Source organism: Candidatus Methanoperedens nitratireducens (assembly GCF_000685155.1).
Classification (GTDB): domain Archaea; phylum Halobacteriota; class Methanosarcinia; order Methanosarcinales; family Methanoperedenaceae; genus Methanoperedens; species Methanoperedens nitratireducens.
In genome coordinates, this window is sequence record NZ_JMIY01000004.1 from 161,488 (window position 1) to 219,158 (window position 57,671).

At 44.7% G+C, this 57,671-nt stretch carries 55 protein-coding genes and 1 tRNA gene (1 of these 56 running past the window's edge); 32 read left to right on the forward strand and 24 right to left on the reverse strand.

All coding sequences use genetic code 11. The features are described 5' to 3' along the window. Positions 1 to 331: 331 nt before the first annotated feature. Positions 332 to 961: a helix-turn-helix domain-containing protein gene (locus ANME2D_RS09230; RefSeq protein WP_048090885.1), complete on the reverse strand. Its 630-nt coding sequence runs from the start codon at positions 959 to 961 to the stop codon at positions 332 to 334. 122 nt (positions 962 to 1,083) lie between these two features. Here ANME2D_RS09230 and ANME2D_RS09235 point away from each other — a divergent pair, with 122 nt between their 5' ends. The 6 genes from ANME2D_RS09235 (at position 1,084) to ANME2D_RS09260 (ending at position 10,541) form a co-directional block, all read left to right on the forward strand. Continuing rightward, positions 1,084 to 2,469, forward strand: a complete 1,386-nt coding sequence (locus ANME2D_RS09235; protein ID WP_048090892.1) for a hypothetical protein — start codon at positions 1,084 to 1,086, stop codon at positions 2,467 to 2,469. A 305-nt stretch (positions 2,470 to 2,774) separates the two neighbouring features. Further along, positions 2,775 to 5,426 (forward strand): ATP-binding protein, encoded by a 2,652-nt coding sequence (locus tag ANME2D_RS16900; RefSeq protein ID WP_052368755.1) that lies wholly within the window; start codon positions 2,775 to 2,777, stop codon positions 5,424 to 5,426. A gap of 189 nt (positions 5,427 to 5,615) precedes the next feature. Further along, positions 5,616 to 7,073, forward strand: coding sequence for a PAS domain-containing sensor histidine kinase (locus ANME2D_RS09245; RefSeq protein ID WP_052368756.1), 1,458 nt, complete (start codon positions 5,616 to 5,618; stop codon positions 7,071 to 7,073). Continuing rightward, entirely contained in the window at positions 7,073 to 7,504 is a 432-nt protein-coding gene (locus tag ANME2D_RS09250) for a response regulator (RefSeq protein ID WP_048090894.1), read from the forward strand. The genes ANME2D_RS09245 and ANME2D_RS09250 overlap by 1 nt, the downstream gene beginning before the upstream one ends. An 85-nt stretch (positions 7,505 to 7,589) precedes the next feature. After that, entirely contained in the window at positions 7,590 to 9,599 is a 2,010-nt protein-coding gene (locus ANME2D_RS09255) for a hybrid sensor histidine kinase/response regulator (RefSeq protein ID WP_048090897.1), read from the forward strand. Beyond that, entirely contained in the window at positions 9,600 to 10,541 is a 942-nt protein-coding gene (locus ANME2D_RS09260; protein WP_048090899.1) for an arsenic resistance protein, read from the forward strand. Between the two features lie 62 nt (positions 10,542 to 10,603). On the opposite strand, the gene ANME2D_RS09265 is transcribed toward ANME2D_RS09260, so the two are convergent. From ANME2D_RS09265 to ANME2D_RS09275, 3 genes are all read right to left on the reverse strand, one after another. Beyond that, positions 10,604 to 10,675 (reverse strand) — tRNA-Gly (locus ANME2D_RS09265). Positions 10,676 to 11,110: 435 nt separating this feature from the next. After that, positions 11,111 to 11,299 (reverse strand): hypothetical protein, encoded by a 189-nt coding sequence (locus ANME2D_RS09270; protein WP_048090901.1) that lies wholly within the window; start codon positions 11,297 to 11,299, stop codon positions 11,111 to 11,113. A 347-nt stretch (positions 11,300 to 11,646) separates the two neighbouring features. Then, positions 11,647 to 11,889 carry a hypothetical protein gene (locus ANME2D_RS09275; protein WP_048090903.1) on the reverse strand — a complete coding sequence of 81 codons (243 nt, stop codon included), beginning with the start codon at positions 11,887 to 11,889 and terminating at the stop codon, positions 11,647 to 11,649. A 149-nt stretch (positions 11,890 to 12,038) separates the two neighbouring features. Here ANME2D_RS09275 and ANME2D_RS17995 point away from each other — a divergent pair, with 149 nt between their 5' ends. Both ANME2D_RS17995 and ANME2D_RS09280 read left to right on the forward strand, forming a co-directional pair. Continuing rightward, positions 12,039 to 12,191 (forward strand): hypothetical protein, encoded by a 153-nt coding sequence (locus ANME2D_RS17995; RefSeq protein WP_157834044.1) that lies wholly within the window; start codon positions 12,039 to 12,041, stop codon positions 12,189 to 12,191. Positions 12,192 to 12,263: 72 nt separating this feature from the next. After that, positions 12,264 to 13,592, forward strand: a complete 1,329-nt coding sequence (locus tag ANME2D_RS09280) for an erythromycin esterase family protein (RefSeq protein WP_048090905.1) — start codon at positions 12,264 to 12,266, stop codon at positions 13,590 to 13,592. Between the two features lie 567 nt (positions 13,593 to 14,159). Here ANME2D_RS09280 and ANME2D_RS09285 read toward each other — a convergent pair. The 7 genes from ANME2D_RS09285 to trpD form a co-directional block, all read right to left on the reverse strand. After that, positions 14,160 to 14,573: a molybdopterin dinucleotide binding domain-containing protein gene (locus ANME2D_RS09285; protein WP_241763343.1), complete on the reverse strand. Its 414-nt coding sequence runs from the start codon at positions 14,571 to 14,573 to the stop codon at positions 14,160 to 14,162. Next, positions 14,573 to 15,787, reverse strand: coding sequence for a formylmethanofuran dehydrogenase subunit B (locus tag ANME2D_RS09290; RefSeq protein WP_048090907.1), 1,215 nt, complete (start codon positions 15,785 to 15,787; stop codon positions 14,573 to 14,575). The genes ANME2D_RS09285 and ANME2D_RS09290 overlap by 1 nt, the downstream gene beginning before the upstream one ends. A 9-nt stretch (positions 15,788 to 15,796) precedes the next feature. Further along, positions 15,797 to 16,255: a (Fe-S)-binding protein gene (locus ANME2D_RS09295; RefSeq protein ID WP_048090909.1), complete on the reverse strand. Its 459-nt coding sequence runs from the start codon at positions 16,253 to 16,255 to the stop codon at positions 15,797 to 15,799. Between the two features lie 64 nt (positions 16,256 to 16,319). Continuing rightward, on the reverse strand, positions 16,320 to 16,892 hold the full coding sequence (locus tag ANME2D_RS09300) for an anthranilate synthase component II (protein WP_048090911.1): 573 nt from the start codon (positions 16,890 to 16,892) through the stop codon (positions 16,320 to 16,322). Continuing rightward, positions 16,889 to 18,412: an anthranilate synthase component I gene (gene trpE, locus ANME2D_RS09305; protein WP_048090913.1), complete on the reverse strand. Its 1,524-nt coding sequence runs from the start codon at positions 18,410 to 18,412 to the stop codon at positions 16,889 to 16,891. Before trpE ends, ANME2D_RS09300 begins: the two co-directional genes overlap by 4 nt. Next, on the reverse strand, positions 18,402 to 19,052 hold the full coding sequence (locus ANME2D_RS09310; protein WP_048090915.1) for a phosphoribosylanthranilate isomerase: 651 nt from the start codon (positions 19,050 to 19,052) through the stop codon (positions 18,402 to 18,404). Before ANME2D_RS09310 ends, trpE begins: the two co-directional genes overlap by 11 nt. Before the next feature lie 33 nt (positions 19,053 to 19,085). Then, entirely contained in the window at positions 19,086 to 20,114 is a 1,029-nt protein-coding gene (trpD, locus tag ANME2D_RS09315) for an anthranilate phosphoribosyltransferase (protein WP_048090917.1), read from the reverse strand. A gap of 99 nt (positions 20,115 to 20,213) precedes the next feature. Between trpD and ANME2D_RS09320 the strand changes: the two genes are divergently transcribed. From ANME2D_RS09320 to ndk, 5 genes are all read left to right on the forward strand, one after another. Continuing rightward, positions 20,214 to 21,119 (forward strand): hypothetical protein, encoded by a 906-nt coding sequence (locus ANME2D_RS09320; RefSeq protein WP_048090919.1) that lies wholly within the window; start codon positions 20,214 to 20,216, stop codon positions 21,117 to 21,119. Between the two features lie 94 nt (positions 21,120 to 21,213). Continuing rightward, positions 21,214 to 21,582: a 50S ribosomal protein L7Ae gene (gene rpl7ae / locus ANME2D_RS09325; RefSeq protein WP_048090921.1), complete on the forward strand. Its 369-nt coding sequence runs from the start codon at positions 21,214 to 21,216 to the stop codon at positions 21,580 to 21,582. A gap of 4 nt (positions 21,583 to 21,586) precedes the next feature. Continuing rightward, positions 21,587 to 21,802 carry a 30S ribosomal protein S28e gene (locus ANME2D_RS09330; RefSeq protein WP_048090923.1) on the forward strand — a complete coding sequence of 72 codons (216 nt, stop codon included), beginning with the start codon at positions 21,587 to 21,589 and terminating at the stop codon, positions 21,800 to 21,802. Positions 21,803 to 21,823: 21 nt separating this feature from the next. Next, positions 21,824 to 22,018, forward strand: a complete 195-nt coding sequence (locus tag ANME2D_RS09335) for a 50S ribosomal protein L24e (protein WP_048090925.1) — start codon at positions 21,824 to 21,826, stop codon at positions 22,016 to 22,018. A gap of 9 nt (positions 22,019 to 22,027) precedes the next feature. Beyond that, a complete protein-coding gene (ndk, locus tag ANME2D_RS09340; RefSeq protein ID WP_081810216.1) occupies positions 22,028 to 22,489 on the forward strand; it encodes a nucleoside-diphosphate kinase in 462 nt (153 codons plus the stop codon). A 25-nt stretch (positions 22,490 to 22,514) separates the two neighbouring features. Here ndk and hutH read toward each other — a convergent pair whose 3' ends face one another. Continuing rightward, a complete protein-coding gene (gene hutH, locus ANME2D_RS09345) occupies positions 22,515 to 24,047 on the reverse strand; it encodes a histidine ammonia-lyase (protein WP_048090939.1) in 1,533 nt (510 codons plus the stop codon). A 111-nt stretch (positions 24,048 to 24,158) separates the two neighbouring features. On the opposite strand from hutH, the gene ANME2D_RS09350 reads away from it, so the two are divergent. The 4 genes from ANME2D_RS09350 to ANME2D_RS09365 are packed head-to-tail and all read left to right on the forward strand — an operon-like array spanning position 24,159 to position 29,353. Continuing rightward, complete coding sequence (locus ANME2D_RS09350; RefSeq protein WP_206741774.1) at positions 24,159 to 25,136, forward strand: formimidoylglutamase; 978 nt, start codon at positions 24,159 to 24,161, stop codon at positions 25,134 to 25,136. 1 nt (position 25,137) lies between these two features. Next, the gene (hutU, locus tag ANME2D_RS09355; protein WP_198527398.1) at positions 25,138 to 26,823 is read left to right on the forward strand and encodes a urocanate hydratase; all 1,686 of its coding nucleotides are present in this window, start codon (positions 25,138 to 25,140) and stop codon (positions 26,821 to 26,823) included. Between the two features lie 29 nt (positions 26,824 to 26,852). After that, a complete protein-coding gene (gene hutI / locus ANME2D_RS09360) occupies positions 26,853 to 28,118 on the forward strand; it encodes an imidazolonepropionase (RefSeq protein ID WP_048090943.1) in 1,266 nt (421 codons plus the stop codon). A gap of 35 nt (positions 28,119 to 28,153) precedes the next feature. After that, positions 28,154 to 29,353 (forward strand): acyl-CoA dehydrogenase family protein, encoded by a 1,200-nt coding sequence (locus tag ANME2D_RS09365; protein WP_048090945.1) that lies wholly within the window; start codon positions 28,154 to 28,156, stop codon positions 29,351 to 29,353. Here ANME2D_RS09365 and ANME2D_RS17390 read toward each other — a convergent pair. The 4 genes from ANME2D_RS17390 to ANME2D_RS09375 all read right to left on the reverse strand — a co-directional run bounded on the left by ANME2D_RS17390 (position 29,307) and on the right by ANME2D_RS09375 (position 31,770). Next, positions 29,307 to 29,645 carry an FAD-dependent oxidoreductase gene (locus ANME2D_RS17390; protein ID WP_081810225.1) on the reverse strand — a complete coding sequence of 113 codons (339 nt, stop codon included), beginning with the start codon at positions 29,643 to 29,645 and terminating at the stop codon, positions 29,307 to 29,309. The two genes, ANME2D_RS09365 and ANME2D_RS17390, sit on opposite strands and share 47 nt — an antisense overlap. A gap of 8 nt (positions 29,646 to 29,653) precedes the next feature. After that, positions 29,654 to 30,430 carry an enoyl-CoA hydratase/isomerase family protein gene (locus ANME2D_RS09370; RefSeq protein ID WP_048090947.1) on the reverse strand — a complete coding sequence of 259 codons (777 nt, stop codon included), beginning with the start codon at positions 30,428 to 30,430 and terminating at the stop codon, positions 29,654 to 29,656. Further along, positions 30,414 to 30,476 carry a hypothetical protein gene (locus tag ANME2D_RS19030; RefSeq protein ID WP_394295702.1) on the reverse strand — a complete coding sequence of 21 codons (63 nt, stop codon included), beginning with the start codon at positions 30,474 to 30,476 and terminating at the stop codon, positions 30,414 to 30,416. Before ANME2D_RS19030 ends, ANME2D_RS09370 begins: the two co-directional genes overlap by 17 nt. Before the next feature lie 127 nt (positions 30,477 to 30,603). After that, positions 30,604 to 31,770, reverse strand: a complete 1,167-nt coding sequence (locus ANME2D_RS09375; RefSeq protein ID WP_048090949.1) for an acetyl-CoA C-acetyltransferase — start codon at positions 31,768 to 31,770, stop codon at positions 30,604 to 30,606. A 357-nt stretch (positions 31,771 to 32,127) separates the two neighbouring features. Between ANME2D_RS09375 and infB the strand changes: the two genes are divergently transcribed. The 4 genes from infB to ANME2D_RS09390 all read left to right on the forward strand — a co-directional run bounded on the left by infB (position 32,128) and on the right by ANME2D_RS09390 (position 37,671). Next, the gene (gene infB / locus ANME2D_RS09380; RefSeq protein WP_048090951.1) at positions 32,128 to 33,897 is read left to right on the forward strand and encodes a translation initiation factor IF-2; all 1,770 of its coding nucleotides are present in this window, start codon (positions 32,128 to 32,130) and stop codon (positions 33,895 to 33,897) included. Positions 33,898 to 34,036: 139 nt separating this feature from the next. Beyond that, positions 34,037 to 34,198 (forward strand): hypothetical protein, encoded by a 162-nt coding sequence (locus ANME2D_RS18425; protein ID WP_198527400.1) that lies wholly within the window; start codon positions 34,037 to 34,039, stop codon positions 34,196 to 34,198. Then, positions 34,195 to 34,656 (forward strand): hypothetical protein, encoded by a 462-nt coding sequence (locus ANME2D_RS09385; protein WP_048090953.1) that lies wholly within the window; start codon positions 34,195 to 34,197, stop codon positions 34,654 to 34,656. Before ANME2D_RS18425 ends, ANME2D_RS09385 begins: the two co-directional genes overlap by 4 nt. 108 nt (positions 34,657 to 34,764) lie before the next feature. Further along, positions 34,765 to 37,671 carry a heavy metal translocating P-type ATPase gene (locus tag ANME2D_RS09390; protein ID WP_394295703.1) on the forward strand — a complete coding sequence of 969 codons (2,907 nt, stop codon included), beginning with the start codon at positions 34,765 to 34,767 and terminating at the stop codon, positions 37,669 to 37,671. Positions 37,672 to 38,075: 404 nt separating this feature from the next. Here the strand turns inward: ANME2D_RS09390 and ANME2D_RS09395 are convergent, their stop codons facing one another. Further along, positions 38,076 to 38,420 carry a thioredoxin family protein gene (locus ANME2D_RS09395; RefSeq protein WP_048091149.1) on the reverse strand — a complete coding sequence of 115 codons (345 nt, stop codon included), beginning with the start codon at positions 38,418 to 38,420 and terminating at the stop codon, positions 38,076 to 38,078. 308 nt (positions 38,421 to 38,728) lie between these two features. Here ANME2D_RS09395 and ANME2D_RS09400 point away from each other — a divergent pair, with 308 nt between their 5' ends. The 11 genes from ANME2D_RS09400 to ANME2D_RS09445 all read left to right on the forward strand — a co-directional run bounded on the left by ANME2D_RS09400 (position 38,729) and on the right by ANME2D_RS09445 (position 47,763). Next, positions 38,729 to 40,042 (forward strand): hypothetical protein, encoded by a 1,314-nt coding sequence (locus tag ANME2D_RS09400; protein WP_157834045.1) that lies wholly within the window; start codon positions 38,729 to 38,731, stop codon positions 40,040 to 40,042. 240 nt (positions 40,043 to 40,282) lie between these two features. Next, on the forward strand, positions 40,283 to 40,795 hold the full coding sequence (locus ANME2D_RS09405) for a hypothetical protein (RefSeq protein WP_048090959.1): 513 nt from the start codon (positions 40,283 to 40,285) through the stop codon (positions 40,793 to 40,795). Between the two features lie 307 nt (positions 40,796 to 41,102). Next, on the forward strand, positions 41,103 to 42,602 hold the full coding sequence (locus ANME2D_RS09410; RefSeq protein ID WP_048090961.1) for a B12-binding domain-containing radical SAM protein: 1,500 nt from the start codon (positions 41,103 to 41,105) through the stop codon (positions 42,600 to 42,602). A 59-nt stretch (positions 42,603 to 42,661) separates the two neighbouring features. Next, a complete protein-coding gene (locus ANME2D_RS18000; RefSeq protein WP_157834046.1) occupies positions 42,662 to 42,817 on the forward strand; it encodes a hypothetical protein in 156 nt (51 codons plus the stop codon). A 4-nt stretch (positions 42,818 to 42,821) separates the two neighbouring features. Then, entirely contained in the window at positions 42,822 to 43,046 is a 225-nt protein-coding gene (locus tag ANME2D_RS09415; protein WP_048090963.1) for a hypothetical protein, read from the forward strand. Next, positions 43,043 to 43,477 carry a type II toxin-antitoxin system VapC family toxin gene (locus tag ANME2D_RS09420; RefSeq protein ID WP_052368758.1) on the forward strand — a complete coding sequence of 145 codons (435 nt, stop codon included), beginning with the start codon at positions 43,043 to 43,045 and terminating at the stop codon, positions 43,475 to 43,477. Before ANME2D_RS09415 ends, ANME2D_RS09420 begins: the two co-directional genes overlap by 4 nt. A gap of 378 nt (positions 43,478 to 43,855) precedes the next feature. Continuing rightward, positions 43,856 to 44,089, forward strand: a complete 234-nt coding sequence (locus ANME2D_RS09425; protein ID WP_048090965.1) for an AbrB/MazE/SpoVT family DNA-binding domain-containing protein — start codon at positions 43,856 to 43,858, stop codon at positions 44,087 to 44,089. Next, a complete protein-coding gene (locus tag ANME2D_RS09430; protein WP_048090967.1) occupies positions 44,086 to 44,490 on the forward strand; it encodes a type II toxin-antitoxin system VapC family toxin in 405 nt (134 codons plus the stop codon). Before ANME2D_RS09425 ends, ANME2D_RS09430 begins: the two co-directional genes overlap by 4 nt. A 216-nt stretch (positions 44,491 to 44,706) precedes the next feature. Further along, on the forward strand, positions 44,707 to 46,920 hold the full coding sequence (locus ANME2D_RS09435; protein ID WP_048090970.1) for a CDC48 family AAA ATPase: 2,214 nt from the start codon (positions 44,707 to 44,709) through the stop codon (positions 46,918 to 46,920). A gap of 9 nt (positions 46,921 to 46,929) precedes the next feature. Further along, positions 46,930 to 47,382 (forward strand): Hsp20/alpha crystallin family protein, encoded by a 453-nt coding sequence (locus ANME2D_RS16905; RefSeq protein ID WP_052368760.1) that lies wholly within the window; start codon positions 46,930 to 46,932, stop codon positions 47,380 to 47,382. A gap of 6 nt (positions 47,383 to 47,388) precedes the next feature. Further along, entirely contained in the window at positions 47,389 to 47,763 is a 375-nt protein-coding gene (locus ANME2D_RS09445; RefSeq protein ID WP_048090972.1) for a hypothetical protein, read from the forward strand. Positions 47,764 to 47,842: 79 nt separating this feature from the next. Here the strand turns inward: ANME2D_RS09445 and ANME2D_RS18430 are convergent, their stop codons facing one another. From ANME2D_RS18430 to ANME2D_RS09480, 7 genes are all read right to left on the reverse strand, one after another. Next, positions 47,843 to 49,138 (reverse strand): alpha/beta fold hydrolase, encoded by a 1,296-nt coding sequence (locus ANME2D_RS18430; protein WP_081810217.1) that lies wholly within the window; start codon positions 49,136 to 49,138, stop codon positions 47,843 to 47,845. A gap of 135 nt (positions 49,139 to 49,273) precedes the next feature. Continuing rightward, positions 49,274 to 50,842 (reverse strand): ATP-binding protein, encoded by a 1,569-nt coding sequence (locus tag ANME2D_RS09455; RefSeq protein WP_048090978.1) that lies wholly within the window; start codon positions 50,840 to 50,842, stop codon positions 49,274 to 49,276. Further along, entirely contained in the window at positions 50,839 to 51,357 is a 519-nt protein-coding gene (locus tag ANME2D_RS09460; RefSeq protein WP_157834047.1) for a hypothetical protein, read from the reverse strand. The genes ANME2D_RS09455 and ANME2D_RS09460 overlap by 4 nt, the downstream gene beginning before the upstream one ends. Next, the gene (locus ANME2D_RS09465; protein ID WP_048090982.1) at positions 51,354 to 52,508 is read right to left on the reverse strand and encodes a DNA double-strand break repair nuclease NurA; all 1,155 of its coding nucleotides are present in this window, start codon (positions 52,506 to 52,508) and stop codon (positions 51,354 to 51,356) included. The genes ANME2D_RS09460 and ANME2D_RS09465 overlap by 4 nt, the downstream gene beginning before the upstream one ends. Then, positions 52,496 to 56,029 (reverse strand): AAA family ATPase, encoded by a 3,534-nt coding sequence (locus tag ANME2D_RS09470; protein WP_048090984.1) that lies wholly within the window; start codon positions 56,027 to 56,029, stop codon positions 52,496 to 52,498. The genes ANME2D_RS09465 and ANME2D_RS09470 overlap by 13 nt, the downstream gene beginning before the upstream one ends. Next, entirely contained in the window at positions 56,030 to 57,349 is a 1,320-nt protein-coding gene (locus tag ANME2D_RS09475) for a metallophosphoesterase family protein (RefSeq protein WP_048090985.1), read from the reverse strand. It abuts the gene before it with no gap. Positions 57,350 to 57,405: 56 nt separating this feature from the next. After that, positions 57,406 to 57,671 carry the 3' portion of a hypothetical protein gene (locus tag ANME2D_RS09480; protein WP_048090990.1) on the reverse strand. Its footprint extends 229 nt past the window's final position, so 266 of the gene's 495 nt are visible here — the last part of the coding sequence; its start codon lies off the right edge, out of view; its stop codon occupies positions 57,406 to 57,408.

Sequence of the window (57,671 nt, forward strand, 5' to 3'; positions counted from 1 at the left end):
TCAAAAAAGTTTCTCACTTTTAAAAATGTTTATCGGAAAAAACTTATCAAACGCTCCACTAGATCCTTTCAAAATTCGAGTCCATCGGTAATTCCCATACGTAGCACGTATAATTATAGGTGTTTATTTATATTAAAATCTTTTATAAGGCAAAAATTTCATTGTCCTCGATTTCTAACATATTGAATAGTGATCTATAAGGAGGTGACAATATATGGCATGGCTAGGAACGGACTATCAATCTCAGATCTATCACGATCCTAAGCAGAGAGGTCCATACGTCGATTGGCGCGATAAAGAAGAAAAGTAATTTTTCTTCCATTTTTATTTTTTATTCACTAAAATAATCAGTAAATATTTTTCTTTGGCCACTTTTCAAGATGTCAGATGCTGTAGAAGCTGTAATATTGAAAACCTTTGAAATGTCTTTAAGTAGTATCTTTTTTGGATTTTCAAAGTATCCGTGGCAGAATGCATATCGAAGGATGTCCTTCTGTCTATCTGTTATATTAAAAGTATCCGGGGACGATATTTTTATTAATCGAGCTTCACATCCGTAATTTTTCAGATAATCTAAAAGATCATAAATATCTTTATTTTGTTCACCTGCAACGACCCACTGGATACAATTTAGTTTTGATTGAGCCGATATCATGAAGCATTCCGATTTATTTAATGCGATGCACGCTGAGCATTTCTCAAGGGTAATTTCCCCGATTAATATTTTGTCAGAAATTTGATGGAAATTACTCTTAAGCACATTTTCATGGTTATTTATAAAATTGTATATATCATTTACATTATTTCCCTTTGATATAATTTTTACAATACCCGTTCCACCCCTGTATTTATAAGGCCTGCAATTTAAAACCTGGATCTTTTCAATCTTAATAGAATCATTTATAACTAAATCTGTCATCCAATTTTCCGGTATTTTGAGTAACAAAGTTGCCCATCTCATAACCACACCATATCCAGTTATTAATCGCTAATCATTTTAACTTTTTCTATGAATCATAACCTTTATTTATCGTTAGTATCAATACTAACGTTGAGTAAAATAACCAAATGGAGTGTGTGAGTATGACTAGAAGAAGGAGTACTTCAGAATCTAAACAAACTAAAGAAGAGATCAGGAAAGAACAAACTGATGGGGGATTAGCAACCCCATCTTCGTGGTGGGTAGAGAGGTTAAATATAGAAAAGCCAATACCTGAAGACCAGGAGAGACATTATAGAGAAGAACAGGAGAGGTATGAACAAATAAGACAGAGAGAAGAATATTATAGACCAATACAATTGATGGTGAGACCAAGACCTGAAGATCAGGAGAGGCGTTATAGAGAAGAGCAGGAGAGGTACGAACAGGAGAGACCGATAAAAGTAGAGGGTGGAGAAAAAAGAGATGCTCTCCAGATATGGGCTGACAGTTACGATGCTGGCTCAAGAGTGCTGGAGGATTCATATACAAACCTGTACAAGCCCTGGTTTGAATCCTCAGGAGAAGCGTATAGTAAGATGGCTGAACTCTCAAAGAATCCTACACCTGAGAATTACAGGGCATTCTATGATCAATGGATTAAAACATACCAGAACAGCTTTGGTAAATTCTATCCAGTCCTGACCCGACAGTTCGATAAAGAGACAGTTGAGAAACTGATGAGCAGTGCAGAGGAATCAAGAAAGCTCTTCCAGTCATGGACTGCCATGCTGGATGAGAATTTCCGCAAGACGCAGGAATTACTCCAGGGTCCACCTGAGCCTGAGAGATTCAGGGAATTCTATGATATGTGGACAAGAACGTATGGAAAAATATTAGAGGAATTTGCTGAAATGACAACTAAGGGTAGCACAAGAGAGGCACTTGAGGTTTATGGAGGCATACCGGGAATGTACTTAAACAACTTTGTACAGATGTTAAAACTCTGGAATGAGTCCTATATGTATCTATTTCGCCCATGGGCTGATTCCATGCTATCGCTCTCCAGGAGAATGTCAGAGCTCTCAAGGGGAGAAGCCAGACCAGAAGCCTATACGGAATTCTATAATATATGGATAGATGCATACAGGGATTTCTATAACAGGTTGTTTGATATCCGATCTGCCAGATCCGCATCAGAGGAAATGGCTGACAGTTTCGTGAGGAGCATGACTGCTTATAAGAATATATCTAACTCATGGATTGATGCCGTGGAGAAGAAGATTGCTGCCATGGAAGAGATGTCGCAGAAAACTATGGATATATCAAAGCGTACCACAGAACCGGAGGCATATACAGGATTCTATGATACCTGGGTAAATATGTACGAAAGAGCTTTTGATGATTTCTTCAGGTATGTACCCATGGCCGGTCCTATGAGAAGTATGATGGAGCCTGTAAAGAATACGGCCAGGGTTTATACAGATATGTTTGTCAACATGTCGAATATGTGGATGAAAGCTATTCCTGGTTATACAGGCAGGGCTTAAGCCTGGAAAAACTCAAGCGTAATCATCAGTAGAAAACATAGAGAAGAAAGGTGAGGAGGTTTAAAATACCCGGTTAATCCGCCGGGCTATCCTCTCCATATATCTTCCAGTTTTAGTTCGAATTTTGTTTTTTACAGGAATTAATACAGGTGCAGGTTTACAACTATGAAAAGATATATAACCTTTTAGAATCATTTCAGCAGAGGATAACTCTGGCTTAGTATAAACGGGCGGGGCGCTGCATAAGCCGCATGAAATAAGAGTAATACCAACTATTGCTTAAGATCAGTAACCCACAACCATGTATGCCTGAGACCGTAAAAATAGTAATGAATACTACAGGAGATATTAACAGTTCTATTAGCAGTCCTTACAGCAGAATATCACTGGCATGCAGTGCCATAGCAGCAGGTCTCGGTATCCTTGTGATGATAGGCTGGATTACTGGTATGCCCAACCTTGCCAGCTTTGTCTCTGACTCAATCCCGCAGGCTCCCGGCGCGGCGCTTGCATTTATACTGCTTGGAAGTGCATGGTTTTTCCATATATTCTATGTCTCACGCAGGTCAGCCAGGATGTATGTACTTGCTTCAGCGCTTTTTGTTTTGATTATAGCACTCCTGAACCTGATCCGGTTTCTCACAGGCTTTGATGCAGGCATTGAAGAGTTTCTGATTCGAAGGGTACTGGCTCTCGATCCAGGTATATACGGCGCAGGACCCATGTCTCCCATTACTGCTGCCAACTTTGTCCTTATCTCTACAGCAATGATCCTGCTGCTTACACCCCTGCGTCGTGCCACGGGGTTATATGCAGGTCTGGCATCTATTTTAGCATCCATTGCGGTATCGGTGAACCTGGTGGTCTTATTGGGGTATCTATACGGTACGCCTGTACTTTACGGTGAGGATATAAGACCGACATCGCTTCCTTCTGGAGTGACATTTGTATTTCTGGGCGCTGGACTTATAGCTGCAGCAGGTCCGGATCACTTTCCCCTGCGATTGCTGGCCGGTCCATCAGTGCGCGCGCTCCTGCTGCGCTACTTTTTTCTGGTGATATTTGTTTTTGCCCTGGCTCATGCTGTTATTTATAACCTGTTCTCACAGCTAATTATAAACGTGGCGCTTAGAACAGCACTGACTGTAGTAATCTCTGCGGTAGTTACCGTCATTGTTGTTTCACAGCTATCACGGACCATAGGCGGTGCTATAGATCGCGCGGAGGCAGAGCGCAGGAGAGCTGAGGAGTCGCTGCGAAGAGCATACGATGAGCTGGAGATACGGGTTCAGGAACGGACGGCGGAACTGGCAGAGGCTAACGAAGCCTTGCTGACTGAAATTACAGAGCGCAAGAGAGCAGAGGAGGAGCGTGAGCGGCTGTACCGCGAGGCTCAAGCTGCGCGAGAGCAGGTAATCACAATTCTCGAGAGCATAACAGATGCGTTCCTGTCTTTCGATCACCAGTGGAAGGTGGTTTACATGAATAAAACGGCCGAGCAGCTCCTTCATAAGAGGCGCAGCGAACTTACAGGCAGGGTATACTGGGAGGTATTCCCGGATGCTGTAGATACGATAGGCTACATCGAGCTTCACAGGGCAGTTGCCGGGAATATAACAGTCGAATACGAGCAATTCTACCCGCCTCTTGATACATGGTTCGAGGCCAGGGGCTACCCTTCCAGGGACGGCATAAATGTTTTCTTCCGAGACATAACAGAGCGCAAACGGACTGAGGAAGAGAGACTAAGGGCAAAGGAGCTGAGCGATGCTCTCAATAGCATCAATACTGCCATAAATTCAACGCTTGATTTCGATGAGATAATGCGGCGGGTTATTGTGGAGTCTGCAAAGGCGATAGGCTGCGAGACGGCCACAATAACCCTTCACGAGGGCGATAGCTGGATAGTACGGTACATCTATGGTTTTCCGGATGAGTTGATCGGTTCGCGCTATACCGATGAAGAGGTACCGCACGGCGTACTGGCCGCACAATCTAAACAACCTGTTATAATCAACGATGCCTACACCGATGAAAGAGTTAACCGCGAGGTAATGGAGAGGTACGGCATTCGCTCCGTTCTGGTAATACCACTGGTAGTGAGAGAAAGGGTTATCGGCCTTATTTATTTTAACTACCACTCAGTCCCAAAAGCCTTTGCACCTGCGCAGGTTGACTTTGCGAATAAACTTGCTGCATCGACCTCACTTGCCCTTGAGAATGTCCGTCTCTATGCAGAGCGTGAGCGGTATATAGCCGATTTAGCCCGCTCGAATGCAGAACTTGAGCAGTTCGCATATGTGGCATCCCATGATCTTCAGGAGCCGCTGCGCATGGTATCGGGCTTTACTCAACTTCTTGAGCGGCGCTATTCTGGCAAGCTGGATAAGAGCGCGGATGAGTTCATCGCCTATATCGTGGATGGGACTACCAGGATGCAGAGGATGATCGAGGATCTGCTTGCGTATTCACGTGTTGGCACGCGCGGAAAACCATTTGAGCCTACCAACTTAGAGACTATCTTTGAAGAGGTTATGACTAACCTTAAGGTTGCTATTGAGGAGAATAAAGCTCAAGTTACGCATGATCCTCTGCCAACTGTAATGGCTGATCCTTCACAGACGGTTCAGTTACTTCAAAACCTCATAAGTAACGGTATAAAATTCAGAAGAGAAGAGGTGCCACGTGTTCATGTCTCGGTAGAGAGGAAGGGAGATGAATGGGTTTTCTCAGTAAAAGATAATGGAATAGGTATAGCTCCTGAGTTTTTCGAACGTCTCTTCCAGATATTCCAGCGCCAGTACACAAGAGAAGAATACCCGGGCACAGGCATAGGTCTTGCGATCTGTAAAAAGATAGTGGAGCGCCACGATGGCAGGATATGGGCTGAATCAGAAGTAGGCAGGGGTTCGACGTTCTACTTCACGATACCAGTGAGAAAAGGTGAAGGAACATGATCATTTATCTGTATCCAGAAGAACCATAAAGATTTAAGTATATCCAATCCACTCTATTATTATGGAAGAATAGGTCAGGTATGAGATCAAGCACAGGTAGATGAAGTAGCCGCTGCACGAATCGCTGCCATTTAGGTCCTGGTGATATTTTTAATTATACGGTTACTACCATCTCAGGGGGTAAGCAGGGTGAAGGATGAAGATGGAACTAGAGAGCAAATATGGTATCGGGTATTGTATGAGGAGATCCCATCAATATATTTTACCGTGGACACAGATGGGAGAGTTCTCTCCATAAGCAGTTTTGGGGCAGAGCAGCTCGGTTACACGATTGAAGAATTGATCAGGCAACCGATACTTAAGGTTATCTACCTAGATGACAGAAAGGCTATCATGCAGCAAATGATCGCATGCCTGCAAAACCCAGGATATATTGCTACCCTGGAGCTTCGTAAGGTTCGTAAGGATGGGACAGTATTGTGGATGAAAGATATGGTTCGCGCTGTGAGGCTTACTGATTGTACAGTTGTTCTCATTGTTTGCAATGATATCACACAGAGCAAGCATATAGAGCAAAGGCTCAGACTGCTCTCCGAGGCTGTTGAAGAGGCCCCGAGCGGGGTTCAGATCGTTGATCTGGATGGCCGCATAGTTTTCTCAAATAAGGCTGTCAAGGCGATATACGGCTTCTCGCCTGAGGAGTTCAAAGGAAAGCATGTCAATGAACTGAATATAGATCCAGAGTTTGCAAGCAAGGTGATACTTCCCACCATAAAAGAGATGGGGCGCTGGTCTGGAGAGCTTATTGTCAGACATAAGGATGGAAGGGCATTCCCTATCTGGCTGACCACCTCTATGATTAAGGATGACAGGGGTGAGCCAATAGCTATGGTCGGAATTATGACAGATATTACAGAGCGCAAGCGGGCAGAGGAGGAACTGGCACAGCGGACGGCAGAGCTAGCCCGCTCAAACGCTGAATTAGAGCAGTTTGCTTACATTGCTTCCCATGACCTTCAGGAGCCGCTGCGTATGGTATCAGGCTTCACCCAGCTCCTGGAGAGGCGATACAGAGGTAAGCTTGACAGGAGTGCTGATGAGTTCATAGCCTATATAATGGACGGCACATCGAGGATGCAGAGGATGATCGAGGATCTGCTTGCGTACTCACGCGTTGGCACGCGCGGAAAACCGTTTGAGCTGATCGATTGCGAAGATGCATTGAACCAGTCGATGGCTAATCTTAAAGTTGCTATTGAGCACAGCGGCGCTGTAATAACACGCGATCCCCTGCCTGCTGTAACTGCTGATGCATCTCAGATGATTCAGTTGTTCCAGAACCTGATCAGTAATGCTATCAAGTTCAGAAGAGAGGAACCGTTGCGTGTTCATATCTCGGACGGGAGGAAAGGAGATGAATGGGTCTTTTCTGTGAAGGATAACGGCATAGGCATAGCCCCTGAGTTCATGGGACGTCTTTTCCAGATATTCCAGCGCGAGTATACTAGTGAATACCCTGGTACAGGCATAGGACTTGCGATATGCAAGAGGATTGTGGAACGTCACAGCGGCAGGATATGGGCTGAATCTGTACAAGGCAGAGGTTCGACGTTCTACTTCACAATACCAGTAAGGGGAGATGGATAATGGAAGCCTTTGAGATTCTGCTGGTTGAGGATAACCCGGGCTATGTACGCCTGATGACCGAAGCCCTGAAAGAAGATAATGTACCCAGTAATCTCTCAGTGGTGATGGATGGTATAGAGGCACTGTCCTTCCTGCGCAGGGAAAATAGGTATGCTTATGCATCTTTACCTGATCTTATCCTGCTTGATCTGAACATGCCTAAGAAGAACGGCTACGAGGTACTGGCAGAGATTAAGAATGATCCTGACCTGAGACATATCCCTGTTGTGGTAATGACGACTTCAAATACAGAAGAGGATATCCTCACGTGTTATGACCTTAATGCTAACTGCTATATCGTTAAACCGATTGATCTTGACCGGTTCATGGGAACAGTGAGATCTGTCGTGAACTTCTGGTTTGGTGTTGTAAAACTCATGAAGAGTAAGTAAAAGATGTGTTTTGAGAGGCGCTCTCAGTTCTAATATAAGTTCAGATAGACTTTTATAGAGGCAAGAATTACTAATTTATGAACTAATGGAACGCATTAAGATATTACTGATAGAAGATAACCCCGGAGATGCCAGGTTGATAAAAGAAATGCTGGCAGAAGCAAAGAACATCTCCTTCAATCTTGAGTGGAGGGACAGGCTTTCAAGCGGACTTGAACGCCTTGATAAAGGGGGAATTGATGTAGTCCTGCTTGATTTCATGCTGCCTGACAGCAGGGGTTTTGATACTTTTAACAGCACAAAGGCCAGAGCACATGAGATACCGATTGTGATACTGACAGGTCTCAGTGATGAGACGCTTGCAGTCATGGCGGTACGTGAGGGCGCGCAGGATTATCTTGTCAAGGGGCAGGTAGATAGCAACCTGCTTGAGCGCGCTATTCGTTATGCAATTGAGCGCAAGAGGGTAGAGGAGGCGCTGCGCAAAGCACATGATGAGCTTGAGATACGGGTCAGGGAGAGGACAGCAGAGCTGGCAAAAGCAAATGAGGCTTTGCAGGCAGAGATAGCTGAGCGAAAGCGAGCTGAGGAGCAGATACGAGAGCAGGCCGCCCTTCTTGATAAAGCGCACGATGCTATTATCGTCCAGGACCTGGGACACCGCATCATCTACTGGAATAAAGGTGCCCAGCACCTGTATGGCTGGACAGCAGAGGAAGCTCTGGAAAAAGATGAAGATAAGCTTCTGTATAAAGAAGAATCACCCCGACTCATTGAAGCCAGTAAGAGCGTTATTGAGAAGAAAGAATGGATAGGTGAGCTGTATCAGGTAACAAAAGACGGCAGGGAAATCATTGTTGATAGCCACTGGACTCTTGTACAGGATGGCAATGGAAAACAAAAATCAATCCTTGTCATCAATACTGATATCACTGAGAGAAAGAAACTTGAAGCACAGTTCCTCCGTGCTCAGCGTATGGAGAGCATAGGTACACTGGCTGGAGGTATAGCGCATGATCTCAACAACGTTCTGACGCCGATAATGATGGCGCTGCAGATCCTGCAGCAAAAATTTACAGATCAAGAGAGCCAGAGACTGCTTGGTATCATGGAAAGAAATGCACAGCGTGGAGCTAATCTGATAAAACAAACATTGTCGTTTGCACGGGGTATAGAAGGTGAACGCATGCCTCTACAGGTAGCACACATTATCTCTGAGATCAGGAGGATAGCAAAAGAGACATTCCCAAGATCCATAGATATCAGAACTTATCTACCCAAGGATCTCTGGGTAATCAACGGAGATGCCACACAGTTGCACCAGGTACTGATGAACCTGTGCGTGAATTCCAGGGATGCAATGCCGGATGGCGGTACCTTGAGTATCTCTGCTGAAAACATCTTCATCGATGAGAACTATGCGCGAATCAATATCGAGGCCAGGGTTGGCCCATATGTGATCATTACAGTCGCTGATACTGGATCGGGCATTCCTTCTAAGATAATGGATAGAATATTTGAGCCGTTTTTTACGACAAAAGAGCCTGGTAAAGGCACAGGTCTTGGTCTTTCTATAGTTCATACAATTGTGAAAAACCACGGTGGATTTATAAATGTGTATTCAGAAGTTGGAAGAGGAACTACATTTAAGGTATATCTGCCAGCTATTACAACAACTGAAATACGAAAAGCACAGGAGCAGAAGCCTGAACTACCCACAGGGAAGGGAGAAGTAATCCTGGTTGTTGATGATGAGACCTCAATTCGTGAGATCACAAGAACGACACTGGAAACATACGGGTACAGGGTAATTACAGCCAGTAACGGAGCAGAGGCTGTTGAATTATATATACAGAACAGAGAAGATATAAAAGTTGTTCTTATGGATATGATTATGCCTGTCATGGACGGTCCAACCAGCATTCGGGCGCTATGTAAGATTAATCCTGATGTCAGGATCATTGCAATCAGCGGATTAGCCGAGAGGGATAAGCTCTCTGGAGTTACAGATATCCGTGTACACGCCTCTTTGCTGAAGCCCTATACTGCCGAGAGGCTATTGAGAACGATACATGAAGTTATAAGTACGCAGTAAATGGAAGTCAGAGACCAACCCCTGGTATTTTTCACAGCCATACTTCTTGGTCTTGCTGCAAGTAATACTACGGTTTCTGACGGTATTTCGGTACTGATAATCCCATCTCTTGTAGTAATGCTGTATTTTGTTTTTATTGAGATAAAATTTGCTGATATTTCAAAAGCTGCTAAAAATCGTTCTCTTATATCTGCTTCTCTTGGTCTTAATTTTGTATTCACACCTATACTCGCCTTCGTTCTTGGCTGGATATTCCTCCCTGATATTCCTGACATGTGGATAGGATTGATTATACTTTTAGTAACCCCATGCACCGACTGGTATCTTGCCTATACAAAGTTTGCCAGAGGTGATGTTCCTGCCTGCCTCACCCTCCTGCCGTGGAATCTTATCCTCCAGCTGGCTTTATTGCCTATTTATCTGGAATTCTTCACAGGCGCGCTAATAAATATTGAACCCGATATGATCATAAACGCTATGGGACTTGTTCTCGGAGTTCCAATTCTCAGCACTGTTTTTTCCAGATGGAAGCTGCCTGATAATCTGAAGAGAAAACTTATATCAAAGAGTTCTTCCTTGCAGACATGGGCTCTGGCTCTTGCAATATTCGCCATGTTTGCCTCGGAAGGGGATGCACTCCTGAACTCTCCGTTAGTTTTTACCAGGTTCCTGCTCCCGCTTTTACTTTTTTATCCTATCATATTCACTTCAGGGCTTATCATTGGAAAGATCTTGAACTTTGAATTCCGCAGGATTACATGCCTTGTTATGACAACGACTGCCAGAAACTCACCCCTCTCCCTGGCTATAGTAGTGGCAGCATTTCCGGATAGACCTCAGATCGCTCTGGCTCTGGTACTTGCGCCCCTTATCGAAATCCCTGTACTGGTATTGCTCTCGAAGGTCTTGCCTTTATGGGAGAAGTATAGATATATAAATTAGACCGAGCACTTGCAGATTATAACATCCTTTATTTTAGCAGGTAAAAGCAGATCCCGTAAATATGCGCCGATCGGGATTCGAACCCGAGTCTAAGCGTTGGCAACGCTCAGTGATAACCGCTACACTATCGGCGCATCAACCATTCCCTAAATACTCTAATCTGTATTACGGGTCTTGAGGTTGATAACATGGTGCCCGACATAAAGACTGATAAACGTATAAATCTTTGGTTCTCCTCCAGTGCAGCATATAGTAAACTCACCGCAAAGAACGCAAAGGACGCAAAGGAATTTGCTGCTACGCTTTGCGTTCTTTGCGCTCTGGTATGAAAAAGTTCAATATATATCGCATCTTCGACTCGGATGTGGTTCAGCTAATATAAACAACGAACTGGTACAAACTCGATACGAACTCAGGCTGATGAGTTCGTTTAAGTTCGTTTTGAGTTCGTTGTTAATCGTCTTTTTTATTGTTATCTATGAACCAGTTCATAGCCGACTTTGCGGTGTTTAATCCAATCAATCCTGGTGAATTATCGTATAACGCAGGTAAAAATAATACTGCATATCTCAGATTTCGTATGCCAATATTATTTTGTTTTCTAAGAACGTGAAATGTAATGTCTTACCTTCCTGCTTTTCCTTCTGAACGAAATGGGGTGTACTGTATCGGGCTACCAGTGCCTCCAATACCTTCCTCTCAACTATGATTGCATTTTTTTCTATGTTCGGGGCGTTGATTACCAGGTATGCTGGCATGTTTTCACCTTACTTTTGTTGTTGCGGTATTTGTAACCATTGTAACCTTTATAACGCAATTGTATTTATGTGTTACTTCTCATTATTGTAACTGTTGTATTATGGGCGTTATTTCCACAACGATTAGAGATATAGATGAAGACCTTTACCGCAAGTTTAGAAGTGTATGTGTCGAAAAGAACATTAAAACAGGAGAAGGTCTTAACGAAGCTATAAAATGCTGGCTGGAGAAACAGGGAAGGTTAAAATAAATCTGTTAGGCTGTTATAGTTGCGCCTCTGGCACAGTTTTTATTATAAATTTGTTGGAATACGGCGTCATAATCACAGGTAAAAAGAAGTTAGCTGTCAAAGTCTTGATCTCTTTGATTCCTTCCCATTTTTCTTAACGTGTATTAATTTTTCGTCATATGCTATTATGGTTCTGCAGTGTGGCAAAAAAATGAAATACATTGTCTTGCCTTCCATTCCTTCTTTTTGTACGAACATGGGTATGTCGTAGTGTGCAACCAGTCTCTCCATAACGTCCTTTTCTACTACGATTGCATCTTTTAATATGTTCGGGGCATTGATTACCTGGTATTCTAACATATTTTTACCTTCCCTTTTATTGTTTCTTCTCTATCGTTCATTGCGGTCTCTATGTTCTTTAAATTCTTTACCGTCTATATGTTCTGTATAAATAATAAAACATAAATACTTTTCTGCTCACTTAGAACGTATGTTATTGGGAGACGATAATGGCCGTTAAAAAGGTACTGGGAACCACAAAGCTCAGCGGTGATAATAAAATGACCCTTATTGAGCCTGTCGCCGAGATACTGAAAGCTAAAAGGGGAGATCTTATCGTGTTTTACCTGGTTGATGGTAAAATATGCATTGAAGTGGCTTAAAAATTGGGTTATTTATGGCAATCAACGCTGTAAATGTATGGATTGGTCTAATTACTAGGAGGTCTTGAGAAAATGAAAAAAAGTTTATTTCTTCAGAGAAGTTCCGACCCGGTGTATACCACCCTCAACGATTGGATTCTACACGAAGCGATTCCGTTCTCCGTCGATTCGTCCGAAACCTTCAACGCCTCCATCAACAAGGTCATCGCCTCACTTGGTGACTCGGTGGAATTGCTTGGCTTCGGAGAAGCGCTCCACGGCGGCGAGGATATTCTCATCCTCCGCAACCGGCTCTTCCAGCGCTTGGTGGAGGTGCATGGCTACAGCGCCATTGCCATCGAGAGCAGTTTCCCTCGGGCGCGCGTAGTGAACGAGTACGTGGCCGGTCGCGGCCCGGCATCGTATGAGGCTGTGCAGGACACCGGATTTAGCCACGGCTTCGGCCGGCTCGATGCAAATCGAGAACTCGTGGAGTGGATGCGGCGATACAATGCCGATCCTTCCCATCGCGTTAAACTCCAGTTCTACGGCTTCGATAGTCCGACCGAAATGATCGGTACTGATAGTCCAAGCCAGATCCTGCATTTTGTTCTCGATTACCTATCCTCGATTGATAGTGCCAGCGGGCAAGAGCATCACCAGCGCATCGACCCGCTTCTTGGCCAAGACTCCGATTGGGAGAACTCCGCTGCAATAATGGATCCGACAAAGTCCATAGGTCTATCACCAGAGGCAACCGCGCTGCGGATTGAAACGGAGGATCTCATTACAGAACTGCGCGTACGCCGTCCCGAATTGGTGGCTAAAAGCGATGAAAGCCGCTATTTGGAAGCTGCGCAGTATGCTTCAGTGGCACGGCAGTTACTTAACTATCATGCCGAGTTGGCGCGAAAGTCGGGCGAACGGGTTGTCAGACTTCTCGGCATTCGCGACGCGTTGATGGCGGATAATCTGGCGTACATGGTGTCCCATGAGCGTGGCCGGGGGAAAGTGCTTGCCTTCGCGCATAACGCCCACTTGCAACGCGGGAAAACAAAAATGCAATTGGGCACTGACGTATACACATGGTGGCCGGCGGGATCGCACCTCAATGAGATGTTCGGCCCGTGCTATGCCGTCATCGGTTCGGCAGTGGGCGAATCTTCCGCCAATGGCATCGGCCAGCCCGAAGCCGGCACTCTTGAGGCGCGGCTGACTGCCGTGCCGGGGCCGGCGCGGTTCATTCCAACCTTCAGCGGCCAGGGACTTCCAACCTCGGCAATCGCAGCTCTTCCGACTCGCTCGGGCAGTATGAAGAACCCGACCTACTTCGCATTAACTCCTCAAAGCTTCACCGATTTCGACTGGCTGGCTATCCTGGATTCAACGGCATATAACCGCGGTGGGCCGCCGCTGCAATAATGAGACGCTAACCCCAAGCAGTAAAACTCTTAGACGTTCTGGCAGCCGTCAGTACAGCGGAACATTCGGGTCGATGAGATAAGCGAGTGAAACGGGGACGCAGCGGCTCTGTTGAAATACTTGAAGATTTTATTACCAAATTTCTTACTCACCTCAAAACTCTGGGCGGGCTCGCTTGGATGCGCACCGTCCAGGCAATAGGCTTTGCACTAGGGGTTGGTGTGGGTACTCCACAGTGAGACTTCTTAAGCCTTAATCGTCATCTCTCGCATTGGGTGATGTTATCAAGTTATTGGGGAAACAAGACATTAAATGAAAAATAATCTAGACATATAATATTCTAAGGGCAGAGGCTCATGGAAGGAGAGACAACATGAGCCATTTTTCGCCCTTCTAACCGTTTTTCCCCAACCTGCAATCTGTCAGGTCTATATGTACAATCTACATGTACGACTTACATAGATAAATATTTTTTCTATATTATTATAATGGCGCTAATGATTGTAATTATCATGTAACGACATGCGGAGATTCTGGTATTAGGATTTACTAATTTTTGTTAATAGTTTATCTCACTATTATCAATCTCTCAATCGTCGTAACTTCCTCTTTTGCCAGTGAGATCATGGCGCTTATATTCTTGAATTCGGGTATGCCCCTTCCTCCTGTATCCCCTGATACAAGGGCGTTTGACCATGGACTGTTTACCATGAATGCAACCCCACCCGGTTCTTCTCTTTTTGATTCCCGAAGCTCGACAACAATGCTCCCATTGTCGTTGGTTAACTTCACCCTGTCCCCCGGTTTAAATCCCATTCTCTTCATGTCATTCTTGCTCATCATAATAGCTGCGGACAATTTTCTATATTCCTCGCCAAACCTGTCACGTTCAAGCGCTTCTGCCTGGAAAATATCCCGATATGTGGTGATTTTAATTTCATACTCCGGGTTTTTTAGAAACTTCCCGATATCAATTCCCATCAGAGTGCCTCCATTAACCCTGTCATGATCTCCTGATCAGACAGATGATTATTCTCAATGATCCCTGGTAGTTCAACCACCCTGCCGTCCATTCTCACAGCACTGCCGCCTGACTCAACGCCTGAGACAGCACACGGGATCGTTACTGCCGCTATCCTTGAGGTAAGGGTAACGCATGGATCGATGCAGATTACCGGTATATCCGCAAGATGAGATACTATAGATCCTGGAAGGCTTGATAGAGGGTCAGAACCAATAACAAGCAGCGCATCTATGCTCTTTTGCCGCAGCGCTTCAACAACAGCGTATCCATCATTATGAACAGGCCTGCCCTCGAATCTGATGCGGTTCACAAAGCCTGTTTCTTTGAACAGGTTCTCATTAAACCCGCGCATATTGTAGTGTCCCACCATTGGCATTATATTGAAATTCGGAAGCTTATCTGCCAGTGCGACGAGAATATCAGGATCATCCTTTATCGAATAGGTAAGTCCTATACCTGCGAAAATTGCCCCGCACTCTGCTTTTTTCATTATGCCTGCAAGCTCCAGTACTCTTTTATCATACTTTGGCACTTTGCCTGAGAGAGCATCCATCAGGGCAAGGATAAGCTCTCTGTCACCTCCAGTGGGTATCCTGTAGAAGTGCCCTTTGCATATCTTTGCAGTGCTGGATTCACGCACATCGATTACGGCTGCAGTCCTGTCCTCTTCGTATCCGTGCTGGCGGTGTTCGCCACGGGGAAAATACGAGAACCTTGAGAGGTGGCGGGGCTGCGAATCCTGGGCATCAGAGCCCCAGTATATAAGCACATCCGCTCTGTTCCTGATATCCTCAAGCGAGCATGTCCTGAACTTCTTCTTAAGAATTCTTTCGATCAGGAGTCCCTGGCAAAAAGATGAGTTATCATCGATGATCGCATTCAATCTTTTAGCAAGCTCTATCCCTTTTACCTGTGCCTCGCATGTAGAGTTACCCCATCCGAAGAGCATGGGTGATCTGGCATTTTTTAGAATCTCTGCCGCTTTCTTTATGGAAGTATCAATATCTGCCTGCTTTTTATTAACAGAGGGCTCAAGCCTGTTTACACAGCCCCTTATCCTTGCAGCTCCTCGCCTGCATGCATTTTTTACCTCTTTTACTCTGTTGTTCTCGATGATGACATCAATATCCTCGCATAACAGTGCGCATCCTGTGCATGTGCATGTGACCATACGGATCACCTAAACGAACTCAATTGCGCCAGTAGGGCAGGGATCGATACAGGCATAACAGAGTACCCTGTTCATTCCAAAGCGGCGGCACTCCTTTATGTTCGATGCCACCACTTTACCGTCCAGTACCCTGAATATCACTTTGTCGTTGGTAGGAGCGCCTCCTATACCTGCGCCCTTCGGGTCATTTGCCACATCCACAGGGCACGCAACAACGCAATTACCGCAGCCTGTACATAATTCAGGATGGACTATCAAACCTGTTTCCTCTGCACCTGCAGCAGGTAAAAGAAGTGATTCGAGTTTATCCTTCTGTTCTTTAAATTTCCCCTCAAGTACAGGGGGACATTCTTGTATATTCTTTTTTCTTGATAGTAACGCAACTGCAAAAGCCATACATGTAGATTCGCCGCATTTCTTACAGTTGGTTTTTGGTAAGAGCTGATAGAGCTCCATCACTGTAGGCATAAAGGGAGGGATTGATTTTATACTGTATAACACTTATGCTTGTGCCGATGCAAGCCTTTTCTCATCACACGATCTTAGCCCATAAGAAGTTCTCCATCACCTTCAACCCCTGCGGTGTGAGAACAGATTCAGGATGGAACTGTAATCCAAATATAGGTCTTTTCCTGTGCTTTATTCCCATTATTATATTATCATCAGTCCTTGCCGTCACCGCGAGCTCGCGCGGCAGCCCTGTTATGGCAAGGGAGTGATACCGCCCTCCAACAATCGGACTGGGCAGTCCCTGGTATATGCTGTTGCCATTGTGGTATATCTGTGCTGCCTTTCCGTGTACTGGTCCTGAGGGTGAATGGCTCACCTCTCCTCCAAAGGCCACTGCTATCGCCTGGTGTCCAAGACATACGCCAAGGAGCGGGACGGTCGATTCCCTGATGATCTCAAGGCAGGTTCCTATATCTTTAGGGTTTGCTGGATGTCCCGGGCCAGGGGATATGATTATGGCATCGGGATTAATTTCTTTAACTTCATTGAGTGAAATGGTATTCGGGACAACGATGGTCTCTGGCTCGAATATGGACACGTAATCCACCAGGTTCCAGACAAAGGAATCCCTGTTATTCACGAATAAGACTTTCATATTCCTCCAATAGCCTTTATCATGGCTGCCATCTTTCGCTCTGTCTCGTTATACTCATACTCTGGATCTGAATCCGCAACTATCCCTGCGCCTGCCTGTACTATCGCCTTCCTGCCGTTCTTGATTATTGTTCTTATCACTATAGCGAAATCAGCATCCCCGTTCCATGAGTAGTAGCCCACGCCTCCGCCGTATATGCCTCTTGCCTCCTTCTCAAGATCATGTATGATCTCCATGGCGCGGATCTTGGGCGCGCCTGATAGCGTGCCTGCGGGAAATATCGCCCTTGTCGCATCGAACTGGTCGCACTCATCGCGCAGCATGCCTGATACAGTGCTCTCTATATGCTGGACATGGGAATATTTCAAGACTGACATGAAATCATCCACCCTGACAGAACCCCCTTTTGAGACCATCCGCACATCATTGCGCCCAAGGTCAACGAGCATCACATGTTCAGCCCGCTCTTTTTCACTGCCAAGCATCTCTTTTGCGAACTCTTCATCCTCCTCCTGTGTTTTTCCGCGCGGGCAGGTTCCTGCAATCGGGTTGATGATAACCTTCCGATCATGCACAGAGAGCAGGGTCTCAGGGCTTGCACCTATAATGCCTGTGCCGTTGAACTCAAAAAGGTACATGTAGGGGCTCGGGTTAACGCTTCTGAGCACGGTATAAAGCTCAAGCGGGGTCTGGTCTGTAGTTACATCATACCTGCGTGAGAGTACCACCTGGAAGATATCTCCATCGATTATATGTTTTTTTGCCCTTCTGACTGCGTCTTCATACTCCTCTTTATTCATGTTGCATGTTATCTGTGCAGGTCTGTTCTTCTGCACTGCGAGCGGTTTTGCGGATTTGATTGTAGATGCAAGTTTATCAGCATCTGCCTGTGCAGCCCTGTACACTTCTTCTGCATTATCCCTGCTCAGAACAGGCGGTGTCATGACTATATACGTCTCATCAGCAAGGTGATCGAATACCACGGTCTTTGTGGTGAGGGCAAACTGCACATCTGGAACCTGGCTTTTTTTAGCAGGAATATCAAGCCAGCAGTCATACACCATATCATAGGCACAAAAACCGATCGCTCCCCCGAGGAACGTCTGCCGATCAAAACCCCTGCCTGTATATTTTATATTTTCAACAGGAAAGGCTGATCTCAGGGCATCCATGGTATCAAAACCTGCTCTTATCCTGCCTTCCCTTCCATTTCTAATATCGCAGACTTTCAGGAGAGATGATTCGATAAGCTCAATTAGATTCGTCCTGCGTGTGTAATCAAGCGTTAAAATGCGGTTCTTGATCGTGACGACTGCATCGGGATCTGTCCCCACGAATGAGAAGCGCGCATGTCTTTTCTCTTTCTCCACCGACTCAAGGAGATATGCGCATTTTTTATCCATTAAGGCATAAAGATCAAGAGGGGAGCATTCTGTTTCAACTGCTGCCATAAGCTGTATTATCGCGGGTCTTTCTTCTGCAAGACTCTTGAACTCCTTCTCATCAATATCAAATTCCATGCATCCTCGCATTGTTGATAAAAGCTACCACTTTCTTCTGGTCTTTTATACCATCGGTCTCCACGCCCGAGGCAGTATCGACAGCATACGGGCGCACGCTCATTACCGCATCACCGACATTCTCTGGATTTAACCCGCCTGCCAGTATCACAGGCATACCTGCATGAAGAACAACTTCAGAGCTTACCTTCCAGTTATGTACTGCTCCTGTCCCGCCTGTTCTCCCATCCAGCACGGTATCGAGAAGAACAGCATCCGCTATCCCTTTCAGTTCATTTACCTGTTCTATGAGCATCTCAGGATCAGCGTTCCCGGGTACAGGGATTGTTTTGATGAGCTTTACACCTGCTTCCTTGATTTTCTTTAGTTCTGAGAGCGCCAGGGCATTATGAACCTGGACAGCAGTCGGTCTTGCAGTACCGATCATGCGTATTGCCCGCTCTGCGTTCTCTGGCATAATAACAAGCACCGAAGTAATAAAAACAGGAACCTTTGAGATTAATCTTGAGGCTTCAACAAGGCTTATTTTTCTTGGAGAGTCCACAGGTACCTCGGTGATAAAGCCCACGGCGTCTGCACCAGAATCTATCGCAGTAACAAGGTCTCGCTCGGTCTTGATGCCGCAGATTTTAACTTTCATGTTATCACCATCATTTCGTTTCCATTCTACAAACTACAAAAATCTCGCAAGCTTATCTGATTCTCCTGCAGTGCTCACGAAGTCTTTCAGCTTATTTAAAGCAGTGCCGCTGTCGATAGATTCATTTGCAATCGCTATCCCTGAAACCAGGTTCTCTGCCTTCCCGCCAACAAGCAGGGCAGCACCGGCATTGATAGCTATGATATCCCGTTTTGCCCCTTTTTTCCCTTTTAGCACCTCTACTATATCCCTGGCATTCTCTTCAGGGGTCCCACCTGCGATCTCACCCATCAAAGCGCGCCTTACGCCAAGCTCTTCAGGGGTTACGGTATATCGTGTGATCCTGCCGTTCTGGAGTTCAGCTATCTGTGTCCTGTCGGTATTTGATATCTCATCCATTCCGCTCCCATGCACGACCAGAGCTCTTCTGGTTCCAAGAATACTCAGAACCGATGCCACGGGTTCACACAGAGATTCATCAAAAACACCGATTACCTGCGCCTGTGCACTGGCAGGGTTGGTGAGCGGCCCCAGGATATTGAACACAGTCCGAAAACCAAGATCTCGCCTTACCTGTGCCACCCGCTTCATTGAGGGATGGAATACAGGGGCAAGCATGAACCCGATACCCGCTTTCTCTATTACCTTCTCTACCTGCCGGGGTGGAAGATCTATCTTAACTCCAAGTTCTCTGAGCACATCAGCACTTCCGGATTTTGATGTTATGGAGTAGTTCCCGTGCTTGGCAACATGGACTCCAGCGCCAGCAGCTACAAGAGCTGCGCCTGTGCTTACATTAATGGTACCTGTTGAATCACCCCCTGTCCCACAGGTATCCACAAGAGTCCCATTGATCTTCGGTGAGATCCTGTTAGCAGCTTTTTTCATACCGCGTGCCAGCCCTGCAATCTCAGCAGGTGCCTCGCCTTTTACTTTCAGTGCTGTTAAGAATGCAGCTATCTGTGCATCAGTCGCATCATTGAATATCTTAGATATTGCATCTTCAGCCTCCTCTGATGTCAGATCCTGGTTCTGGATGAGTTTCTGGATATACTCTTTCATAATTATCACTGTACAAAATTGTACTATAACGTGTATATGAGTACGTTGTATATAAACGTTGCGTGATGCTTTAATATTATAAAATGAATAGGTAGGAGCATGAAGCAGCAGAATGCATTCAAATTACTCGCAGCATTCATGATCGTCACAATGATAGTCGTGCCTGTTGCATATGTAGTAACAAGCCCGAGAAGCGATACCATACAGCGAACAAATGGGCAAGAGACACAGAAAAATAATTATGATCCTTACCTCTGGAGAATCAACGAACCGTTCAATTCAATTTCTGATGCTCTTAATATGACACCTTACGGTACAGTAACTGCGAATTATATGGATACTGAAAGTATGACACTGCAGATGATACAACTGACAAGTCAAACAAAAGTCGATCTAATAGATTATCCAATAATTAGTTGGATGGATTTTATTTATAAATCGAATACCACTCAGGTCTATTATAGTCATCTGAGTGACGGTAAGAACGAATCATTCCTGTTGTTAAGTAAGATGTCTCCTGAGAGAAATGATTTTGAGTATATTGTATCCCCCTATACACACGGAAACCACTATCTGCTCATAAGACAGGATCAGGGATTAAATGGGTTATATAATGTTATGGGAACTCCTGTTATTTTTGCGCCACCGCAAACAGCAATCGATACACTGGATATCATTACAAGCCTGAATAAAACAACTACAGCCTACGACCAGTATGAGGGGTTGCTCAGCAGAGTAGAACCTGCGCCTTACCAGACAATAGATTCTGGTGTAGATTTCGCTGATCAGTTCTACATGGGCATCAGAGACATAAACGGAGATTACGAGAGAACCACAGCCTACCTGAATGTAAATTCAAGCACTCTGGAAAAACTCAGACAATTAGAAGCCAACAGCACACAGAGAGGTTTTGCACAATACAACATAACCCAGGATGGGAACTATACAATAATCAAAATACTTGGGCCTGACCTGTTCAAAGTATCGAGTGAGGAAATCTCCTAGGCGCAAAATATATACCACATCATGCTGTAGAGGAGCCGATACTTTTAATCAAATGAATGATGAAGGATAATATATCCTGAAGGAGTTAATCAATATGGCACAAACGTATATTAAATTTGAAGTTCCTGCAGATTTAGCCAATAAAGCACTGGAAGCTTTAGAGATGGCGCGAGACACAGGAAAGATTAGAAAAGGAACAAACGAGACCACAAAAGCGATTGAACGTGGAATTGCAAAACTGGTAATAATAGGCGAGGATGTGAACCCGCCTGAGATCGTTGCCCATATGCCTGCGCTATGCGATGAGAAGAATACACCATACATCTTTGTCAAAAAGCAGGTAGAACTTGGTGCAGCCTGCGGGTTGACCGTTGGCAGTGGTGCGGCGGCGATAGTAGAACCAGGAAAGGGCAAGGAACTGGTCGAAGAAGTGGCACAAAAGGTTCAGGCGCTTAAGAAGTGAGAATATGGCAGATGAAGAAACAGGCTATCCTGCTGAAGTAATTGAAGTAATAGGCAAGACAGGTATGCATGGTGAGGCCATGCAGGTACAGTGCAGGATACTCGAGGGCAGGGATAAAGGAAGGATTATAACACGCAATGTAATCGGACCTATAAAGAATGGTGATATCCTGATGCTGCTTGAGACCTCACGTGAAGCAAAGAAATTAATGTCAAGGTAATATCAAGATTAAGGTGAAGCCATGGAGAAAAGGAAGTGCTCTTTCTGCGGAGTTGCAATAGAACAAGGTACAGGCAAGCTCTACGCCAGGAAGGATGGGACTGTATTCTACTTTTGCTCATCCAAATGCCAGAGGAATTTAAATCTGGGCAGAATCCCACGTAAGGTCAGATGGACCGAGGCAGGACGCAAAGCCAGAGGAAAAGCTGCAAAATAGGGTGAGACCTTGGAGCGCACGTATGTTATGGTCAAACCCGATGGCGTACAGCGCGGGCTTGTAGGAGAGGTAATGAGCAGGATTGAGCGGCGCGGACTTAAAATAGTCGCCCTGCGGATGAGCACAATTTCAAGGGAGCTAGCAAAAGAACATTATGCTGAACATGTCGAGAAACCTTTTTTTAATTCGCTGGTTGATTTTATAACATCAGGACCATCGGTCTCTATGGTTGTTGAGGGAAAAAATGCAGTCTCGGTTATGCGTGCAATAAACGGCGCTACAAACCCCGCAAATGCGGCGACGGGAAGCATACGAGGAGACTTTGCTCTGGATACAGGACGGAATATTGTCCATGCCAGCGATTCACCTGAATCTGCCAGAAGGGAGATCGATATCCATTTTGAGGAATCTGAGATCATACAGTACTCGCGGGTAGATGAGAACTGGCTGTACGAGCAGGCCAACCCCTAATCTGATTCACAGAACAAGTGTGAGATCAGATTCCACTCAGTTCCCCGATGGCATTTTCCACAGCTAAAATCACTTCTCTTTTGAGAACCATATCTCTGGCTTTATTTATGTCATAGTGCAGTATCCTATCATTTTTTAGATGCGGAATCTTAGACCGTACAAGTTTGTATACAGCTTCCGCACCTGCCCCCGCTCTTAGCGGTTTTCTAAAATCAAGACCCTGCGCTGAACATATAAGTTCAATTGCCACCACGTACGAGGCGTTCTCAAAGATTTTCCGGGCTTTTAATGCGGCTGCCATGCCCATGCTCACATGATCCTCCTTATTTGCAGAAGTGGGTATGGAATCTACACTGGCTGGATGGGCGAATACCTTATTTTCAGAGACTAAAGCTGCTGCCGTGTACTGCGCGACCATAAACCCTGAATCGAGTCCCTCTATCTCTGTTAAAAATGCGGGCAGTTCACTGAGATAAGGATTGACCAGTCGTTCAATCCGCCGTTCGCTAACACTGGCTATCTCAGATAGAGCGATACCCATGAGATCAAGGGATATGGCAATAATCTGGCCATGAAAATTGCCGCAGGATATAACTTCATCTTCATCAGGGAACAGCAATGGGTTATCAGTGGCAGAGTTGATTTCGATTTCAACTTTCTCTTTAACGAACGATAATGCATCCCTTGTGGCACCGATTATCTGGGGTATGCATCGTAATGAGTATGCATCCTGTACTTTCTTGTCATACCTGTGGGATTCCATGATCTCGCTCTGTGCCGTAAGACGTCTCAGATTATCGGCACAGGTTACCTGCCCTTTATGGGGTCTGACCTTGCCAACCTTTTCATCAAAGGCCCTTGCAGTCCCTTTCAGTGCTTCAAGGCTCATGCTTGCTGTTATTTCCGATGTCTTGATTAATATCTCCGAATCATGTATCAGCAAAGCCGCAATAGCCGTGATGACCTGAGTACCGTTTATCAGTGCAAGCCCTTCCTTTGATGAAAGTTTTATTAACGGTATCCCTGCCCGCTCCATAGCATCTTTACCGCTCATCTTTTCCCCTTTATAGAAGGCTTCACCTTTTCCCAGCATTACAAGCACCATATGGGCAAGATTGGCAAGGTCGCCGCTGGCGCCCAGTGAGCCTTTCTCAGGGATTACAGGATGTACCCCCATGTTCAACATACCGATTAAGGTCTCGATGATCTGCACCCTGACTCCGGAATATCCTTTGGACAGCGAATTTGCACGCAGCAACACTATCGCCCTTACGACATCCTCTGGAAGAGGGTCCCCTACTCCTGTGGAGTGGCTGAGTATAAGGTTCTCCTGAAGTCTATCTGATTGTTCTTTTGAGATGAAGATATTGTCGAATGCTCCAAAACCCGTAGTAACACCATACACAACTTTTTCAGACGCCACAAGCGACTCAACGAACTCGCGACATTTCACGACTTTTTGTTTAGCATCTGCTGAGAGTTCCACTTTTTCAAAATTGCGGGCAACTGAAACGATGTCTTTAATGGAAAGGGTTTCACCATCTATAATTACTGGCATAATGATTCCATCACCATACTCAAGTTTATCACTTTAGTTTAGAGTTTTTTACATTTAAATTGTCCTGATTAAGTATTTACTTATAGTGGGAGATATAAAGAAAAGATAGGGTTGGTCATTAAAATGAATTTCCTCCAAAAACCCTCTGTCCAGATATATGAACCACAGCATGATCCAAATGATCTCCGAGTAAAAAACATAATTATGCCGAGTTCCAAAGATCGGCCTATAGAAATCGGAATTATTGGAGTTCCCTTCGATAAAGCAGTCTCACTTGGAGGTGGACGTGAGGGCTCAAGATTTGCTCCTGATGTTTTAAGGAAGGCTTTAAAGAAATATGGAACCACCTTCAATATAGAGCAGAAGATCGATATCAGCGATTTGAATATTGTGGATTTTGGAGACGTATCCGTCACGGAAGACATAGCAGAGACGCACGAAAGAATAACGGCAGCAGTTAATCATTTATTGACAAAAGGAATACTTCCCATTGTAATAGGGGGTGGACATGATACATCAATCGGAACGGTCAGGGCATTATCTGAATTCCATTCCAGGGAAATTGGTGGGATAAACATCGATGCACACTTCGATGTGCGTGAGATCATTGATAACAGAATTACCAGCGGGACCCCGTTTCGGAAACTTCTGGAGACGGGGTTACTTAAAGGGGAAAATTTTGTTGAAATGGGAGCCCACGATAATTTAAATTCAAGAACTTATTACGATTATCTTATGTTCAAAAAAGTGTCTGTATTTATACTTCCAGATGTCGTAGCCGGAATTCCAACAATAATGGAAAAGGCACTGAAAATTGCAGGTTCAAATACAAGGTCTGTATTTATCAGCATTGATATTGATTCTGTTGCCCAGTGTTTTGCACCCGGAAGCAGTGCACCCGATGCATGGGGATTCGATCCGGAGCAGATAAGAGAACTGGCTTTTCTGGCAGGGGCCTCAAAAGCTGTAAAACTTCTTGATATTGTAGAAATAAATCCCAGGTTTGATGTGGATAATAGAACTGCAAGATTGGGCGCATCCATTATTATTAGTTTTTTAAACGGGTTTAAAATGAGAAGGGGTGTTTAAGATGGCAAGACCGATGTATTATGAAGAAAAACCAAAAGGAAGTATTAAGGCGTATACCGGTGGGGAACTTCACTGCAAGAACTGGGACGCAGAGGCAGCGCTGCGAATGCTCATGAACAATCTTGACCCGCATGTAGCGGTCAATCCTGATGAGCTTATAGTCTATGGAGGCTCGGGAAGAGCAGCAAGAAACTGGAGAGAATATAATAGAATCGTTAAGGCATTGCAAACACTGGAAAACAATGAAACGCTGTGCATCCAGTCAGGAAAGCCAGTATATATTGCGCCTACCCATAAAGAAGCTCCAAGAGTGATAATCGCTAACTCCAATATAGTTCCGAAGTGGGCAACCCAGGAAAACTTTGATAGATACGATGAACTGGGCCTGACCATGTACGGGCAGATGACGGCAGGTAGCTGGATCTATATCGGCACACAGGGAATACTTCAGGGAACATATGAAACACTTGCTGCGGTTGCAAAAACACACTTTAATTCAGATTCTTTAAAAGATAAATTCGTATTGACTGCAGGAATGGGCGGCATGAGCGGTGCACAACCAATGGCTGCAACCATGAACGAGGCAGTTATACTCGATGTCGAGGTCCGCGAAGAAAGAATCAGAAGGAAAGTGGAGGAAGGCTATTGCGACAGAATCACATCAAGAATAGACGAGGCAATAAAATGGGTTATGGAAGCTAAACGGGAGGAAACGCCCTTATCTGTTGGATTAGTTGGAAACGCTGCAAAAGTGCATCCTGAGCTTGTTAACCGGAATATAACTCCAGATATTGTTACGGATCAGACCCCTGCCCACGACCTGTCCAGTTATGTTCCCATTGGAGACCTGAAAGAACTGGATGAGTTGAGAGAGGCAGATCGAGAAGAATATCATCGCAGGGCATTGAGTTCTATTAGACTGCATGTTGAAGCGATACTGGAGATGCAAAGGCGCGGTGCCATTGTATTTGATTATGGAAACAACCTTCGTGAACAGGCGGAACGCGCAGGTGTAGATATACGGGATGAAAAGGATGGGTTTAAATACAAAGGTTTTGTGTTGGAATACATCCGTCCTCTGTTTTGTGTTGGTAAAGGGCCTTTCAGATGGGCTGCACTCTCTGGAGATCCGGAAGATATAGAAGCTATAGATGCTAAAATCCTCAAGATGTTTCCAGAGGATAAGGCATTAGCGCGCTGGATCAAATTGGCATCAAAGAAAGTACCGACATTGGGTTTGCCTTCAAGGGTATGCTGGCTTGGATACGGAAACCGCGCAAAACTGGGCGTTGAGATTAACAGAATGGTCGCATCGGGTGAAATCAAAGCTCCAGTGGTAATTGGAAGAGATCATCTGGATTGCGGATCCGCTGCATCACCCTATAGAGAAACCGAAGGAATGATGGACGGCAGTGATGCAATTGCAGATTGGCCACTGCTTAATTTTGCCCTGAATGCCATAAATGGCGCAAGCTGGGTGAGCTTCCATCATGGAGGTGGGGTTGGAATTGGAAATTCCCTTCATGCCGGGTTAGTCATAGTTGCAGATGGAACTGATGAGCGCGAAGAGCGATTGAAAAGAGTATTAACTGTAGACCCGGGAATCGGAATCGCAAGGCATGTGGACGCAGGTTATCAAATTGCAATGGATATTGCAAAGCAGAAAATGGTAAAAATACCGCAATAGTATATCTGGAGTTATAGAATCACATTAATATGAAACCAATAGCAGACCTGATAATAATCAATGCAAATGAATTATTGACATTATCCGGAAACTCATCCAGGCCAAGAACAAATAAACAAATGGATGATCTTGGAATTATCCCGAATGGTTCCCTGGCCATTTCAAAGGATAAAATAATTGCCTGTGGGAATTCAGATGATGTTATAAAAGAAGTGTCAAAAACCCCTCACACCGTGGAAATTGATGCCTCCGATAAAGTTGTAATGCCTGGTTTTATTGACTGCCACACACACTTGGTATTTGCAGGCTCAAGAGAAAATGAATTTGAACAAAGAATTAAAGGTGCAAGCTATCTGGACATTTTAAAGTCAGGAGGTGGGATATTTAACACCGTTCGAGCTACAAGGGCTGCAGGCAAAGAGGAACTAATCAAAAAATCACTGAAGCATCTGGACACGATGTTAAAGTTCGGAACAACTACCATCGAGGCAAAAAGCGGGTATGGATTGACAATAGAGGATGAATCAAAGCAACTGCAGGTTATGAAAGAATTAAATAAAATACATCCTATCGATATAATACCTACTTTTTTGGTGCACGTTACACCGCCTGAATTTAATAGTAGAGAAGATTACATTGATTTTGTCATCAATGACATGCTTCCGAAAATGCGGGGTATGGCGGAATTTTGTGACATTTTCTGCGAACATAATGTGTTTAATCTTGATCAGTCGCGGCAAGTTCTAGCTGCCGCAGAGAAACAGGGTTTTAAATTAAAAATTCATGCCGACCAATTAACTGATACTGGCGGTGCACAACTTGCGGCAAAGCTGCACGCAACCTCAGCAGGCCATTTGGATCATATATCGATAGAAGGTATCGATGCGATGGCAAACAGCAAAACCATTGCTGTATTGCTTCCTGGCGCATCGTTCTTTCTTGGATCGGATACATACGCACCAGCATCTGAAATGATCTCAAAGGGCATAGCAGTTGCGCTGAGTACGGATTTTAATCCTGGCTCGTGTCCAACTGAATCTATGCAAATTATTTTAACGCTGGCATGTATAAAAATGAAAATGTCGCCCGCACAGGCAATCAATGCCGCTACAATAAATGCAGCTCATGCAATAAATAGAGCAGATATCATTGGAAGTCTGGAAGTGGGAAAGAGAGCAGATATAATAATCTTAGATGTACCAAATTACAAATGTATACCGTATCATTTTGGAGTAAATCTCGTCTACAATGTAGTAAAAAAAGGAAAGATTGTAATTGGGAAGAGGATAACTTAATTAACAATCAAGGAAATAACATAAAATGGGGAACCATGGATTTTTCCTTCACAGAAGAACAAAAACTTTTCAGAAAGTCTGTAAGAGAGTTCTGCGAGAAAAAGCTTGCTCCTCGTGCGAGTGAAATCGACGAGAAAGGAGAAATTCCTCATGAAGTTCTGGCTGATATGGCAACTTTTGGGCTTCTTGGAATAACTATTTCAGAGGAATATGGTGGCTCAGGGGCAGACTTTGTTACAGCGGCAATAGCGGCTGAGGAAATAGCCAGAGCTGATATAAGCATGGCTACTGCCGTTTATTATCTGGTAGAAGCCGGCTGGGGTTTCCTGATGGATAGATATGGGAACAAGAGAGCTAAAGAGGAAATTCTTCCTGATGTAACGAAAGGAAAAAAATTTCTGGGCATAGCTTCGACCGAGGCTGGCGGAGGCTCGGATATTGCGTCTATATCTACTACAATGGAAAAAAATGACGGAAAACTGGTAGTAAATGGCGCAAAGACTTTCATAAGCGGGGTCAGGGAAGCTGCTAAATACGGAGGAGGTTATGTAACAATTGTAAAAACAAGCCCGGAACTCAAGCATAAAGGTCTATCTCTCTGCTACCTTCCGGTAAAAGATATAGCAGGAATAACTACCAGTATTTTTAAACAGATGGGGAGAGAAGGAATATCTACCGGTACCATAAACATAAACAATGTAGGAATACCTTCACATTATCTAATAGGGGAATGGGATAATGGATTTTATTATGCCATGGAAGGTTTTAACTGCGCCAGAACATTGGTAGCTGCAGCATGTATAGGTGCCGCCGAGAAGGCGTTAGAATCCGGAATTGAGTATATAAAGGAAAGACATGCTTTCGGCACTTCTCTTGCCAGGTTTGAAGGAATACAGTTTCAACTGGCAGAGGATTATATAAAACTTGAATCTGCAAGATTGCTTGTCTATAAAGCAGCCTGGATGCTTGATCAAATGTACACTGAAAACAGGTTCAATCATAAAGAAATAAATAAAGCCGTAGCTTGCGCTAAACTTATTGCGCCGACAGTAGCTTTTGATATCATTAAGGATGTATTGACATGGCATGGAGCATACGGCTATACCAAAGAAGCAGGGCTGGAGCGAGGTTTAAGGGGCGTAGCTTCTTATATAATTGGGGCAGAAGGAGCCCAGAATATCATGAAGATTATAATTGGCAGAGAAATTTTGGGGAAAGAGTTTGCCCCTTACTGAATCCTTCAGATCCGAATAATAAACCAATAATGGAGAGAAGTGATTGTGGATATTGTTGTGGATTGCGTCTCCTCACTTCTCGATCAGTACAAACCAGAGCTTCTTTCCAAAAGCCTGGGATGAGCCTATTTAAAGCATGTGCATACATCCTGCCGCCCATCACATTTTTTGCTCCCGGATACTTGCCTCTCTCTAATATCAATACATTGAATCCCATCTTTGCAAGTGAATAGGCTGCTGCACAGCCTCCCGGACCTGCGCCAACGATTATGACGTCAAATTTTTCGGCCATTTTAAAAATCAATCGCCTTTAAACCTGGGCTTTCTCTTCTCCAGAAATGCATTTATACCTTCCATATGATCATTCGAAGCAAAGCACTCTGAAAACGAAACAATCTCCATCTCAAGCCCTTTCTTAATCTCCTGATTTTTATTTATCAAACCTTTAGCTATTCTAACGGCTATCGGGCTTTTTTCAGCAAGAACCTGTGCCATCTCCTCTGCTTTCTCTATCAGCTCTTCATCTCCTACCACCTTATTTATAAGCCCGATATATTCTGCCTCTTTCGCATCTATAATTCTGCCAGTCAGTATCATTTCCTTTGCTCTCCCTATGCCAACCAGCCTGGTAAGCCGCTGCGTACCTCCAAAACCCGGAATAAGACCGAGGTTCACCTCAGGCTGACCGAATTTTGCATTCTTACATGCTATTCTTATATCACAGGCAAGAGCCAACTCGCATCCTGCGCCCAGGGCATATCCGTTAACTGCCGCAATCACAGGTTTTTCCATATTCTCCACCTGACTGAATATCTTATGACCCAGTCTGGAAAAAACCTCGGCTTCCGCTGGATGTTTCTCTTTCAGCTCTTTAATGTTAGCCCCAGTACAGAAATTTTTATTCCCGGTTATAATTACAGCCCTTACCTGTTCGTCCTTCTCAAGTTGTGTCATAGAATCGTCGAGTTCTTGAAGCATTCCTGTATTCAGGGCATTCATAGTTTCAGGCATGTTTAAAATGATAACCCCAATTTCTTCTTTTTTCTCTATCTTAATAGATTTATTTTCTGTATTCATAGAATCCTTCTCCGCTTTTTCTCCCGAACTTCCCTCCTGCTACCATTTTTCGCAGAAGCGGACAGTATCTCTTTCTCAGCGAAATCTCCAATCGATTCCAGGATTAAATTATAGTCCCCTGCAGGAAAAAGCATCTCAATTACGTTTTTTTGCTCCTGTATGTAAAACATGGTCTATCTCTCCACGATTATTGCCACAGCATTCCCCCCACCCAGGCAGAGAGTTGCCAGTCCTCTTTTAAGTCCCCGTTCCTTCAAAGCATAAAGCAGCGTTACAAGTATTCTTGCGCCGCTGCACCCTATCGGGTGACCCAGTGCAATAGCTCCACCATTTACATTCAACTTCTCCGCGTCAATACCTAGTTCTCTGGCTATTGCAATTGAAGCAGAGGCATAGGCTTCGTTATGCTCAACTAAATCCATATCATCTATAGTAAAGCTTGTCTTTTTTAGCAGTTTCTTGACAGTTGGAATAGGGGCTTCCATAACATCCTCTGGCTTTGTTCCTCCAGTTGCGTAATCAGTTACTCTGACAAGTGGTTTTACTCCCAATTCCTCTGCTTTTCTTGCTGAAGTTACTACAAGTGCGGAAGCACCATCACTGAGCTGGGAACTGTTGCCTGCAGTTAGAATTCCGTCTTCTTTGAAAACAGGCGGAAGTTTTGTCAGTTTCTCTAAAGAAGTATCTTTTCTTACGCCTTCGTCTATCTCGATCTCAACGCCCTGAACTTCAACAGGTATTATTTCGTCTTTGAATTTTCCGCCCTTTATCGCCTGCAAGGCTTTTTGATGGCTCCTTAGAGCGAACTCATCTGCATCATCTCTGGTTATGCCGTATTTTTCAGCTATTCTTTCTCCTGTAATACCCATGTGGTAGTTATTATATACATCCCATAAACCATCGAAAACAAGCGCATCTGTAATTGAAGTATCTCCAATCTTCACACCCCACCGAAGATTTCTCTGCAAATGGGGAGCAGCGCTCATATTTTCCATTCCACCCGCAACTATTATTTCGTAGTCGCCTGCTTTTATCGCCTGAGCAGCAAGCATGACCGCTTTAAGTCCTGAGCCGCATACTTTATTTACAGTGAACGAACCTATTTCAGGTGGAACTCCAGCATAGATCGCAGCCTGTCTGGCAGGATTCTGACCTAAGCCAGCGGAAATTACATTGCCCATAATAACTTCCTCCACGTCTTGCATCTGGATACCCGCCCTTTTTACAGCCTCTTTTATCACAGTGGCTCCCAGCTTCACAGCAGAGACATCCTTAAATGCACGACCAAACTTACCAACAGCAGTCCTTACACCGCTAATCAGAACAGCTTCTTCAGGCATGAATTATCATTGTTATTCATTATACATAAATTTTAGCCAACAATATTGCTCTGAATCCAAGCTTTTTCATCGCTTTAAATGCGCCATAAACAAGATCCTGGATGAGTCGTTGGAGGTCTCGGCAAAAAGATATGATACTAGAAAAATCCAGATGCCAGCGAAGTAATAATACCTCTTATGTTTTCAATTCTGTCAGCCAGACTTCGCCAGTGCCTATAAAAATCAATATACATAGATAGACTTATGATAGTTATATATGTTTTAAAGATACATAAAGCGCTATTGCAAATGCAATAGCTATTATAACATAGAAAAACAAATAAAAAGTAGTATAAAATTGGAGTTTAGTATAATCTAATGAATATGGCACAGAATCTGCGCACCCCCATAGTATGCGTTATGGGACATGTCGATCATGGTAAAACATCGCTTCTTGATAAGATAAGAGGCACTACAATAGCGGAGCGGGAGGCTGGCCTGATAACGCAGCATATCGGTGCAACTGAAGTACCGCTTGATGTAATAAAACGTGTATGCGGACCTATCTTTAGGGGAGAGACAAATGTACCCGGGCTGCTCTTTATCGATACACCGGGACACAGGGCGTTTACCACACTCAGGGCAAGGGGAGGAGCACTGGCAGATCTTGCAGTACTTGTTGTTGATATAAACGAGGGATTCCAGCCCCAGACCACTGAGGCAGTGGAAATACTGAAGAGATTTAAAACGCCGTTTGTGGTTGCTGCAAATAAGATCGATAGGATCTCAGGCTGGAACCCACAACCCGGAAAGCCGTTCATATTATCATACCCAGAACAGGCAGAGCATGTTAAAACTGCGCTGGATGAAAAATTATACGTGGTTATAGGCAAGCTCTATGAAATGGGATTCAGCTCTGATCGGTACGACAGGGTGCGCGATTTCCAGCGAAATATAGGCGTGATACCGCTCAGTGCAAAGACTGGCGAGGGCATACCTGATCTCCTCATGGTGTTGATGGGGCTTGCCAAGAGGTTCCTTGAAAAAGATCTTGAGTACAGGGCTGTTGGACCAGGTACAGGGACTGTTCTTGAGGTAAAAGAGGAGGTGGGTCTTGGCACAACCCTGGATGTTATATTATACGACGGTGAATTAGATGTTGGAGATACTATAGTTGTGGGAAGTCTGGGAGGCCCTATAGTTACTAAGGTACGGGCTCTTTTGAAACCCAGGCCGCTTTCTGAGATGCGCGCTGAGGAGAAATTCAAGCGTGTAAAGAAAGTGGTTGCCGCATCGGGCGTTAAAATTTCGGCACCAAATCTTGAAGATGCACTTGCAGGCTCACAGATAAGGGTAGCAGTGGGCAATGTCGATGAACTGGCAAATCAGATAAAATCCGAGATAGATGCTGTAAGGATCGAGACCCAGACAAGCGGGATATTGATTAAAGCAGATACCATCGGCTCACTTGAAGCTATTGTGAACGAATTGAAGAAAGAGAATATACAGATACACAGGGCAGATATAGGCGATATATCAAAACGCGATGTCACAGAGGTAAAGACCATAAAAGACCCGCTTCTATCAGTGATCGTCGGGTTCAATGTGGATATCCTCCCGGATGCCAGAGATGAGCTGGCTGGTTCAGATATCAAGGTGTTCATAGATGATGTTATCTACAAGCTTATCGAGGATTATAATAAGTGGGTAACAGAACAAAAACAGCTCATTGAGAAGAAGCGCTATGAGACCATCATAAAGCCAGGCAGGTTTATGATACTGCCTAACTGTACGTTCAGGCAGAGCAAGCCTGCTGTCGTGGGTGTGCGCGTAATGGGCGGGGTGATAAGAACTAACCTTGGAGTTATGAAAGAGGATGGTACGGCTGTAGGAAGGATAAAGGGCATCCAGGAGCACAATGAGAATATCAGCGAGGCTGCAAAAGGCAAGGAAGTGGCTGTTGCTATAGACGGGCCGATTGTGGGGCGCCATATAAAGGAAGGGGATATACTCTATATTGATGTGCCTGAGAAACATGCGAAGATCGCTGAGCAGGAACTCTTTGAATCGATGTCGGTTGAGGATAAAGAGGCGCTCATGGCATTCATGGAGATAAAGAGGAGAGAGAATCCGTTCTGGGGGAAGTAACAAGAGATATAGAGATAAAGCTTTTTAAGGTTAAAAGTATAGTTAGTTCTTACCAGATAAACATGATTAAACATTAACTATATTGGTACCAATATATTAACGATGTATGATCATAATATTACGGAGGTGAAAAATAAACATGTGCAGTGTTGGTGATGCGTTCAATATTGAGATTACATCACTTGAGGCAAAGTTCTATAAGTGTGGCGACTGCAGTAACGAGTTCAGAGGCGTTGGAAAAAAAGTGGTGTGCCCCTCATGCCATTCAGGTAATGTAAACCTTATGTTTAAGGAAGAATGATCCCTCTAAATAATAATGAGATGCTCCTCCTGCGAGGAGATAAAGGTACCCTTGGTATTATTAAAGCAGGAGAGAACGGGCAATTTTTCCTGGAAACAGAAAAAGAGGAGATACTGTTAGCGCTTGATCCTGATGACCTGCTTGTAGCATCAGGTTTTGGGACTGATAAAAAGACCATAAATGGCCTCAAATGCGTACTTTATATGATTCGTGAGGTAGGTTCGCCTTTTATTGTCCTGCCAAAAAACCATCCTGCATCGAAACGGCTTAAAATTGTGGTTTCTGTAGGAGATAAAACACGGCTAAGCTGCAGCATAACACCCGGGACGCACCCTGAGCAGGATATATTATGCGGTGCTGATGAATTCGATGGTGTTGAGATTTACGGGGTTAAGGGAGGCGTAGAGTTCAATAACCTCACAGGAGGTTTGATTGAACGCATCCCTTTTGATATATAACGTTCCAGCAGTTTTATGAGCCCTGGGCTCATAAGTTTATGATAGGGGTTAGACGTGACACTGGCTGATGTAATAGTGGCCCTTGTCGGCCTTGGTATAATTGTTTTTATGGGCTGGTGGTTCTTCGGCCCAAAGACAGCAGTGGTGGCCCGCTTAACGCGAGGCGTACAGGAGATCGATATCCTCGTCAAGGAGACCTACCAGCCAAACGTGATTCGTGTGCGCCAGGGAATACCTGTGCGCCTCAAGTTCAACCGGCAGGAGGGTATCGACTGCTCAAACCGCGTCCTCATCCCTGATTTTGGAATCAGCAAGGCACTTCCGGCTTTCAGGACGACAGTCATCGAGTTCACGCCGCAGACCCCGGGTGAGTACCCTTTCACGTGCTGGATGAACATGTACCGCGGAACCATTATCGTGGAGCCGGGGGAACGAGCGGCTGCAGCGCCGACAGAACCTGTGCCGCAGGAAGTAGCTCCGCGTGCAGATACAGCACCGGCACGGGCGGAGTTCGCCATCAAGCGTGCTGATTGTCCCGGCTGTTTTGATGCCATACAGGATTACCTTGAGCGCATGCGCGGGATTGAGGCGATACAGATGAACTTCAGCACAGAGCGTCTCACCGCAGCCTATAACCCTCAGCTTGTCTCTCCAGAGGATATCAGCAAGGCAGTTAGTGATCTTGGCTACGAGGCGAAATTACTGAGTGAAGAGGAAGAGACAAGAGATCTGGGCGTCGTCACCCGCAGTGACGAGGTGGCGGATGTGACCCGGCGCTTTATCGTAGCCGCCGTGCTCGCAGTGCCCGTGGTGCTGGGCGCGATGCGGGAATTTTTTCCTGCCCTGGCCTTTGTCCCTACTATCCTCCACAACCCGCTGGTTCAGTTCCTCCTGACGACCCCGGTCGTGGCCTATTCAGGTGCAAATTTCTACCGGGGGATGTGGGGCACTCTGCGGCGCCGTACTGCAGATATGAATACACTTATCGGTCTTGGCACTGGCGCAGCCTATGTCTACAGTGTGGCAAACACCTTCTTCGCAGGCTTCTTCATCGCTCTGGGCATCCCTGTGGCAGTTTACTACGAGGTAGTCGTCGCCATCATCGCCCTCGTCCTTCTTGGCAGACTGCTGGAGGCGCGGGCAAAGGCAGGCACCTCGGCAGCCATACAGCGGCTGATCGGTCTTCAGGCAAGGACAGCCCGCGTGGTGCGCAATGGGCAGGAGATGGATGTGCCAGTGGAAGATGTACGGGTGGACGATGTGGTTATCGTACGCCCTGGAGAGAAGATCCCGGTCGACGGGGTGATCAGGGAGGGAAGCTCGACCATCGATGAGTCGATGATCACAGGCGAGAGCATCCCGGTCGATAAAGGACCGGGGGATGAGGTGATCGGTGCGACCATCAATAAGACTGGCTCTTTCCGCTTCAAGGCCACTAAAGTGGGTAAGGATACTGCCCTGGCACAGATCATCCGTCTTGTCCAGGAGGCGCAGGGCTCAAAGGCCCCGATCCAGCGCCTTGTTGATGTGGTCTCGAGCTACTTTGTGCCAGTCGTTCTTATGGCTGCCGTGGCAACCTTTGTCATCTGGTTCATCCTCGGCCCTGAGCCCGGGATCGTCTTTGCGCTCCTGACGAGTGTGGCCGTGCTGATCATCGCCTGTCCCTGTGCCCTCGGGCTTGCAACCCCGACCTCAATTACGGTCGGTACTGGCAAGGGGGCAGAATACGGGGTGCTCATCAAGGGCGGCGAGGCACTGGAGGTGGCGGGAAAGGTGAATGCCATCGTCATGGATAAGACCGGAACACTCACAAAAGGAGAGCCGGCGCTGACCGACGTTGCGCCTGCTCTGGGCTTTGGGCGGGACGAGGTCCTGTATCTGGCTGCATCGGCAGAGCGGGCTTCCGAGCACCCCCTGGGACAGGCTATTGTCAGGGCAGCGCAGGCACAGGATATGTCCCTGGCAGAGCCGAAGGATTTCAGGGCAGTCCCTGGCCGCGGTCTTGAGGCTGTGGTTGATGAGCGGCGCGTGCTCGTGGGCACCCCGCAGCTTCTGGCTGAGCGGGATATTTTCATGCGCGAGCTGGAAGCGCGGGGCGCTGAACTTGCGCTGCAGGGCAAGACGCCGATGTATGTGGCAGTTGATGATCAGGCGGCCGGAGTCATTGCCGTTGCAGACACCATGAAGCCCAATGCAGCCGCAGTGGTACAGCGCCTGCGGGATCTTGGCCTTGAGGTCTGGATGCTGACAGGCGATAACAGGCGAACTGCCGAGGCTATCGCGCGCCAGGTGAGCATTGCTTCTGATAAGGTGCTGGCAGAAGTGCTCCCGGAGCACAAGGCGCAGAAGGTGGCGGAGCTGCAGCGCCAGGGCAAGGTGGTGGCCATGGTCGGAGATGGAATAAACGATGCCCCGGCACTCGTCCAGGCTGATCTTGGCATAGCCATAGGCACGGGTACAGATGTGGCCATTGAGTCGGGCGATATCACCCTGATCTCAGGGGATGTGCAGGGCGTGCTGATTGCGGTCGAGCTCTCAAGGGCAACGATGAGCAACATCAAGGGAAACCTCTTCTTTGCCTTCGTCTACAACACCCTGGGCATCCCCATCGCCGCAGGAGTGCTCTACCCTTTCTTTGGTATTCTGCTAAGTCCAATAGTCGCTGCCGCGGCCATGGCCCTATCCTCTGTTTCAGTGGTCACCAATGCCCTGCGCCTGAGAGGCTTCCAGCCGCGCCGTGAGCCGGTAGCGCACAGGGAGGTGACCGCGGTCAGCCACGGGGAGCCAGCCGAACTCCCGGAGGGGGAATTACCCAGGGGACCTGTACCAGAGGAGCGCGGAGGCTGGCGGCCAAAGCAGGCACAGGTTGAAGATCCGGTCTGCCACCGCACGGCCAACCCACGGGACATGGCAGCCTATATGCATCACAGGGGCAGGGTATATTACTTCTGCTCCCAGGAGTGCAAGACGAAGTTCGAGAGCAATCCTGATAGGTATACCACCAGGGCAGCCTAGAGGAAAACCAGAGAATATCCAATGTACAAATTGGATGAGTTTCGTGACGATCTGAGGATTACATATACTTACTGAAAGTATTTAGTATTTCAGTGAAAATCGGTATCAGAGGGTAGATAATATTAACATCGAACTAAACGAACTTGTACGAACTCTGGAAGTTCGTTTTGAGTTAGTTTTAAGTTCGTTGTTTAGTTTTCTATATCTTGAAACTGGTTTGTTTGAAATAGAATGTTTCGATAGAGGTTGTTTTTCTCTTTGTCTTTAGGGTTTTTCAAACCAGAAGATAACCAATTCATGTTAACCCCGCCCTCGGCGGCGCATCCTCCGGGGTCTGGGGTCGCAACCCCAGCGCCACAAGGCCAGTATTGACCGAACGTGTTAATAGTACGCTCATCTGGTGGTCAGGTCTGGCGTATAAACTGCCGCAGCGCCTCGATAGAAGGCGGAGCGCCCGTGAAAGCGCGCTTTCCATTGATAAATATGGTGGGAACAGCCTGAACCCCGTACAGGGCTGCTTTTGCGTAACCCTGCGGTGTATCTGTTGAGAGCTCGATTACCTGAATACCCGGCATCTGCACAGCAAGCTGCCTTGCCATCATAAGCGCCCTGGGGCAGTGCGGGCATGTGGGTGATGTGAATACTTCAACAATAGTTTGCGGTTTTGGCGCTGAACTTTCCTGCTGTCGTTTCATTAGCTCTTCGATCTTCTTCTTTCTTATCCTTGCAAGTTCATCGTCTTCTGTCATATCTCCTCTCCTTATCGCGGGATGGATGATATTCTCCTCTATTCTGATATCTTTTATCACGGTTCGGCTGGACAGGGCCGGGATGTGGTGGAAGGATATATTTCTGCCCGGAGATGTGTGGAAGTAGAAAAGGCTTTACAGGCGAAAAACGATAACAAGAGCTGTACCTTTTAAGTATGGGGTTATGGTGAATTGAAGTTACCTTAATCCAGTTTCATTATTTAATTTTCATTCACCAACATGAATTTCAATTTGCGTTGGTGATTATGTACGCAATAATTATAACTTAAAAAAGGTTGCAAAACCAGTTGAGGCAAAAAGAGCTTAATTATTTGTTCATTTCATTCTGCTCATTAGAAAGATTTATTGTTTCTATAGAATATAATAAACAAAAAGTTATGAATAATCCAATAAAAGTTTTATTAATAGGATTTGAAGAATCACCAAAAGCAGAATCTGGTATGCAAATTGAGTTATGTAGAATAACATTTGAAAAACATGGTTTTAATTATGATTTTAAGGGAAAGCATATAATCCCTTCATTACTTGATTACAATGTTGTATTTGTCAATCTTCCAAAAATAGGATATAATTCAGCTTCGATTTCTTATTTTTTTGCTAAATACAATGAAATTCCTCTTTTTTTAACGGGAGGAGGAATAATTGTACTAATTTGTCCTTCAGAAAAAACATATGCAAATACGATTGGGATAGGACCTTATAGTAGTATTAATACTTATTCATTTCTTCCCTTTAAATTAAATAATTTTAACACGCACGGAGAAACGATAGAACCCAATCTCCAACATCCCCTAAGCACTATCTTAAAAAAATACAAAGTTAGATGGGAATGCTATTTCAATTATGGTAATGCTGAACATGTAATTGGACGAAATATGGTAAAATTGCCTGTATCTTTATCAATTCCTTATTCTAATGGATATGTAATTCTAATGCCCCTATTCGAAGAAGATAAATTTGTACAAGTTCTAAACGACTTATTGGATATAATCAAAAAAAATTATTTTCAAAAGAATATAATCTCAAGTTCTACTCAAACTCCTCTATGGGTAAACAAATATCAGATAAATAAAGAAATTAATCTAATCAAACAGTTTGAGGAAATTAAATCAGAACTTCATCGCTATAACGAGATTAGAAAAATCTTATACACTACTGGAATAGAATTAACTAAAGCAGTTGCATATGTATTTTCTGAGTTGGGTTTTAAAGTTATTGAAAAAGAACATGAAGGACTTCATGATATTGAAGCTGAGACGGACAAATTTTTTTCCATAATAGAAGTAAAAGGTCTTAAAGGACATGCTAATGTAGATGACCTAAGACAACTCTTAGATCATCATATAGAAGCATCAAAGCAAAATGAAGATGTTAAGGGTATCTTTATCCTAAATCATTATAAAGAAGATGAACCATCAAATAGAAAAGAACCTTTCTCGAAAGACGCTATTAGGTTAGGAACTAAGAATGAATTTTGTATGATGACAACTATAGATTTATTTAAAATTTATTCTCAATACATCGAAGGTAAAATAAAAATTGAAACAATTATTTCCCGTATTAAAGAAACTAAGGGACCTCTAAAGAATACATCGATCTAATCCAGGCAAAAATATTTATTGTAATTGAGTAGAGATGTTGTAATGATAATTCCTTAGAAAATAAACCTATTTTGAAAACTGCATATAATTTTTTGTTACGCATGTTTAAGAAAGACGTCTGAAAGCTTTTCAGATGCATTAGAATACACAAACTTAGTAGGCATGGTAGTTTTCTTAAGGTAGGTTGTTCGTTTAATAAAAGATTTTAAATAAAATGGGTGCTGTAATTAAAGCTAAACTATGATTTGGGATGCGGCTATTTGGAAAGAAGAATTACAAAAAGAATTAAATGATTTTTATAAGTTTTCAGTTGCTACAGCAATATCTGAAGATGAATATATTAATTTGAGAGTTGAAAAATTCTTTTTTGTTTGTGCATTTATAGCTCGCAAGTTAAGTGAAGCAAATAAATTATCAGACGAATTAATCTCCAAAGATTTCAGTTGTATTAAATATCAAAGAATAAAAGACGATAATATCATTGATTTTCTAAATTGGCATCATTTTGAAAGATTTTATAATCTGGAGGAAGGAGAAAAATCTCTGCTAAAATTAAAAGAACTTTGCAATATTCTTATTCATAGTTTGATTTTTTGCATTACCACTGATAATAATAACAAGCTATGTGGTGTTTTTATAAACTCTGATTGGAAAAAAGATAAATGTTATTATATAGAGCTTAACACTTTTATTGAGTTAATAAATGATATTATTAATGATGTTGTTAGTAAGCATTATAGTCGCTACCATTAGAGCCTTAATCCCACAACATCTCTATCTTTTCGGTCAAATATCATACATGCGCCAATCCGCGGGCGCCCCGCCTCCAGGCGCGCGCCGCCAGAGATGCAGTACAAGCCCGCATCCCCTGATGGGGACGGCACGCCCCGAAGCTTAAGGAGGCGACACTGCGAACTGCGCAGCGTGTGTCCGCCGGGTTAAAATCCCGCTGCGCAGGTCTGCTCCTCCTGTGTAAAGACCAAAACAAGTAAGGGATTGAAAGCCGTAGTTCAAGTTAAGTGCAAAAAGAATATAACGATTCAGATGCTTTAGCCCGGCGATGCGTGTAATTCTTGCCACACCGCCGGAGTACAGGCAATTGACCACCCCAGCCCAGGTGCTTGGTCCTCCGATAGGTCTCCTGTATATAGCCTCTTATGCAAGGCATTACGGGTATTTAAGCCGCACAAAAAGTGTACTTGAGGTATTCGATGCCTTCACTCTCCATATGAAACATGAGAGATTTGTTAAGAATATTGTCATGAAGAAGCCGGATGTTCTGGGAGTCTCAGTAACTTCAAGGATGTTCCCTGTAACAATGGCAAGCCTGGAAAAGATTCACGCCGCTTTGCCCGAAACCAGGATTGTTCTCGGTGGAATACACCCTACCTTCATGGCTGAAAATATAGTTAAGACATTCCCGTTTGTCGATTGTGTGATCAAAGGAGAGGCTGAGCGCTCCTTCTCAGAACTTCTCATTTCTTACTCAGATAACGACCAAGATATTTCGCATATTAGGGGAATTACTGCCTTAAGGGACGATAAGATCATAGACAGCGAGCCTGACACAATAATGGATATTGACGAGATTCCATTCCCTGCACGGGACCTCGTAGAAGATATCAGCTACGGGTACACATGGAACGGGCTTGATCTTACATTTGGAAAATTCACCTCAATAGTGACGGGGAGAGGCTGCCCTTTTGCATGCAACTTTTGTACCAACTGGAGATTCTCTAACAGGCAGCTAAGAATAAGGTCTGTCGAAAATGTAGTTTCCGAGCTTGAACTCCTCAAAACCCAGGGATACGGGTCATGCGTAATACTCGATGACATTTTTACAGCCGACAAGGAACGTGTAAAGAAAATATGCGAGGAAATCAAGAGAAGGGATATAGATATCGTACTGTACTGTGAGGGGAGAGTTGATACAGCCGACCCTGAAATGTTCAGGAACATGAAAGAGGCTGGTTTCTCTTCAATACTGTTCGGAGTGGAGAGTGGGTCACAAAAAATACTGGATTATTATCAAAAGCATACCACTCCAGCCCAGGCAAAAATCGCAGTCGCTAATGCAAAAGCAGCAGACCTTCTCGTTATCGGGGCGTTCATTATCGGAGCGCCTGTAGAGACGATAGATGACCTGAAAGAAACACTTGCACACATATCTGAGCTGGACTTCGATGCACTCGAGGTCAATGCACTTGGAATAGCACCATGGGATATGCTGTATGTAAAAGCCATGAATGCCGGAAAAGTCGGCAGGGAAGACTGGATGAGGGACCACTTAGTTTCAGATTATTATGATAACCTGACAAAAGAAGATATAGCAAAATGGGTAGAAAAAGCATATTATGCGTTCTTTAGGACGGATTTTGTTCACATCCTCAGGAGAACTATCAAATTCATTAGCAGTCGTGATGGCAGGAATGCAATAGTAAAGAATCTCATGAATCCTTATTTATGGCGCCTTGTTCTGGAGCGCGGAAAACCGAGACATAAGATTGAGGAGATTTTAATGCTGGGGACTGAAACAATGCATTCCATCTCGGTGAAATAATGCATAGAGTAATACTCTCATAAAAAACATCTCCCCATATCAATGGTCAATTATCGTACATGCGCCAATCCGCGAGCGCCCCGCCTCCAGGCGCGCCGCCAGAGGTGCAGTACAAGCCCGCATCCCCTGATGGGGATGGCGCGCCAGGGAGCGACGAAGCGGAGAACAAGAAAGAAATAAACCTATTTAAGCCATTAAGATCATTGGATTTGTGAGAATATGAACTCTGAATTAGATTCAACTATGGTTGATGACATGCCGCAAGGCGTTGTAAAGGCAACAATTCAGCTTGCAGTTTTCAAAGCCAAAAAATCTCCTCTCATCGAGTATATGCAGAAAAACATAAAGAGGGAAGTTGATATTAATGAGGTCAGAAGCAGGCTTGCAAAAATAAGTGGTTCTCTTTCACAAGAAATAATCGAAGGCAGAGCTGAAAGAACATGAAGTTCTATTTTCTTGATACAAGCGCGCTTGTGAAGAGGTATCATTATGAAAAAGGAACGGACAAGATAGATAAGATTTTTTCTGAAGACGATAGGGCAATAGTTATCTCAAGCATATCCCTAATCGAGATGGTCTCCGCGCTTAACAGGAAGAAGGAAGAGAAAATAATATTGAAGAAAGATCTGGAGATCGTGCTATCAAAATTTTTCCATGATGCAATAAAGGATTTTCTCGTTCTTGAGCTTGATGGAGAACATATACAAGATAGCATAACGCTGGTATTGAAAAGAAACATAAGAACTCTGGATTCATTGCAACTTGCGGTTGCTCTCAGCATGAAGGAGCTTAAAGTTACTTTTGTCTGCGCTGATAAAAAACTTGTTTCTGTTGCGAAAAAGGAAGGATTGCAGACTATAAATCCAGAAATATAGAGATTTTCTTCTTCATCATTTGCAGTATACCTTCCGACTTGACGGTCAATTATCGTACCTGCGCCAATTCGCGAGCGCCCCACTTCCAGCCGCGCGCCGCCAGCGGTGCAGTACAAGCCCGCATCCCATGATGGGGACGGCGCGCCCCGAAGTGTGGGGAGGCGACACTGCGAACTGCGCAGGTCTGCTCCTCCTGTGTATAATCAACAACAGGCACTTTTCTTATGTGGTTTTTACCTTTCTAATGCAATTTCGGCAGAAAGTAAACTGATAGAGGAAAAGTGACACTTCAGGTGTAAAGCTGTGGGAGAGGGAAATGTTATATGCTAATTTTACACGACAAAACTTTTAAGTATTACCATTTGGTAATACTCATTTATGGAATATAGCAGGATGACAAAAAAAGGGCAGATAACTATACCACAGAAATTCAGAGAAATTCTTGGAATTAAAGCTGGCGAGAAGGTACTTTTTGATTTAGAAGATGAAAAGCTGGTACTTAAAAAAGCCCCCCATAACCCTGTGGCTAATCTCGTAGGTCTTGGAAAAGGCATTTTTGGTGCGGGTTTGGAGTACCAGCATAAAATACGAAGCGAGTGGGAAGAGAAATGAAAATCTTCCTTGATACAAACATTTTTCTTGCTATTTTGAACGAGGAGGAAAACTGGGAACTTGTTGAAAAACTTCTTCTAGATGTTCATAATGGGAAACATACAGGCTATACTTCAGTGATTTGCATTTCGGAGATCTTAAGTGGATTTTATGCAGAGGACGAATCTGAGAAAGGTGAGATGTTCCTTACAGATATAAAAGCTATAAACAATCTCACAATAACCGATGTAGACCTCATCATCGCAAAAGATGCTGCTAGAATACGAGCAAAATATAAAATAAAGCTTCCTGATGCTATGATCGCTGCATCCTGTATAGTTCACAAATGCAAATTAATAACACAAGATGAAAATCTCAAGAAATTGAAAGAGATCGAAGTTAAATCAATAGATAAAATTTAAGAATACGGATCTGGGATGCAAACACATCGTTAGACGAGAGGATTGGGGTGAACAGAAGTGGGAGAATCCCGGTCGGGGCATGAATTTACTCATTGGATTATATGATCCGCGCCCGGAATCCCTGCGTTATTGATTTGCTGTACCATCCTTATTCAAATCTTTAGGCGATCTTCAGGCTTTATGTACAAGAAGATACGAAATATAAAATGAATAAGCATGAATGAAAAAATAATGCTTCGTGTGGCAGAAGCACACCATAGAGATGCGGGAAGGGATATTGCAAGGATAGAACGCGACCTGATGGAAAAGCTTGGAGTCCTGAGCGGCGACGTTATTCTGGTGATCGGCAAGGAAAAGGCGTGCGCCATCGCAGGGCCGGGCTATCCTGAGGATCAGGGGCGTGGATTGATAAGGATCGACGGGAACATCCGAGCCAATGCCCGTGTGGGAATAGACGATAAGGTATACGTACAGAAATCTGCTGTTCTTCAGGCTAGCAGGATCGTGCTGGCACCGGTACAGCAAATCCGCCTGGTCGGGGGACCGCAGTATCTGCATCGTATTCTTGAGGGACGGCCTCTCATGAAAGGGCAGCGTCTTCGGGTCGAGACAGTGAGTAACCCATTAGCGTTCGTTGTAGTATCAACGCAGCCTCCAGGGCCTGTAGTCGTGGCAAGAAATACCAACATAGTTGTAAAGGAGCAGGTTATAGAAGAACTGGAAATTCGCCCTACACATCTCACCTATGAGGATATAGGGGGGTTAAGGCGGGAGATCGGCCTGATAAGGGAGATGATCGAGCTTCCTCTTCGACATCCTGAGCTTTTTCAAAAGCTGGGTATAGACCCGCCAAAAGGCGTTCTGCTTCATGGCCCGCCAGGAACAGGTAAAACCATGATCGCCAAGGCTGTTGCAAACGAGACAGATGCCAATTTTGTTTCAATAAGCGGCCCTGAGATAATGAGTAAATATTATGGTGAGAGCGAGAAACAGATCAGGGAGATCTTTGAAGAAGCAGAAAAGACCGCCCCGACTATTATATTCATTGATGAGATAGACAGCATCGCCCCGAAGAGAGAGGATGTCACAGGTGAAGTAGAGCGGCGTGTTGTAGCGCAATTGTTGTCATTGATGGACGGCCTGAAAGCCAGGGGTCAGGTGATAGTCATTGCAGCAACGAACAGGCCTAACGCAATAGACCCGGCCCTGCGCCGTGGAGGAAGGTTTGATCGCGAGATAGAGATTGGAATTCCTGACCGGCTTGGCAGGCTTGAGGTCCTTCAGATCCATACAAGAGGTATGCCACTGGCAGAAGATCTATTAGATGAAAAAGGTATGCGTGCAATCGCTGATATGACCCATGGTTTTGTGGGTGCTGATATATCATCGCTCTGCAAGGAAGCCGCAATGCATGCGATTCGCCTTATCCTGCCAAAGATCAATATCCAGGAGGAGATCCCACCCGAGATCATGGAGAAACTCGTTGTAACAAAGGATGATTTCTATGATGCGTTCCGAAATATTGAACCATCTGCTATGCGTGAGGTCTTTATAGAGGTACCTGAGGTGAGGTGGATGGATATAGGAGGGCTTGATCTAGTAAAACAGGAACTCATTGAAGTAGTTGAATGGCCGCTAAAGTATCCTGAGGCCTTTGAAACTATAAACACAAGACCTCCAAAGGGAGTGCTGCTGTTCGGGCCTCCAGGAACAGGAAAGACACTGCTTGCAAAAGCCATAGCTACCGAGGGTGAAGCCAATTTCTTAAGCATTAAAGGCCCTGAACTTCTAAGTAAATATATAGGTGAATCTGAGCGCATCGTAAGGGAGACATTCAGGAAAGCCCGCCAGGCAGCGCCTGCTATCATTTTCTTTGATGAGATCGATTCTATCGTACCGACACGTGGCACAGCTTTTGACAACGGGGTCACCGAGAGAGTAGTGAGCCAGATACTCACCGAACTTGATGGGCTTGAAGAACTCAAGAATGTTGTGGTAGTAGCTGCAACAAACCGCCCTGATATGGTAGATCCTGCTCTGCTAAGACCCGGCAGGCTTGATCGGCTTATCTATATAAGGCCTCCTGATCTAATAGAAAGGGAGAAGATATTTAGCATCCATCTAAAAGGCAAACCATTATCCCCTGAGGTTACTATTAATGATCTTGCCCGAAGGACAGATGGGTATGTTGGCGCCGATATCGAGGCTATATGCCGGGAAGCTGCCATGCTCGCTCTGAGGGCATCTATTAAACCTGGCATGACTAGAGAAGAAGTAAAAGAGATATCACGCGCAGTCAGAATTGGAAATGAGCATTTTGAGAAAGCTTTTAATATAGTAAGACCTACACCGTGGGATTTAAAGGAGTATGAAGCAATGATGGATTTTTCAAAGGCTATCAGCAAAGATAAAAAGAAAAAGGACAAATGAGCAATGACAATGAAAAAAAATAAAGATTTCGATGAATTCATAAGACGATTAGAAGAAGCTATTGAGAATATGATGGACGGGAGCGATATATCAAATAGGCCCATATTCGTTGATATCTCAATTAATATATGCCCGAATATGGGCATTATCCCTGTAAATCCTGATATCCAGATGGAGAGAAAAGCGCCTGTGGATATCCTTGAGACTGAAAAAAATATCTACGCAGTAATCGGGCTTCCTGGAATGGAAAAGGAAGATATTAAACTCTCATGCACAGGATGGACACTTGAAGTAACAGCCAGTAATGCTGTAAATACCCTGAGAGAAGAGATCGAGCTTCCATCAAGAGTTAATAAGAAAGGCATGAAGACCAAATACGAGAACGGGATTCTTGAAGTAGTATTTAACAAATCAAGGAAAGGCGCTTCAAAGACTAATACCAACACTAACGATAATACATAGTAGAACATGGTAAAAGTAGAAGTCCTGATGGATGAGAGGGCGCTTGGCGCTAAGCGGCAGCTTAACCTGAGGCTCGTAAAACTATCCTGGGCATTGTTCTTTATACTGTTAGGCGTAAGCTGGATTCTTGAGAGCGCCAATCAGATAGATAACGATCAAAAATGGCTTCTTATATATGTAGGGACAGGAGCAATCCTGCTGTCGTTAAACCTGGTTAGGCTGATCTGGAATATCAGGATAAGCAGGCTAACAGTCGGGATTGGCGCCCTGGCATTATTGCTCGGGATAGCGAGATACTTTGCTCAGGTTTATCTACCGATCTGGGCGGCCGTAGTGCTGATCATTGGTATTTTTCTGCTTTTTGAGGCTCTTAGGAGATGACCGCAGCTAATCATCTGTGAACCTCAAAAATACTTGATATCTTCCTCCTTGATATCAGTCATGCTCATTAACTTCAGATTTAACCGCTCTCTTGTCTTGCTTTCTCCAGAATCTTTACCACTTCCTCATCAGTTACCTGAGTGAAATCCTGATAATATGCCCCGACTGCCATGAAATCATAAGGGGTCTCAAGACAGATCAATTCATCCACCATCTGGCGCAGTTCCTCAACAGTATCAGGGGGAGCGACTGGAAGGGCTACGATCAGCCTCTCTATACTTTCGGCCTTCAATGTTGAGATAGCTGCTTTTATTGTAGCACCTGTGGCAACTCCATCATCAACGAGTATAATGGTTTTCCCTTTCAGATCAGGTATCCCCTTTCCTTTTCGGTATAGATTAATTCTCCTTTCGATCTCTGCTTTTTGATGGGAGATCTCACTTTCAATGTATCCCTCCTGCACCTCATAGGTTGATATTATGTATTTATTTAAAGCGACCGTACCGGTCTCTGAGATAGCACCGATGGCAAGCTCTGGCTGCCCTGGAAAACCTATCTTCCTGACAATGATGATATCAAGAGGACAGTTAAGATAAGAGGCGATCTCATGGCCTGTAACCACACCTCCCCTTGGAAGTGCCAGTACTATGACTCCTTTTCTGTCCTTATAATCCTTTAGCCTGGATACGAGCCTGGCTCCTGCATCCCTCCTGTCCTTAAAGATGCCGGGCTCGGGATCATCTGAACCCAGCTTCCCGGCAAACCACTGTGCTATGATCTGCCGTGCCTCTTTGAGATGCTCCTCTTTTGAGTACAGATGATCTGCCCCCTTAACAAAAGCAAGCTTTTTCTCTCCAGCAAGATACTCAAAAAGAATGAGGCTTTGCCCCATGATCGGATCTGCATCACCCTGAACTATCAATGCAGGGATGCGTACCTGACTGGCGTACTGGTAGTATCCCTCGGCTGGAGCAGAGCGCAGAGCCAGAGCCCTGATGCGGCTATCAGTGGCCGCCCTGACGATAGCAGCTATTCCCCCCATACTTGAGCCGCATACTCCTATCTTCGCAGGGTCAATACCTTTTATATGGCTGATGCAGTCAAGCGATGCGCCCAGATCCTGAGCAAATTGCTCAACAGTGGCATCAGAGATCTCCCCCTCGCTCTCTCCATGCCCTGTAAAATCGGGAAGGAAACAGCAGATCCCTTTTTCCACCAGTCCCCCGGCAATATATATGTTCCGCGGGCTATCCTTACCGCTTTCTAATCCATGTGCAAAGATCACAACAGGTCGGGCTATTCCTTCCTTAAGACCTATAATATTGGCAACTAATCTAAATCCCTTATTATTTTCGAAAGTTACTCTCTCTTTCATCTATTCCACCCCTCATACCACTGCCTGAATCGATGATCAGCGAGCCATTGAAACGGATAATTAAGTTTCAATATTCTGCTTTATCAGAAACACACATGATACATTTGGAGGATAACAGATAAAAGCTTTCGGTGATTACACCCCGATATCCATCTCCCTGTCCGCCCTCACTTCCTGCGCCTGATGCTTTTCCTCGTATTTTCTCTGTGCCTGCCATATCATCGGTGCATCCTTGCTCCTGCCTTTTATATCGCTTGTGAGCCTCTTCCTGATCCTGACCAGCGTCGGGGTATTTATTGCCACACCTGAGATGATCGCCTGGCCTTTTGCGAGTGAGGGAAGCTCTGATATCAGGTCTCTGCTCGCTGTTTCAATACTCTGTGCGATCTGCTGCTGATCACCGGGGTTGATTATGCGCATAGTGATCTGGGTCATGCACTGCGAGAGCGAGTCGGCATCAAGTTTGCTCGGCCTCTGTGAGACCATACATATCCCGATCCCGAATTTCCTGCCTTCTGAGAGTATGGTCTTAAGGATACTTTTTGATTTTGCCTCGCCGCTATGGGGTGCGAACCTGTGCGCCTCCTCGATAATAACAAACACAGGGTAAGGCAGGAACTTATCGATATGTGATTCGTTATACCTGTTATTCTCGGTTCCTTCCTTTGCATCGAATAACCGCCGCAGCATGATAGAGGCGATCAATTGCTGGTATGTTTCCTCGATCCCTGAAACATCCATAACCGTAAGCTGCCCGACCATGAAGTACCCGGCAAGCGGTATGGTCTGGAAATCATCAAATATAGGAGCATATAATTTCCCGAACCTCCAGAGTATCCCCTCTATTGTTGGATCATTATTTGAGTCCCGCAGCGCCTCAATCTCCTGCTTAAGCTCATTGCGCATGAACTGTTTCTTGTGGTTGTTCTTAAGGTTATTATATGCAGACCGAAACAGGGTCTTCATCTTATCAGACATGGTCCCATCATCCATTATGCTGATAAAATCACTGATCAGGAGATCGCCCACCCTTATTTTTATATGCTCTGGCTTTACGATCTTAACCCTGGGACGATAAGAGGAAGTAATGAATTCAGGCATATTTGATATCTCATTAAGAGAAGAATATTCGCCGTGGGGATCAAAGATCAGAACAGGTGCCATGTTACAGGGCTTCAGAAGCTCCTCAACAAGAACACCCACAGTATATGATTTCCCTGCGCCTGTGGATGCTATGACCGATATGTGCTGGCTTACCATATCCCGCACAGATAATACGATATCAGCCTCAGCCCCGAGAACAGTCCCTATAAATGCCGAACCGCTCTCACCTTTTTCTAATTTGCTTATATCTTTCAGGATATCCGATCCAGCATGTTCTATCCTCTGCCCGCATGCAGGGTTTGTCCTAGGGTTTATGAACTCACCTAATATGGCATCAAAGTAACCTATTGCAGCGGCTGAGTAAGAATAGTATTTAAAGTCAGCAGGATCAAGGCCATAGAATCCAGATACCTCATCCGCTTCTATATTCATATCCAGAAGGAACTCCTGTGGATACTGGTTGAGCGGCTCGCTGCACTTCACCCTGCAGAGGATCTTTTTCCCGGCGTCTGTGTAGCACACAAACATACCTCTGGGGAGGCGTTCGCGTGAGATAAAAGTAAAACCCTCTTCATCAGAGGATCTTACAGTTCCTATCATTTGCCCCTCTCAATATACTTTCGAACCAGTCTTAGCATCGCGCTGCATTCCGTATAATGCATCTCTACCTGTTCCACCATGCCAAGAAGAACTGCCCTATCAAGTGCATCTCTGTTTGACTGGAGATACGCTATACTTGGTTTGCCGTTAATGGTATGGAATTCCCTTAGCTCATCTGGACCCAGCAGCGATAGTTTATCCCCGATATCTGGCGGTGAATCTATACTGTATTTCACTACCCCGTTGCGGATTATCCCCAGTCCATGAACGGTGTAATAGCTGTTCCTGAAATCCTCGTTAAAAGGAGCATACTTTGGCTGCATGCCAGGATCAATATAAGGAATGAGCTCCTCGCGTATTATATGCGCGATGTTTTTTATGACACCCACTATGATCCCGTAATCTTTTTTTATCTTCACCAGCCTTCCAATACACTCCTTTTGAGCATCGGGCGGTATTTTTACCAGGTAGGTATTCGCATCTTCCACCCTGATTATGTCTCCTAATACCATCATATCCTCCTGTTCATCAGTTTATGGAAATGTTTTGCGCTCTTATTTATCTTAATACCATGCACCTTGCAGAAATTATCAAGCATTCCATAAAAAAGGGTATGCTCATTCAACCGTATAAGTGCAACATCATGCGCTCGCATCAGGATATCGGGATAATTGCCGCGGATCACGCATTCAGCCCTGATAATATCGGCGATCTTATCGATCAGCCCCTCTTCATGTACCCATGAAGGAAATTCCACCCGCGCAGGAAGGCCATTACTTACCCTTATATAAAAAAATGCTATGCTGTCCTTGAATTTACCATAGCAGTCAAGTACACATTTTGAAGCTCTATCTCTTCTATCGTCCCTGTCGCACAGAAAAGCTGCTGTCCGTTCTCCCCAGAGTAGATTTGAAAAAAGATGCGTATCAGATAGCTTGCTCTTCTTTAGTCTGAAGAGAAAATGCATCATGAGGGTGATATCGCGCGGCGCTGTTGTATCAATAAAACCAATAACCGGGTTTTTCGTGGTCTCTGAGACTTCAAGCAGCTCTGTGATGGCACTGATGTATATCGATCTGATATTCCTGTTCAGGGCATTTATATGGGAGAGAATGAGCGACCCATCAAGCAGGATATAGATCTTCTGGTATTGCCTCATGAGCCGCATGATGCTTTCGCATTCCATAGCAAACCTGCGCGCATCAATATATTCTCTGCCGAAGGAGTACACACTTGCAGTATCGAACTCATCAGGGGTGATGATCGTGGCCTCAGTATCCTGGTTATAATCGCAGTTACAGGTATGCCTGTTGAATATGCGCGAGGTCTGTATGACTGCTAAAGGGATCTCGTAACTCTTATCAGGGTATATCTGGCTGCCGTCGACAGCGCCAAGCGGTACGCCTGAGAGCACAGAATCGATCCATTCAACAGCATCATGCCTGTTCTTCCAGTTGAAATGAAAAGGTCGGATGAGCTTCCCTGGCTCAAGAAGCCTCGCCCCGCTGTAGGGAGGCAGCATCCTGTTCATTGTAAGGTCTATAACCTTCAATTTTTCAAGTTCGCCTCTGTACTCATCCGATAGTGCAGACCGCTCTGCATCATATGATTTTATTGCCTCAAGTCTTGAATCGAACTGAAGTGAGATGCTTTTTAGGTCGAGCATGATACTACCCTGCTTTCACCATCAATCTTCTGTATTCTGACTACATGTTCATATTTCTCATTGAAAGTGTCGTCATGGGATATAACAAAGACCTGTTTGAAGCCGCGGATTCTTAAGATCTCATCAGAGAGCTTTTCCCGCCTTATCTCATCCATGTTCTGCGTGGGCTCGTCCAGGAACATGAAATCGCAGTTTGAGAGCACTTTTAAAAGTGCAAGGCGAACAGCAAGAGCAGCACCCATACGTTCACCCCCGCTTAACTGCTTAAACGATTTAACCTGTCCCTCTGATTCGATCTCGATATCATAATCATTCGCCCACTTAAGTGCTGAAGTAAAACCATCCATTATCTCACAGTAGATACCGCTGGCCTCGCTGCTTATCTCACCGATAAATTCATTGACGATATGCTCGGAAGAATTTTTTATTGTATCACGGATAAAATTTGAAAAAGATAAGAACTGCTTCTCATCTTCCAGTTCTTTCTCAATCTCTTTTATTCTAAGAAGCCAGGACTCCATATTTTCCAGATCCCGCACAAGTCTTTGCAGGTTCTTGCTCTTCTCATTCACTGCTTCTGCCCTGCCGCTTGCTGCTCTCCCGAGTTCCTCAAGCTTCAGGATCGTATCATCCAGAAGAGGCCCATTAAACTCTTTTAAAAGTGCCTCCTGTTTTTTGGTGTACTCATTCAGAGCAGCGTTGATCAGTACAATACTCTCTTCGATCTCCCCTGCCTCTTTTGAATATTCATCCACCTTAATAGCCAGGGGAAGGTGCTGTAAGTATTTGTTATGCTCAGGCTCAAGCTCTGTAATTGCCTCCTGCACGGATGCTATCGACTCATCAAGTCCCTTGAACCTCAAGAACCTGGACATTAGATCCTCGCGCTCATGCCTGCATGATTCAAGCGATTCAGGGACATGCCCGAGTGCTTCAAGTTCTTTTAAGTTTTTCCTGATGATCTCGCCCAATGCCTCGTATTCTTTCTCAGGCGAGTTCAATGCTTTAAGCTCTGTGGTCTTATTTTTTATGATCTCATCCACCAGCCTGAGTTCTTCCTGATTCCCATCCAGTCTGTCCTTCAGGTGGAACCTGTTATTGAGCAGGGCAAGTTGCTCAAGACAGCCCTTAATCAGGGAAGGGACTTCCTTTAAAGCATTAAGGTCCCTCTGTTTGCACAGTATCAGGGATTCATTCTTATCTATCTGTTTTGAGGGATCATTTAAGTCCTTTAAGCTCTCATCCAGCGATTTTATATCAAGATTGATCTTATCAAGATGGGCTTTGGTATTATTGAGTCCGATATTCAAATTAAATCTGCTATTGAGAAGACCTATCTGCTCTTCGCATCTGGCAATGGCAGCAGTAATATTAAAAAAGTCTTCCATGTCTTTATTTTTTGACTGGATCAGTGCTTCCACACTATCCAGTTCCTTGATAATGTTTTTTATTTTATCATACTCTGATCTTTTGGACTCAAGCATCTTAAAAATTTTACTTCTCTCTTCCTCGCTTCCTGTAAGATCTCCAGATCCTGGCAGCGGATGCAATATTGCCAGCTCTTTAAGTCTGGTCCTGCATGACTCAACCTCATCCGATGCACCACTATAGGCGTCGAGATCCTTCTTCTTTGAGGCAATTAGCACAGCGATCTCTTCACGCTGTTTTTTGGGGTTATTAAGCCTGATTAGCTCATTTGATATATGGTTTAACCTGCTCTCTGTTTCCTCTAACTCTTTTGTGCGTGAGTTTAACTCATCATTAAAGTACTTAGTAAAATCACTTACAGACCTGCATTTAACTCCATTCAAAACAGGGCATAACCCCCCTGCTCCAGCAAGCCTCATGTTATTTCTGGTCTGCTCCAGCATGGATTTTACAGCGGCACGGCGCTGGTTCAGGTCCTGCTCTTCTTTTTCAAGTACTGTTTGCTGCTCGATCAGGGGGGCAAGATCGGCTACCTTATTTCCAAGCTGCCTGACTTCTGATATGAGCAGATTTGCCCGTTTTTCCTTTTCTACTGCCTGTCTCAGTTCAAAGCCAAGCCGGGTGAGCGACTCCATGAGCGATGAGAGATTTTTAATCTCATCCTCCATTATCCTCTGTTTCTCAAGTACAGGCATAAGCTTGTTTTTCCTTTCTGTGAGTGAGAAGATCTCCTGGCGCAATCTCTCAGCCTGGCCTTCCTTTTCTTTTAACACTGAGATCTCAGATGAGAGTGTGCGAAGGGGAGCCTCAAGGTTCTCTTTTAAGTCCTTTATTTTAGCCTCAAGCTCAAGCTGCCTGTTTTTAAATGGTAAAAGATGGGATATTTTTATCCTGAGGTTCTCGATCTCCTGATCCAATTCTTTCATGCGCTGCTCTTTTTCCCTCAGGTTCGCAAGATTTGAGATTATGCCTGCCATCGGATCTCTTAAGTCTTTTTGAAGCTCATGTATCGATTCTTCAAGCCTGCGCGCTGCCTCTATCCTGGGAATAAGCAGTTTCTTGCGTTCTTCTAGCTCTATATTCTCGGATGAGAGCTTTGATGAACGCTCAAGCTTTTCCATAAGACTGCTTATTTTAGAATCAACTCTTGCGATCTCATCTTTTAACTTATCCCGCTCCACACGATCCGAATTCAGTTCTTTGAGCCTGAGATTCTCTTTTTTGAAAGCTTCCTCAGATGGCAGCAGTTCGTCCACGACTTTCCTTGCAGATTCAGCGCGGCTGAGATCAAATCTTGCTCTCTCAAGCTGGCCTGTTCGTCCATCAAGACGTACATTCTCATTGGTTATCTGCGCTGAGAGAGCGTCAATTTGAGCTTTTTTGCTCGTCAGTTCTTCTTTTTTCTTTGTTAGAATTGAGATGCTGGTATTTATTTCTTTGATCTCATTTTTTAGTCCATCAATCTCTATCTGCAGGGTTTCTTTTTCTTTTTTAACATCCTGGTACTTCTCGGTACGGGTGCGAAGCGGCAGCAGCTCCTTATCCATAGAATCAATGTTTTTTTTAATAGAATTGATCACAGGAAGTAGATTAGCATACGCTGCCTGGTACTCTTCCACTCTCAGGATATTGTCAAAGATCATCTTCCGTGTTCTCGGGGTCTGGAGAAATGCGGTTGTGAACGTACCCTGGGGAACACCCACAGCGTTCTCAAAGATAGAGGGCAGATCATCAGGAGATCTGACGCTATAGAAAAGATTGCCTGCGATCCAGTCAAGTACATCCTTTTTTCCTTTTATTTCATCAACAGGTGTTTTAATATAGTAGTCGCTTCCTATCTTCCTGTAGATCGTATACTCGATCTCATCATTACCTTCCACTGTAATTGCCACATAGCCTGATTTTTCCCCGTGGCGCAGGAGGTCAGAGGCATTGTAGGGTAGAAAATCGAACAATACATAGCCTATGGATTCAAGAATAGTGGTCTTCCCATGCCCGTTCTGACCATATATCCCGTTTATACCCTCCATGAATTCGATAGTCTCATGGCTGTAGGATTTGATATTTTTTAATTCCACTGATTTGATCAGCATTTAAATATCTCCCATATGCGAAAGAAGGGTCTGGCGGGTATTTGGTTCTTGATTTTTAACCTGATTTTTAACTTCCTTCTTATCTCTGTTATCTGATAGCGAAGTCTTCATTTTTTCAAAGCACCATCTCAGCTCTTTCTGGATTGCTGTCTCCTCGATCCCTGCAGCAGCCATCTTTTTTACCTCGATCATGGTCTTTACGATCTCTTCAACATTGTCCTGGTATCTTCCATCAAGCTTTACCTGGTCAGAGAAAACACGAAGCTCTATCTGCTCGCGCGTCAGCCCGCGCACATCCCCCTCATTGATGGTGTACTGCAGATTGCTCCTTATGATCTTGACCTCTGACCACAGCGGCTTGAAGCGGTCAGCCAGCATATCCTTTATGCGGTCTATGTTCACTTCCGATTTTGGAAAATTCATCTCGCCATAGAGCACAAGCTCGATGAGCGGGCTCATATCCGATCGGATTATCTGCTCCCTGTCCAGCTTTGATTCTATCCTTGTGTACAGCTCAGCAGGGATTTTGATACTGCTTATGTCAAGCTTGATACGCCTGACAGGGCGCGTTAACGGGGTTATAAGTTTTCTATCGCTCTGGTTGATATGATAGAAACCTTTTGATAAGCCGTATTCGCTCATTGCTATCATCTCAACACTGCCAGGATTGAAGATCCAGTCGTCCAGTTCATACTGTATATGGTAGTGCCCGAGCGCAAGGTAATCCACCACTTCTTTTAATGGCAAAAGGGAATTATAAGGGATCTCCCCTGAAGCCTCCTGCCTTATCTGCCCTTCCATGCCAAAGTGCATCATCAGGATAGTGTATTTCTCCCCCTGCTCAGCATTTATTTTTTTTATCTCATCCGCTATCCGGGGAATTATGGAGACCGTGCCTGAGCCAAGGTATCTCACACCAAAGATACGGGCGTTATCAAGTTCAACAAAATCCCCCATAAGTTTAGCACCGTTAGCCTCTTTTAGCCTTATGAGCTTAAGCAGACTCTGGGAATCAAGGATCTGAAGCCAGCTCTTGCCGTCCTGATGGAATGCAAGGTCATGGTTCCCCTCAATGGCATAAACAGCGGTGGATGGGCTTTTTTGTCTTAGAAGAGAGAGCACTTTATATGCCTGTTCATACGTGGGCGCGTTTATATTCCTTTTATGGAAGAGATCACCAGAGATCAGGATGAAATCTGTCTTATTATCAATGGCATATGTTATGACAGAATGAAAAGCCCGGGCATAATCACGAAAGCGCTCGGAGAGCCCGTATTGGGCATAACCAAGATGAAAATCGCTCGCATGGATGAAGTTCATAGACGCTTAGAAGCGCTACAGATTAAAATCTGTTGCGCCCGGAGGATAGGTTCATCTTATCTATAACTTCTCAGGATCTCAAGCCCTTCCCCCGGAAGCTCAAGGATGCTCTTGTAAAGATTATCAGTATTATTGGATATTTTTTTATCTTTTAAGAAATTCAGATGCTCGTTATAGACTTCTTCAGTTGTTTTTTTAAGGTTATCAGGGAAATATGCATTTATAATAAAATTACTTAAATCCACGTTCTCACTAAAGGTCGGTTCTTTCTCGAACAGGGCCGGGACAGTGATAAGTTTCTTCCCATCGTCAAGAAGGGATA

Bases quoted from the DNA above. Each gene is read 5' to 3' on its own strand.
- rpl7ae (WP_048090921.1), top strand. From the start codon at position 21,214: ATGGCACAAACGTATATTAAATTTGAAGTTCCTGCAGATTTAGCCAAT.
- ANME2D_RS09300 (WP_048090911.1), bottom strand. From the start codon at position 16,892: ATGAAAGTCTTATTCGTGAATAACAGGGATTCCTTTGTCTGGAACCTG.
- ANME2D_RS09390 (WP_394295703.1), top strand. From the start codon at position 34,765: ATGGGCTGGTGGTTCTTCGGCCCAAAGACAGCAGTGGTGGCCCGCTTA.
- ANME2D_RS09295 (WP_048090909.1), bottom strand. From the start codon at position 16,255: ATGCCTACAGTGATGGAGCTCTATCAGCTCTTACCAAAAACCAACTGT.
- hutI (WP_048090943.1), top strand. From the start codon at position 26,853: ATGAAACCAATAGCAGACCTGATAATAATCAATGCAAATGAATTATTG.
- ANME2D_RS09260 (WP_048090899.1), top strand. From the start codon at position 9,600: ATGGAAGTCAGAGACCAACCCCTGGTATTTTTCACAGCCATACTTCTT.
- trpE (WP_048090913.1), bottom strand. From the start codon at position 18,412: ATGGAATTTGATATTGATGAGAAGGAGTTCAAGAGTCTTGCAGAAGAA.
- ANME2D_RS09465 (WP_048090982.1), bottom strand. From the start codon at position 52,508: ATGCTCGACCTAAAAAGCATCTCACTTCAGTTCGATTCAAGACTTGAG.
- ANME2D_RS09285 (WP_241763343.1), bottom strand. From the start codon at position 14,573: ATGGGAATTGATATCGGGAAGTTTCTAAAAAACCCGGAGTATGAAATT.
- ANME2D_RS18430 (WP_081810217.1), bottom strand. From the start codon at position 49,138: ATGAAAGAGAGAGTAACTTTCGAAAATAATAAGGGATTTAGATTAGTT.
- ANME2D_RS09250 (WP_048090894.1), top strand. From the start codon at position 7,073: ATGGAAGCCTTTGAGATTCTGCTGGTTGAGGATAACCCGGGCTATGTA.
- ANME2D_RS09320 (WP_048090919.1), top strand. From the start codon at position 20,214: ATGAAGCAGCAGAATGCATTCAAATTACTCGCAGCATTCATGATCGTC.
- ANME2D_RS09410 (WP_048090961.1), top strand. From the start codon at position 41,103: ATGCGTGTAATTCTTGCCACACCGCCGGAGTACAGGCAATTGACCACC.
- ANME2D_RS09445 (WP_048090972.1), top strand. From the start codon at position 47,389: ATGGTAAAAGTAGAAGTCCTGATGGATGAGAGGGCGCTTGGCGCTAAG.
- infB (WP_048090951.1), top strand. From the start codon at position 32,128: ATGAATATGGCACAGAATCTGCGCACCCCCATAGTATGCGTTATGGGA.
- ANME2D_RS09235 (WP_048090892.1), top strand. From the start codon at position 1,084: ATGACTAGAAGAAGGAGTACTTCAGAATCTAAACAAACTAAAGAAGAG.
- ANME2D_RS09475 (WP_048090985.1), bottom strand. From the start codon at position 57,349: ATGAACTTCATCCATGCGAGCGATTTTCATCTTGGTTATGCCCAATAC.
- ANME2D_RS09310 (WP_048090915.1), bottom strand. From the start codon at position 19,052: ATGAAAGTTAAAATCTGCGGCATCAAGACCGAGCGAGACCTTGTTACT.
- ANME2D_RS09455 (WP_048090978.1), bottom strand. From the start codon at position 50,842: ATGATAGGAACTGTAAGATCCTCTGATGAAGAGGGTTTTACTTTTATC.
- ANME2D_RS09375 (WP_048090949.1), bottom strand. From the start codon at position 31,770: ATGCCTGAAGAAGCTGTTCTGATTAGCGGTGTAAGGACTGCTGTTGGT.
- ANME2D_RS09435 (WP_048090970.1), top strand. From the start codon at position 44,707: ATGAATGAAAAAATAATGCTTCGTGTGGCAGAAGCACACCATAGAGAT.
- ANME2D_RS09385 (WP_048090953.1), top strand. From the start codon at position 34,195: ATGATCCCTCTAAATAATAATGAGATGCTCCTCCTGCGAGGAGATAAA.
- ANME2D_RS09395 (WP_048091149.1), bottom strand. From the start codon at position 38,420: ATGACAGAAGACGATGAACTTGCAAGGATAAGAAAGAAGAAGATCGAA.
- ANME2D_RS09460 (WP_157834047.1), bottom strand. From the start codon at position 51,357: ATGATGGTATTAGGAGACATAATCAGGGTGGAAGATGCGAATACCTAC.
- ANME2D_RS09270 (WP_048090901.1), bottom strand. From the start codon at position 11,299: ATGCCAGCATACCTGGTAATCAACGCCCCGAACATAGAAAAAAATGCA.
- ANME2D_RS09275 (WP_048090903.1), bottom strand. From the start codon at position 11,889: ATGTTAGAATACCAGGTAATCAATGCCCCGAACATATTAAAAGATGCA.
- ANME2D_RS09415 (WP_048090963.1), top strand. From the start codon at position 42,822: ATGAACTCTGAATTAGATTCAACTATGGTTGATGACATGCCGCAAGGC.
- ANME2D_RS09280 (WP_048090905.1), top strand. From the start codon at position 12,264: ATGAAAAAAAGTTTATTTCTTCAGAGAAGTTCCGACCCGGTGTATACC.
- ANME2D_RS09335 (WP_048090925.1), top strand. From the start codon at position 21,824: ATGGAGAAAAGGAAGTGCTCTTTCTGCGGAGTTGCAATAGAACAAGGT.
- ANME2D_RS09230 (WP_048090885.1), bottom strand. From the start codon at position 961: ATGAGATGGGCAACTTTGTTACTCAAAATACCGGAAAATTGGATGACA.
- trpD (WP_048090917.1), bottom strand. From the start codon at position 20,114: ATGAAAGAGTATATCCAGAAACTCATCCAGAACCAGGATCTGACATCA.
- ANME2D_RS09330 (WP_048090923.1), top strand. From the start codon at position 21,587: ATGGCAGATGAAGAAACAGGCTATCCTGCTGAAGTAATTGAAGTAATA.
- ANME2D_RS17390 (WP_081810225.1), bottom strand. From the start codon at position 29,645: ATGGCCGAAAAATTTGACGTCATAATCGTTGGCGCAGGTCCGGGAGGC.
- ANME2D_RS09470 (WP_048090984.1), bottom strand. From the start codon at position 56,029: ATGCTGATCAAATCAGTGGAATTAAAAAATATCAAATCCTACAGCCAT.
- ANME2D_RS09425 (WP_048090965.1), top strand. From the start codon at position 43,856: ATGGAATATAGCAGGATGACAAAAAAAGGGCAGATAACTATACCACAG.
- ANME2D_RS09255 (WP_048090897.1), top strand. From the start codon at position 7,590: ATGGAACGCATTAAGATATTACTGATAGAAGATAACCCCGGAGATGCC.
- ANME2D_RS09290 (WP_048090907.1), bottom strand. From the start codon at position 15,787: ATGGTCACATGCACATGCACAGGATGCGCACTGTTATGCGAGGATATT.
- ANME2D_RS09370 (WP_048090947.1), bottom strand. From the start codon at position 30,430: ATGAATACAGAAAATAAATCTATTAAGATAGAGAAAAAAGAAGAAATT.
- ANME2D_RS09365 (WP_048090945.1), top strand. From the start codon at position 28,154: ATGGATTTTTCCTTCACAGAAGAACAAAAACTTTTCAGAAAGTCTGTA.
- hutH (WP_048090939.1), bottom strand. From the start codon at position 24,047: ATGCCAGTAATTATAGATGGTGAAACCCTTTCCATTAAAGACATCGTT.
- ANME2D_RS09405 (WP_048090959.1), top strand. From the start codon at position 40,283: ATGATTTGGGATGCGGCTATTTGGAAAGAAGAATTACAAAAAGAATTA.
- ANME2D_RS18425 (WP_198527400.1), top strand. From the start codon at position 34,037: ATGTGCAGTGTTGGTGATGCGTTCAATATTGAGATTACATCACTTGAG.
- ANME2D_RS16905 (WP_052368760.1), top strand. From the start codon at position 46,930: ATGAAAAAAAATAAAGATTTCGATGAATTCATAAGACGATTAGAAGAA.
- ANME2D_RS09430 (WP_048090967.1), top strand. From the start codon at position 44,086: ATGAAAATCTTCCTTGATACAAACATTTTTCTTGCTATTTTGAACGAG.
- ANME2D_RS18000 (WP_157834046.1), top strand. From the start codon at position 42,662: ATGCGCCAATCCGCGAGCGCCCCGCCTCCAGGCGCGCCGCCAGAGGTG.
- ANME2D_RS16900 (WP_052368755.1), top strand. From the start codon at position 2,775: ATGCCTGAGACCGTAAAAATAGTAATGAATACTACAGGAGATATTAAC.
- ANME2D_RS09420 (WP_052368758.1), top strand. From the start codon at position 43,043: ATGAAGTTCTATTTTCTTGATACAAGCGCGCTTGTGAAGAGGTATCAT.
- hutU (WP_198527398.1), top strand. From the start codon at position 25,138: ATGGCAAGACCGATGTATTATGAAGAAAAACCAAAAGGAAGTATTAAG.
- ANME2D_RS17995 (WP_157834044.1), top strand. From the start codon at position 12,039: ATGGCCGTTAAAAAGGTACTGGGAACCACAAAGCTCAGCGGTGATAAT.